This is a genomic window from Streptomyces similanensis, assembly GCF_039543625.1.
In the GTDB taxonomy this organism is placed as follows: Bacteria; Actinomycetota; Actinomycetes; order Streptomycetales; family Streptomycetaceae; genus Streptomyces; species Streptomyces similanensis.
Genome location: NZ_BAABKC010000039.1, coordinates 32588 through 74627, shown reverse-complemented (window position 1 = coordinate 74627; position 42040 = coordinate 32588). Strand labels below are relative to the sequence as shown.

The window sequence follows — 42040 nt, the reverse complement described above, 5'->3', positions numbered from 1 at the left end:
GGCGGCGCCGGTGCGGGCTCCGCCGGGACGGCGGTCGTGGCATCGGCGCGGTCCGTCTGCGCGGCGGTCGTGGTGTCGGCGCGGTCCGTCTGCGCGGCGGTCGTGGTGTCGGCGCGGTCCGCCGGCGCGGCGCGCCCGGCGCGCGCCGCCTCGTCCGTGCGGCGCGGTGCTCGTCCGGTCTTGCGCATGGGTGTCTCCGTGAGTGGTCAGGCGGCTTCGTGCAGGCCGCGGGCGGCCGCGGAGGCGACGTGGTCGCGGGTGACGCGGCCCACCTCGTGCCAGAACGGTTTCGCGGTCAGATAGGCGCCCAGCACGGACATCACACCGAGCGAGACGTCGACGCTGAGCCGCCCCTGCTTCGCCCAGTAGACGTCCTGGAGGTCCAGGAGCAGGGCGAACTCGTCGCAGATCAGCGCGGTTCCGCAGCCGTACGCGGCCGCCACGCGGGGGTGTCCGACGGCCTGCTCGTCACCGCGTACGGCGATCAGGCCCACCGCCGCGAGCGTGGCGATGCCGAGGTTGTAGTGGTGCAGGTGCCGCCCGCCCGCGGAGATGTCGCCCCAGGGCAGCCAGCCGCCCCGGATGCCGTGCGTGATGACCCGTACGGTGCCGAAGGTCGTGCCGAAGGAGATCCACGTCACGAGCAGCGAGCGCTGCACCGGGGTGAGGCGCTGAGCCGCCTCGTGCCACCGGTCCACGAGGCGGGGCCGGGCGCGGTCGCGGCGGCGCGGCTTGCTGGGTCTCATCGTCGGCCGGCCTCCTGCGCCGCGGCCGCGGACGCGCGGACGCCGTCCGGGCCGCCTGGCTCGGTCCCCCACTGGTGTGCGGTTTCGACCGTAGGCGCGCCGTCACCGCCCCGCATCCGCGGTTCACCCGAACGGCTGTAGCGCCCCCGCCGGGACCGGCGGCGACGACCCGGATGCGTCAATGGTGCGTGCGACCAATCCGCGCCCGCCGCGGCCTCGGATCACCCGGGGACGTCCCGCCGTATCGCACCTGGGAGAGAGAAGCACCGTGAAAGAAGCCGTGCACATCGGCAGAAAACCAGCCCCGGAGCCCGATCTGCAGCGGCTGCTGCACGAGGTGGCCCTCGGCGACCAGGATGCCTTCACCGTGGTCTACGACGCCGTGGTGCGCTCGGTGCTCGGGGTCGTCCGGGCGGTGCTGCGCGACCAGGCGCAGTCCGAGGAGGTGGCGCAGGACGTCCTGGTGGAGGTGTGGCGCACGGCGCCGCGCTACCGGCCCGAACGCGGCACGGCCATCAACTGGATCCTGACCCTGGCCCACCGGCGGGCGGTGGACCGGGTCCGGTCGGTGGAGGCCGCCGCGGCCCGCGACCACAAGGCCGCGCTGCTGGACCGGACACCCGAGTACGACCAGGTGACCGAGCAGGTCGAGACCCGGCTGGAGCAGGAGCAGGTACGACGCTGTCTGCGCACCCTGACCGAACTCCAGCGCCAGTCGGTCACCCTGGCGTACTACCGCGGCCTGACCTACCGGCAGGTCGCCGAGGCGCTCGCGCTGCCGCTGGGCACCGTCAAGACCCGGCTGCGCGACGGTCTCATCCGGCTCCGTGACTGCCTGGGGGTGACCGCATGACCACCATGGACCTGCACAGCATGACCGGCGCCTACGCGCTGCACGCGCTGCCCGACGACGAACGGGCCGCCTTCGAACGTCATCTGGCGGGCTGCGCCTCGTGCGCGCAGGAGGTCGCGGAGTTCGCGGCCACGGCGGCCCGGCTGGCGCTGGCCTCCTCGGCGCCGGCCCGGCCCGAGATGCGCGAGCGGGTGCTGCACCGCATCGGCACCGTGCGCCAGGTCCCGCCGAGCGCCGCACCGCTTGAGCGGGTACGGCGCGGGGCGGCGCGCGGGCGCGGCGCGGCCCGGTGGGCGCTGGCCGCGTGCGTGGCCGCGGCGACGGCCTTCGGCGGTACGGCGGTGTGGCAGTACGAGCGGGCGCAGGACGCCCGGCACGACGCGGCCCGGGCGGAGCGGCAGGCCGAGCAGGTGGCGGGAGTGCTGGCCGCGCCGGACGCGCGCACCCGCTCGGTGCGGGTGGCCGGTGGCGCGGGCACCCTGGTGGTCTCGGCGGGCCGCGACCGGGCGGTCTTCATGGCCTCCGGGATGCCGGAGCCGCCCAGCGGCAAGGTCTACCAGCTGTGGTTCGACGACGGCGGGACGATGCGCTCGGCGGGTCTGATGGACCCCGGCCGCAGCACGCAGACCGTGCTGATGCGGGGCGCCGTCGACGGCGCTTCCGGGGTCGGGATCACCGTGGAGCCGGCGGGCGGGTCCCGGCGGCCGACGACCGCGCCCATCGCCCTGCTGGGGATGCCCGCCTGACGGCGGGGACGACGAACGAGGGGGCCCGCCGTGACCGGCGGGCCCCCTCCTGCTCCTGGTTCCGTGGGCCGTGCGGCCTTCGGGCGAGGAGCCGTCCGTCATTCGACGGTGACGACGACCGAGTGCCATCCGCTCGCGCCGTCGGGGATGGTGCGGGCGCGCTGCTCGGTCTGGACCCGTCCGGTGCGGTCGGTGGCGCGGACGGTGAGGGTGTGACCGCCCTTGGCGGCCTGCCAGGGGAACGACCACTGGCGCCAGGTGTCGCGGGTGTCCTCGGCGGCCAGGTGCGCCTGCTGCCAGGGGCCGTCGTCGACCCGTACCTCGACCCTGTCGATGCCCCGGTGCTGGGCCCAGGCGACGCCGGCCACCATGACCGTGCCGGTCGCGGGCCGGGCGAACGGCTTGGGGGTGTCGATCCGCGACCCGGTCTTGATGGGCGCCCGCTTCGCCCAGCCGCGCTTGACCCAGTAGGAGTCGTAGGCGGCGAAGGTGGTCAGCTCGATGTCCTCGATCCACTTGCAGGCGGAGACGTAGCCGTACAGGCCGGGGACCACCATCCGGACCGGGAAGCCGTGTGCGAACGGCAGTGGCTCGCCGTTCATGCCGAGCGCGAGCATCGCGTCACGGCCGTCCAGCACCTCTTCCACCGGGGTGCCGAGCGTCATGCCGTCCACCGAGCGGGCCACGAGCTGGTCGGCGGGGCCGCCGGTGGAGGGCGGCCGCACCCCGCACTCGGTGAGCAGATCGGCCAGCCGTACGCCGGTCCAGCGGGCGTTGCCCACGTAGGGGCCGCCGACCTCGTTCGACACGCAGGTCAGGGTGATGTCGCGTTCGATCAGTTCCCGGCGCAGCAGGTCGTCGAAGGAGTAGGTGGCCGGCCGGCGCACTCCCGCGCCGTGGACGCGCAGCCGCCACCGGGTCGCGTCGACCTTGGGCACGACCAGTGCGGTGTCCACGCGGTAGAAGTCGCGGTTCGGGGTGGTGAACGGGCTGACGCCGTCGACGCGCAGCCCGGCCCGCGCGGGCACCGGGCGGGCCGGCGAGCCGGGGCGCGGGAGCGCGATCCGCTCGCGGGAGAGGGCCGCGTCGCGGCCGCGCACGCCGCTCAGCGAGCGACCCGCGAGCCCCACGGCCGCGGACGCCGCCGCGGCGGTGGTGGCCTTGAGGACGAACCCCCTGCGGTCCCATCCCTGAGAGGCCTCGGGGTGGGGATCGGGCTCGGGCTGCGGCCCGGATTCGGTTCCGGGGTCGGGCCGGGTGTCCGGTTCGGGGAGCGCCGGGGCGGGGCGGAGCGAGCCGGTCAGGGTGTACAGGAGCAGCGCGCCGGCCAGGGCGCCGGCCACGGACGGGAGTGCGTCGGTGGGGCCGACCGAGTCGGGCCGGCCGGTGGCGGCCAGTGCTCCGATCAGTCCGAAGCTCAGGACTCCCGCGGCCCCCAGCCGCCGGTGCCGCGTCGCCAGCATACCGAGCGCCACCGCCAGCAGGGCGAGCACGGCGAGGATGCCGAGCCGCAGGACGAGTTTGTCGTCCGTGCCGAAGTGGCGGATCGCCCAGTCCTTCACCGCGGCGGGGGTGCGGTCGATGGCCGCGCCCCCCACCGCGATGACCGGTCCGGCCTGCGGGCGCACTCCCGCGGCCGCCAGTTGGGCCACCGCCAGTGCCGCGCACCCGGCCAGTACCCCGCTCAGCGCACCCAGTGAAAGGCGCGGCGGCGTCCGCGGTGCGCTCCGGTCCTTCTCTTGATCCCTCACACGGGGAATCCGTCTCCGCCGCCCGGGCGGATTGGTGGCACGTGCGTACGGATCAGGCGTGGCCGGGACGCGGGCGGACGCCGACCATCCGCCAGATCCTGATCTCCCGCACGATGCCGGGCAGTTCCTTGACGAGCACGGCCAGCACCAGCCCGCCGATCACGGCGGCCTCCGCCGTCAGCACCTGTTTGGCTCTCATCCCCGTTCCTTCCTCTCCGCTGTCCGGTCCTGTGCCGAGTCCGCTGTCAGGCGGGCGAGATGTTCGGCATGGTCTTGGAGATCGCGTTGTGCTTCTTCCAGTGGATGCCGGTGGAGCGGCGCGCGTCGGACGTGCCGTCCTTGTGGTGGCCCTGCTGCCGGTGGCTGGGGCCCTTGTTGCCCTCGTGCAGTCCCATGACGTGACTGGGTGTGTCGGGCCGCACGTCGGGGCGGCCGACTCTGATCGTGCCCATGATCCGCTCCTCACGCTCCGTAGGTGGGGGTGTGGGTGGTGGTGAGAGTTTCGCCGTTGCCCCGGCGTCGCGGGGGTCGAGGTGGAGCGGTATGCGAGGTCAGCGCGCTCCGCTCTTGCTCCCGGCACGCCAGTGCGGGTCGTAGCCGCTGGTCAGCTCGTCCCGGTTGTGGCGCCACCTGGGTTCCTTGTTGACGGCCATGCTGGTGATGCCGCGCATCCGCCGGATGAAGGCGCCGTAGGGCCGGATGAGGACCGAGGACAGGCTGCCGCCGGTGGGCTCGTCCATGAACGGCATGAAGGCGTCGGGGAAGCCCGGCATGGTGCAGCCGATGCAGATGCCGCCGACGTTGGGACAGCCGCCGATGCCGGCCATCCAGCCGCGTTTGGGCACGTTGCAGTTGACGACCGGCCCCCAGCAGCCGATCTTCACCTGGCACTTGGGCGAGTTGTAGTCCCTGCCGAAGTCGCCCTGCTCGTAGTAGGCGGCCCGGTCGCAGCCCTCGTGCACCGTCCTGCCGAACAGCCACTGCGGGCGCAGCATGTGGTCCAGCGGCGGGGGCGGCGCCGAACCCGCGGCGTGGTAGAGCACCCAGGTCAGGGTCTCCATGAAGTTCTCGGGCTGGATCGGGCAGCCGGGCACGTTCACGATCGGCAGCGCGCCCTGCGACCTGAAGTCCCAGCCGAGGTAGTCCGCGAGGCCCATCGAGCCGGTGGGGTTGCCGGCCATCGCGTGGATGCCGCCGTACGTCGCGCAGGTGCCGACCGCGACGACCGCCCACGCCCTGGGCGCGAGCTGGTCGATCCACCAGTTGAGGGTGAGCGGCTCGCCGGTCTCCAGGTCGTTGCCGAAGGAGGTCCAGTAGCCGTCGCCCTCGATGATGTTCTGGTTGGGCACCGAGCCCTCGATGACCAGGATGAACGGGCCCAGCTCACCGCGGGCCGCGGCACGGAAGGGGACGAGGTAGTCCTCCCCGCCCAGGCTCGGGGAGAGCACCTTGTTGTAGAGGTTGACCTTCGGCAGCCCGGGGATCAGCCCGAGCACGACGTCCTCGATCGACGGCTGGTCCGAGGCCGTCATGGAGACGGTGTCGCCGTCGCAGCTCATGCCCTCGGAGATCCACAGGATCGAGATCTCGTCGAAGCCGCTCTTTTCGCCGGCCCCTTCGGACGGCTGGCTGACGCGGGTGGTACCGCTGTCGGTGGTCATGTGCTCGGCCTTCCCTGGAGACGGTCGCGGAATCGGTCGTAGGCGGCGGCCACCGGGCCGAGCACCGTCAGCGCCGGGGGGTGGTCGGGGGCGTTCGGGTGGGGGCGGGTCGGGGCGGCGTGCCTGCCCTGGTCGAGGAGCCGCCCCAGCTCGGCCAGGTTCTGCGGGGAGACGTGCTCGCGCAGCTCGGGCAGCAGTGCGCCCTCCTCCTCGCGCACGTGCGCGTCGAACTCGCGCCCGAGCTGGATCATCAGGTCGCCCTCGCGGTCGTCTCCGGGCGGCAGCCGGTCGAGGGCGAGGAGCAGCTTCTTGACGGCGAGGTGGTCGCTCAGGCATTCGTCGATCTTGCGCGAGCCGTCCGGGAGGACCTTCCTGGCCAGCGGGTAGACCATCATCTCCTCGAGCGCCGCGTGCTGGGACAGCTCGCGGACGGTCAGCTCGATCACCGCGCGCCGCTGGGTCGCGGAGGCCGCGGCGCGGTGGTCGCGGAACAGTTGCTCCGCCCTGCGGTGGTCGTGTTCCAGCAGCTCGATGGCGTCCATCGCACCTTTCCTCGTCCGGGGCGGCGGCCCGGGCCGCGGCTCGTCGGGCGGACGTGGCGAAAGCCGGTGGACCCGCGGGCCGCGCCGCGGCCGGAGGGGTCGTCGACGGGAACGGCGGCCGTGCGGGTCCGCGACGGGCGCCGCCCGGCGCGGGACGGTCCGTCCGTCCCGCACCAGGCTCGCACCGGTCGGCCCGGGCCGCGCGTCGTACGGGGTCAGCGGAGTGACGGCCCGATGGGTCGGCGGGGGGGCCGGCCGCGCGGGTCCCGCCGGGCGGCCGGGGCCCAGGGAGCGCGCCGTGGGGCGTTCGGTGCGGCGGCGGTGCGTCGTTCGCGCCGCGGCACCCGGGCTGCGGCGGTTCGTGTTCCCGGCCCGCCGGCAGCGAGACATGGCGACCGGGCGGGACGAACGGAGGGCCGGCCGACCGGGTGTGGCAAGCGGACAGGACTGCGGTGCGGGGTGGCGGTGCGAAGCGGGCGGGCGCGGGTGCGGCGTCGCGGGCGGTCCGGTTGAGGGGCGTCGTGGGCGGCCCGGTCGGTTCCCGCGCCGGAGGCGGCGGCGCACCCGGCTGCGGCCGGGCGGTACGTCTCGGCCCGCGTTCGCCCGGACTCCGTTCACGCTCGCGCTCTTCGCCCGCGCTCCCCCGCCACGGCGGCGGCCGGCCCCCAGTCGGGCCGGCGTCACCTCATACCTCGGTGTCCGGCCAGCCCAGCAGGCGGGCGCCGATCACCGCCGTCTGGAGCCGGTAGCGGTGCACGGGGTCGGCCGGATCGGCGCCGGTCAGCTGGTGGATGCGTTCCAGGCGGTAGGTGAAGGCGCGCACGCTGAGGCTGAGGCGGCGCGCGGCCTCAGCGGCCGTGCAGCCGGCGTCGAAGTAGGCGGTGAGCGTGTCCAGCAGCGGCCGGGGTCCGCCGCGGGCGCCCTTGAGCGGGCCGAGGGTGTCCTGGACGAGGTCGGCCATGGCCTGCCGGTCGCGGGTCAGCACCGGATACACCAGGAGGTCCGCCGCGCGCAGCATGGGCTCGCCGAGTTCGAGGCGGTCGGCGAGTTCGAGGGCGTTGAGCGCCTCCTCGTAGGAGTGGACCACTCCCCCGGCGCCCGGGTGGGAGCGTCCGATGGCGACCCGGCCGCCGTCGGTGGCGGCGTAGGCGTGCTTGGCGAAGAACGCGAGGACGTCGTCCTGGTCGCCCGGGGCCACGCAGACGAGCCGGCCGTCCTTGGTGGTGAGCAGGATGCGGCGGTCGCCGAACCGGCCGAGCAGCGACGTCTCGACGTCCCGGGTGGCCGGGTGGGTGTCGTCGACGGGCCGCGCGCCCTGGGCGACCGCGACCGCGTGGGCGCGGGAGAAGAGCAGGCCGTAGCGTTCGGCGCGCTCCGCCAGCCGGCCGAGGTCGCTGCGTCCGTAGAGGAGGTCGTCGATGAACTCCCGGCGGTCGGCCTCCTCCTGGCGCATGGCGAACTTCTGGGCCCGCTCGTGCCCCTCGGCGAACGCGTCGACGGCCTGTTCGACGGCGGCCAGGACCCGGTCGACGCCGGCGGCCGCCAGGTCGGGCGCGAACGCCCGTGTCTCGGCCAGGTGCCGGCGTATGAGCGTGCGCAGCCCGTGTCCGGCCTCCGCCGCGCGCTCCCCCTGGCCGCGCAGGGCCTCCAGCTCGTCCCGGGTGAGCCGGCGGCCGGTGGCGCACACGTCGGCCAGGATGCGGGTGTACCCCGCCAGAAACTCGTCGGACCCCTCCGGCCGTGTCACAGCCCTTCCCCCCAGCCTCGTTCGGTCGCTGGCGTCTTCTTAACCCACGGTGGTCGGCCGTGCCAAACCCTCGGCCCGAGAGGGCGGCCCGGGCCGCGGAAACCCGCGGGAGCGGACCGTTTCCGCCGCGCGCCCGCGACCCGTGCCCCGGGGCACGCGACCCGATCCAGGGGCCGGTGTGATGATCGACTCGACAGGGCGTTAGCATATGAGCGCCACCTAGCTCGAAAGAGAAACCTGTGACTGTCAACGACGACTCGTTCACCAACTGGAAGCACCGCGAGGAGATCGCGGAGTCGATGATCCCGATGATCGGCAAGCTGCACCGCGAGCGGGACGTCACCGTCCTGCTGCACAGCCGCTCGCTGGTGAACAAGTCGGTGGTGAGCATCCTCAAGACCCACCGTTTCGCCCGGCAGATCGCCGGCGCGGAGCTGTCGGTGACCGAGACGCTGCCGTTCCTGGAGACCCTCACCACGCTCGACCTGGGCCCCGCGCAGATCGACATCGGCATGCTGGCGGCCACCTACCGGGCCGACGACCGCGGTCTGTCGGTGGCCGAGTTCACCGCCGAGGCCGTCGCCGGCGCCACCGGCGGCAACAAGATCGACCGGCGCGAGGGCCGCGACGTCGTCCTCTACGGCTTCGGCCGCATCGGCCGTCTCGTCGCCCGGCTGCTGATCGAGAAGTCCGGCTCGGGCAACGGGCTGCGGCTGCGCGCGATCGTCGTCCGCGGCGGCGGCGACCGGGACATCGTCAAGCGGGCCTCGCTGCTGCGCCGCGACTCCATCCACGGCCAGTTCCAGGGCACGATCACCGTCGACGAGGACGCCAGCACGATCGTCGCCAACGGCAACGAGATCCGGGTGATCTACGCCGACGACCCGACGTCGGTGGACTACACGGCGTACGGCATCAAGGACGCCATCCTGATCGACAACACGGGCAAGTGGCGCGACCGCGAGGGCCTGTCCAAGCACCTGCGGCCCGGCATCGACAAGGTCGTCCTGACCGCGCCGGGCAAGGGCGACGTCCCCAACATCGTGCACGGCGTCAACCACGACACGATCAAGCCGGACGAGCGGATCATGTCCTGCGCCTCCTGCACCACCAACGCGATCGTGCCGCCGCTGAAGGCGATGGACGACGAGTTCGGCGTGCGGCGCGGCCACGTGGAGACCGTCCACTCGTTCACCAACGACCAGAACCTGCTGGACAATTACCACAAGTCCGAGCGCCGGGGCCGCTCCGCGCCGCTCAACATGGTGATCACCGAGACCGGTGCCGCCTCCGCCGTCGCCAAGGCGCTGCCCGACCTGAAGGCGCGCATCACGGGCAGCTCCATCCGCGTGCCCGTGCCGGACGTCTCGATCGCGATCCTCAACCTCCAGCTGGCCCGCGAGACCACCCGCGAGGAGGTCCTCGACCACCTGCGCGAGGTGTCGCTGACCTCGCCGCTCAAGCGCCAGATCGACTTCATCAGCGCGCCCGACGCGGTCTCCAGCGACTTCATCGGCTCGCGCCACGCCTCGATCGTGGACGCCGGCGCGACCAAGGTGGAGGGCGACAACGCGATCCTCTACCTCTGGTACGACAACGAGTTCGGCTACTCCTGCCAGGTCATCCGCGTCGTGCAGCACGTCTCCGGCGTCGAGTACCCGACCTTCCCGGCCCCGGCGGTCTGATCCCGCCGCCCTGAGCGCCGACGGCAGGGCTGCCCAGGGTTCCGCTGAGCACCTGTGGACTGAGCCTGACCGGCGCTCGCGTCTACAGCCGAGGCGCACACTGAGGGCCGCCACCCGCAAGCCGGGTGGCGGCCCTCAGTGATCGACTACAGGCCCAGGGGGTTCTCAGGGAGTTTCCGCGGGCGCCGGACGACTCCCCGCCCGAGGCTCCAAGCGAAGCCGCCCGAGAGCCTGGTAGGGCCGGACCGCCACCGGGAACTCACCGTTCAGGTTGAGCGCTTGGAACACCGCGAGCCCGGCCCCTTCACAGTGCGCCTCCACCCACCAGATCCACGACCGCCGGCGCCTTCGGCGTTGTGGCAGGGCGACCTGGTCAAGCATGCCGTCGACCCTCGACACGGCCGGAACGCGTGAAGCAACTCTTGAGGCGTCCCTTGATCAGTTGTGTGACCTTGGTTGCGGTATCTCCGATGAAAATGCCGAATGAGATCTCTCCGCCCACTTCCTGCCGTCCTGCTCGTCCGGTACCCGCGGGTCCGGTGGTTGACCGTCCTGGGGTTCCGGGACGGCTCGCCGACACGGGTAGGACTGAGCCCGCCCGCGCCGGCCGCTCTCGGGCCATGCACGTGCCTGTCTCATTCCTGAGCTGTCGTTCTCCGATGTCGAATCGTCCGACAGGTCCGCCAACAGGTGTGGGTGTCAGCGCAGAAGATCCCGCGGTGCTCGATCGACAGATGTGACCTCAGCAGACCGTGAGCAGTCCACTACATTCCTTCGCATTTCTGGATTTGGTGCATTTCTCCGCGTCGCCGTCGGCGATGGCACTGGACCGGCAACGCCGGCAGTACCCATGACGCGCTCGGCCCCCACTGCCTTCGGGCGGTGGAGGCCGATTCGTCATGTCCGGTCAGGGCCGGTGGAAGACCTCGGTCGGCCGCCATGGCTCGGGCATCGGCGGCAGCTTGCCGAATACGGGAAGCGTGACCCGCTCGGCCCGGGCCGGGGCGTCCTGGCCGGTCTCACCGGCGGCGGCCGCTAGGTCCTCGGCGACCCCGGACGGCGTCCATTCGTGTCCGTCCCATTCCTGGATGGCGCGTGCGGCGTCCGGGTCGACGTGGGCGCCCTGCTCTGGGCGGTCCCCCAGCGGAGTAGCTCGTCGCTCTCCTCGTGCGGGGCGGCGTTCGTCTCGGCGTGCCGCCCACTCCTCGAGGGGTTCGTCGTCCATGAGGTGTCTCGCTTCTTCCGTCTGTTCGCTCGCTTGGGCGTGGGGGTGGTCGTATCGTGGTGGTGCCTCCGGGGTTGCCGACAGCTCCCCCGGAGGCGCTTCCCGTTCAGGCCGCCTTGGCCACCGCAATCTCCTGGATCCGGCTGGCGAGTTCCTGCACTGTCCGGGTCTTGGCGTACGGGGCGAGATCGGTGCGCATCGTGGCGAAGTGATCGTCACCGCGCACGGATGAGACGTGTTCGTACTCGTCCAGGAACCGGCGCCAGGAGTCGCACGAGGCGTCCAGGTGCCCGTACCGCAGTTGGCGTTGGGCGAGAACTGCGTAGGCGTGGGTTCGGCCCTGCCGCTCCTGGGGAAGCTGGGCGCGGATGGACTGCTGCATGGCCTTGATGCTGCCCGCCAGGTCACCCTCCTCCATGAGGACGTGGGAGACGTGGAAGAGGTATGCGGTCTGGTCGTAGCCGCCGATCGCGTCGCGCCGGCTGTCGGCTTTCGACAGGGCGGTCTCGGCTTCGCGGAGCCGGGTGTGGGCGGTGTGCCGGTCGCCGACCATGGACGCGGCGTGAGCCTGCTGGCCGCGTAGGAACGCGACCAGGCGCGGGCCGGCCGAAGGCGCGGCTTCGGCGGCGGAGTCGGCCAGCTCCAGGGCGAGCTGGCCGTGGCCGAGGTTGGATGCCTGCAGCGACATGCCGCGCAGGGTGCGGCAGTAGGTGACGTGGTCGCCTGCCTCGTCGGCGAGCTTGAGTGCCTTGGTGTAGTACGTCTGGCCCAGGCCGTGCGCCTTCTCGTACATGGCCATCCAGCCCGTGAGGTAGGTGAGGTCGGAGGCGGCGGCGAACATGTCCCGCTTGACCGGCTCGGAGGCTTGGGCGCGTAACCAGGGACCGACGGTGTTGACGAGGAACGCGGCCGCCATGGGCCGGGCGTGGCCGGCGCCGAACGCGTCGAGGATGTCCGCGATGCGTTCGGTCATGGACCGGACCGAGGCCACCTGCGAAAATCCGATGCGGGTGGTGGCCTTGCCGGACGTTCCCGCAGTGGGTGCGGCCTGCGCGAATCCCGGCAGGGGCAGGGCTGCCGAGAACAGCGTCGCGGCCAGCACGCCGCGGCGGGATGGGTCCATGTCCGCCCTTCCTAAGTCGATCAGCTCCTCCACAGTGTCGACGCCGGCGGAGCCGTCGGCGCCCGGCGCAGGCTCAAGGCCTGCCTCAGCATGGGTGACGGGCCGGCCGAGACGCGCGGACAGCGCTTCGAGAATCAGCGGCCTGACCTCGGGCTTCGGCGGTGTGCCGGCGATCCAGTGGGCAACTGCTGTGCGGTCGTACGTGAGTTGCAACCCTGCTTGGGGGCCGAGCCGGTTGACGTGCTGCGCCAGTTGCGTACGCGTCCATCGCGCCTGCTCAAGCAGCTTGTCCAGGGCAGGGTTGGGCGTGCGGTTCCTCGTGGCCATGTGATCAACTCCCGACAGCTCCATGGCGTTCACGGTGTTCACGGTCCCACCTGTCACCCACGGTACCCGCACACGGTGATCAGGCGGTTACCTCTTGCACGGGAAAGCGGACGATCTCAGGAGCGAACGGTGGCCAGTGCATCAGGCGTGTTCGAGACGAGCGCCCGTCGTGGGCGCCGGACGGCTGCGGAGGATTGGCTGCTGCAGTCGGCCGAGGACCGGGACACGGCCGTGAGGGAGTGGACGGCCGAGCTGGGAGTCGCGGTGCTGACCGCCGGGATCACGTGGGACGCCGTGCGGTTGCCGTACGCCGTGCTCGACGGCTCCTTCGGCCGGGACGTCGCGCCGGGCGCGCTGCGGCACCGGCTGGAGCAACTGGAACTGGCGGGGGCCGTGTTCTGCGACCCGTTCCGCCCCTGCCTGTACGTGATGGTGCCGGCGGGCACGGACGCCCAGTGGCCGCGGCTCCCGGCGCTGCCGGGCGTGGAGTGCCTGGTCCGGACGGGACCGTGCGTGCAGCACGTGGGAGTGCCGCGCCTGGACCGCACGGATCCGACCGGCCCGTACTGGCTGCGGCCGCCGGACCGTACTTCGGGCCGGTACGCCGACCCGAACCGGCTGCTCGCCTTCTTGCGCGCCCGGGCGACCGAGCCCGGCCCGGAACCGCCCGCGCCGCCGAGCGCCGCGTAGACCGCGTCGGCCGGGCGTGCCTACCCCGTCGCGCCCGGCCGGCGCCCCCAACCCCTCTGCCTCGCCACCGTGAAGAGAGCCATGCCGCCGACACTCCTCAAGCACAAGGGGCGTCCCGTCCCCTACATCGCCCCCTGGTCCAACGGCCCGGAGGAAAAGTTCGCCGCCGCCCAGGCCCGCGCCGGTCTCGGCGGTGTCCTGTCCGCGCTGGACTGCCGGTGGGTGAACCACCCCACCGCCATGGCCCGCGCCGAGTACAAGCCCGTGCAGCTCGCCGCCGCGCGGGCATGCGGCCTGCCCATCCCGGCCACCCTCGTCACCAACCAGCCCAACGACGTGCGGACGTTCGCCCTGCGGATGGGCCGGCCGATCGTGTGCAAGCCGGTGGCCTCACCGGTCCTGATCGAGGACGGGCGGCTCAAGTCCGTCTACACCCGCAAGCTCAGGTCCACCGACCTCACCGACCTGCGCGGCATCGACACCACCGCCCATCTCTTCCAGGCCTGGGTGGACAAGGTGTTCGAGGTGCGGCTGACGGTGGTCGGCGAGCGGATGTTCGCCATCGCGATCCACGCCGGCAGCAACGCCGCGCACGAGGACTGGCGCAGCGACTACGGGTCACTCAGCTACGAGGTGATCACCGTGCCCGACGGTGTCGCCACCGCGATGCGGCAGCTGATGCTGCGGCTTCGGCTGCGCTACGGCGCGGCGGACTTCATCGTCGGCCCCCATGGAAACTGGACGTTCCTTGAGGTCAACCCGTGCGGCCAGTGGGACTGGATCCAGGGTGCGACCGGCCTGCCGATCGCCGCGGCGATCGCCGACGAACTGCAGGGAGTCAGCTGATGGACTGGAAACCGCGCGCGGCCGCCCTCGCGGCCCAGGCCACCCACCCGGTGTCGCCCTGGTGGACACCGGTCGCGGAGACACCGCGGCACCTGCTCGTCCCGCGCTGGTTCACGCCCGGCCCGGACGGGTGGACGGTGCGGGACGGGGCCGCCGACGAGGAGGCGTGGGCGGCGGCCGCCTACGCGGACACCACGCTCGTCACCCGTGTCGGGTCCGTGCACGCCGACCAGGCGGAGCCCGGCCGGGTGACGGTCGGCCGGCCGACCTCGTCATCCACGCTGCCGAGCCTGGTCGTGTCGATGCTGGAACACGGTCGCCTCGCGCCGGGCATGCGGCTGCTGGACGTGGCCACCGGCTCCGGGTACAGCGCTGCTCTGGCCTGCCACCTGCTCGGCGACGAGATGGTCACGACGCTGGACGTGGACGCGTACCTGACGCGGGCGGCGGCCGGCCGACTGGAGCGCGTCGGCTGCAGCCCCTACGTCGTCACCGCGGACGCCAGCGAGCTGCCTGGCGTGTTCGACCGGATCGTGTCCATGGTGTCCATGCCGCGGATCCCGGCCTCGTGGCTGCGTGGCCTGGCCCCGAAGGGCCGCCTCGTGACGACGATCGCCGGTACCGGTTTGATCATCACCGCCGACAAGACCCCCGACGGCGGCGCCGTCGGGCGCGTCGAGTGGGACCGGGCATCGTTCATGGCCACCCGGGCCGGCGGCGACTATCCACCCCTGCTCGATGAGCTGTTCACCGTCGCCTCTCAGGAGGACGGCGAGGTACACCAGTCGCCGTTTCCCGTCCTCGACGTCATGCAGGCGTGGGAGGTGTGGTCGATGCTGTCCCTGACGGCACCGGGGATCGAGCACCGCACCGGCACCGGCGACGACGGCGCGCGCCTGACATGGATGCTGCACCCTGACGGATCGTGGGCCCGGGCCCGCACCGCGCCGGGCGAGCACACAACGACCGTCCACCAGGGCGGTCCGCGCCGCCTGTACGACATCCTCGACGCCATCCGCCGGCACTGGCTGAAGCACGGCGAACTGCCGGTGTACGGCGCCCGGGTCGCCATCACGCCGGACGGTGAAACGACGCTGTCGCGCAGTGGCTGGACGGCAAGGCTATGAGATGACCATGTCACCGAGTGGGATCTCGAACGCGTTGTGCACTGAGGCACTGATCGGGACTCCCCGTCCGGGGTCAGCCAGTCCCGGACGGGGTCGGCGAGCGGGACGTCGAGGACGAAGGCGATGCACAGGAGCGTGCCGACCTTGGACTCCTCGCCGACTTGGACACGGTGGAGTGTGTATCGGCTCGGAATCGAACTCATGTTCGCTCGAACGAGCGACTGATCTTGAGTCGGTGCGTCCGCAGGTCAGCAACCGTCCAGAGGGCTCCACGCGGGCGGCCGGCGCCCCGGTGCGGGGGGCCGGGCCGCCCGGCGGTCTGCTTCCGTCAGCCCTGGCGGGCCTTGAGGCGGGGGTTCTTCTTGTTGACGACGAAGACCACGCCGCGGCGGCGCACCACCTGTGCGCCCGGCTTGGACTTCAGCGAGCGCAGGGACTTGCGTACCTTCATGGTCAGCGCTCCTCACGGAACAGGACGTGCCGGCCGGCCGCCGGGTCGTACTTGCGCAGGACCAGCCGGTCGGGGTCGTTGAGACGGTTCTTGCGGGTCACGTAGGTGACGCCGGTGCCGGCGGTGGACTTCAGCCGGACTACGGGACGCACGGTGCTGCGTGCCATGGGGGGTCCTCCTTTCGGCCGGTCCCGGGATTGACCCAGGCATGCCAGCCATGGTCGTCAACAGCGGGACGGGCCGGTGCATTCCCGCAGGAAACGGCGGCCCGGAAAGCGGATCTTCCGGGCACAGCGGTCGCCCGCCGGACTGGCGCGGTGTTAGAACTGGGAGCATGGTCGGACGTTCCCGCCGGTCCGCTCCCGCAGCGGCGCCGCCGTCCAGCGACCGGCGGGCAGGTGACGCGTCCCGCCGTCCGAAGTCCCGGCGTTCCCCGGGACGCCGCTTCTCGCCGTCCTCCTGGAACCTGGGCACGGTGGCCGCGCAGGTGTTCCTGCTCCAGGTGATCGTCGTCCTGGTGCTCGTCGCCGCGGCGGCCGGCGCCCTGGTGCTCCAGGGCCGCTACGACGGCGAGAACAGCGCCCGGGTGCGCTCGCTGGCCACGGCGGAGGCGTTCGCGCACGCGCCCGGCACGCTGCGCGCGCTCCAGTCGCCGAACCCGACGGCGATGCTCCAGCCGGCCACCGTGCAGGCGCAGGCGGGCTCGGGCGTCGACTTCATCTCGGTGCTGAACAAGGCGGGCGTACGGATCAGCGACACCGACCCGAGACTGATCGGCGCCCACGCGCAGGGCGTGGAGCGGGCGGCGGCGGGCGAGACGTTCACCGAGCGGTTCCACGGCGAGCCGTCGGACGCCGTGCGCGCGGTGGTGCCGGTGCTGGACGGCAGCCGGCGCGTGGTCGGCATGGTCGCCGCCGGGATCCAGGTGGAGAACCTGGGGCATCTGCTCGATCAGCAGGTGCCCATGGTGCTCGGCTCGGCCGCGCTGGCCCTGGCGCTGGCGACGGCGGGCACCGCCCTGGTCACCCGGCGGCTGCGCCGCCAGACCCACGGCCTCGGCCCGGCCGAGATGACCCGGATGTACGAACACCACGACGCGGTGCTGCACGCGGTGCGCGAGGGTGTGCTGATCCTCGACGGCGAGGGCCGGCTGCTGCTCGCCAACGACGAGGCGCGCCGGCTGCTGAACCTTCCGGCCGACGCCGACCAGCGGCACGTCACGGAGCTGGGGGTGGGCCCCGAGCTGACCGGGCTGCTGGCGTCGGGCGAGGCCGTCTCGGACGCGGTGTGCCCGGTCGGGGAACGGCTGCTGGCGGTCAACGCCCGGCGCACCGCGCCCTACGGCGGCGCGCCGGGCCTGGTGGCCAGCTTCCGGGACACCACCGAGCTGCGGGCGCTGACCGGCCGGGCCGAGATGGCGCGGGGCCGGCTGACGCTGCTGTACGAGGCGGGCGTGCGGATCGGTACCACGCTGGACGTACGGCGCACCGCGCAGGAGCTGGCCGAGGTGGCGGTGCCCGGTCTGGCGGACGTGGTGACGGTGGAGCTGCTGGAGGCGGTGCTGCACGGGGAGGAGCCGACGGGCGCCCTGAACCGGATGCGGCGCACCGCGCTGCGCGGCACGGGGGCCGGGCAGCCGCTCCAGCCGGTGGGCGATCTGATCCAGTTCGTGGTGGCCGACACTCCCATGGTGGCGGCGCTCAGCCAGGGCAAGGCGGTGCTGGTGCCGGATCTGGAGCGGGCCCAGGACTGGCGGGCGCAGGACCCCGAGGGCGCCCAGCGGGTGCTGGACTCGGGGGTCCACTCGCTGATCACCGTGCCGCTGCGGGCGCGCGGCGTGGTCCTCGGGATGGTCAACTTCTGGCGGGCCGACGGCTCGCCGCGCTTCGAGGACGAGGACGTGTCGGTCGCCGAGGAGCTGGGGGCGCGGGCGGCCGTGGCGATCGACAACGCGCGCCGGTACACCCGCGAGCACGCGATGGCCGTGACGTTGCAGCGCAGCCTGCTGCCCCGGGACCTGCCGGAGCAGGACGCGCTGGAGGTGGCCTGGCGCTATCTGCCGGCGCAGTCGGGGGTGGGCGGCGACTGGTTCGACGTGATCCCGCTGCCGGGGTTCCGGGTGGCGCTCGTGGTCGGGGACGTGGTGGGCCACGGGCTGCACGCGGCGGTGACGATGGGCCGGCTGCGCACGGCGGTGCTGAACTTCTCGTCGCTGGATCTGCCGCCGGACGAATTGCTGGGCCATCTCGACGAGATGGTGATGCGGCTGGACACCCAGGCCGAGGACGCGGACGGCGAGGGCTCCCTGGTCACCGGGGCCACCTGCCTGTACGCCATCTACGACCCGGTCGGCGGGCGCTGCACCCTCTCGCGGGCCGGGCACGGCGTGCCGGCGGTGGTGGACCCGGGGGGCCGGGTGTCCTTCCCGGAGCTGCCGCTGTCGCCGCCGCTGGGCGTGGGCGGGCATCCGTTCGAGTCGGGGGAGCTGGATCTGCCGGAGGGCAGCCGGCTGGTGCTGTTCACGGACGGTCTGGTCGAGGACCGCAGACGGGACATCGACGAGGGGCTGCGGCTGCTGGCGTCGGCCGTCGCGCACCCCGGCCAGAGTCCGGAGGACACCTGCCGGGCCCTGATGCGGACGATGCTGCCGGAGCACCCGAGCGACGACGTCGCCCTGCTGGTCGCCCGCACCCGGCTGCTGGACCCGTCGCGGGTGGCGGTGTGGGAGGTGCCGTTCGACGCGATGGCGGTCTCCCGGGTGCGCACGGAGGTGAGCGAGCGGCTGACGCAGTGGGGCCTTGAGGAGTCGTCGTTCGCCATGGAGCTGATCCTCAGCGAGCTGCTGACCAACGCCATCCGGTACGGGGCGCCGCCGGTGCGGGTCCGGCTGCTGCTGGGCCGCACCCTGGTCTGCGAGGTCTCCGACGGCAGCAACACCTCGCCCCGGCTGCGCCGCGCCACCAGCACCGACGAGGGCGGGCGCGGGCTGTTCCTGGTCTCGCAGTTCGCCGAGCGCTGGGGCACGCGCTACGAGAACCGGGGCAAGGTGATCTGGGCGGAGCAGTCCTTGGGCCGCGCCCCGGAGCCGGACCCGATGCTGCTGCTGGACGAGATGGCGTGGTAACGACGCCTTATTAGACGTCGAGTCAAATTACTGAACCGTAACCCACCAGGCGCTACCGCCGGTAACCGACTGCTGGGTAACTTCTGGTCAGCCCACTCCCCGGCGATGCGAGGGGCCGGAGGGACGACCGCGCCGCCTCGCATCGACGACATTGACATGTCCTTGTCCAGTGCGTCCGGTCCGTCGGCCACGCCCCGGGCGAGGGCGCCTCTCCTGCTCGCCGCATCCCAGGAGGTCCCCCATGCCCGCACGCAGACACCTGATCGCCGCGGCGGTCGCCGCCGCCACGTGCCTCGGCGTCCAGGCGCTGCCGGCCGCCGCCACAGACTCCGCCCCGGTGGTCTCCCGGGGCGTCACGATCCCCGCCTTCTACACCCCGCCCGCCGAGCTGCCGGCCGCCGACGGCGCCCTGATCCGCAGCGAGCCGCTCCCGCTCGCCCTCAGCGTCTCCGGCCTCGACGGCCCGCTGCCCGGCCGCGCCACCCGGCTGATGTACAAGTCGACCGACGCGAACGGCGGGCCCGTGGCGGTCACCGGCGCCTACATCGAGCCGACCGCGCGCTGGCAGGGCGGCGGGGCCCGTCCGCTGGTCGTCGTCGCGCCGGGCACCATGGGCCAGGGCGACCAGTGCGCGGCCTCGCTGGGCCTGGAACACCCGATCACCCTCAACGGGCAGACGATGTCGGTCGGCTACGAGGACCTGTCGATCTACCGGCTGCTGGCCGCGGGCGCCGCGGTCGTGGTCACCGACTACGCGGGCCTGGGCGCCACGGACCGGCTGCACACCTACGTCAACCGGATCGACGAGGCGCACGCCGTCCTCGACGCGGCCCGCGCCGCCCGCTCCGTGCAGGGCGCCTCCGTCACCGCCGCCTCCCGCGTCGGCCTGTACGGCTACAGCCAGGGCGGCGGCGCCACCGCGGCCGCCGCCGAACTCCAGCCGTCGTACGCCCCCGACGTCACCCTCTCCGGCACCTACGCCGGCGCGCCGCCCGCGAACCTGACCGAGGTCACCAAGGGCATCGACGGCACCGAGCTGGCCGGCGCGCTGGGCTGGTCGCTCAACGGGTTCCTCCAGACCGACCCGGAGCTCAAGCCCATCGCCGAGGCCCACCTCAACGCCGCCGGAAAGGCGGCGCTGGCCGACCTGTCCACCATGTGCGTGGGCGACGCGCTGCTGACCTACGGCTACGCGCGCAGCACCAAGTGGACGACCGACGGCAGGTCGCTGAGCGACATCATCGCCGCCACGCCCGCCCTCCAGGACTTCCTGGACACCCAGCGCATCGGCACGCTCAAGCCGTCCGGCCCGGTGCGGGTGGCCACCGGCACCAGCGACAACCTCGTCCCGCACGGCCAGGCCAGGCAGCTCGCCGTCGACTGGTGCCGCAAGGGCGCCGACGTCACCTACCAGCCGATCATCCTGCCGAACGTCATCAGCCCGCTGCTCAACCACTTCGGGCCGCTCCTCACCGACCAGGGCTCGGCCGTCTCCTGGCTGACCGACCGGCTGGCCGGCAAGTCCGCCTCGTCCAACTGCTGGACGCTGCCCTTGCAGCCCTGACCCGCTCCCCCGCCGCGACCGCCCGCGGCGCGGCCGCCCCGTCCGGTGACGGGGCGGCCGTCGCGCGCGCGGCCTTCGCTCAGGGGGCGGCCCGGCCGCGGCGGCGCAGGGCCAGGAAGGCGCCGGCGCCGCCTGCGGCCACTAGAGCCACGGCCACGACCGCCCCCAGCGGGAAGCGGGCGGCGTCGGCGGCCGCCGCGGTGTTCCGCACGGCGGGACCCGGCACGATCGCGGCGGCGACCGGCGTCACGCGCCGGATCGGGCCCACGGATCTGACCGAGCCGTCGCCGTTCAGCAGCACCTGCCGGTTGTGGGGGTGCCGGAAGTCGAACAGGCCGACGAGCGAGCCCGCGCGGGCGTCGAAGGAGTGGCCGCCGATGCGGCCGAGACGCCAGTTGTCCTCGATGAACCGGATGATCGAGGTCTGCTCGGTCGGCGTGTGGTCGACCGCGTTGACCTTGCTGTAGGGGGAGACGACCAGCAGCGGCTGGCGGGGGCCCGGCCCGCAGCGGTCTTCCTGGCCGCCGGCCGCCCGGGGGCCGGCCTGGCAGGCAGGGCTGTCGGTGGGCTTGCCGTTGGACCCCGGCGCGGTGTCGGTGGAGCCGTTGCGCAGCGGGGCGTAGACGTGGTCGTACCAGCCGTCGGAGTCGTCGTAGGCGATGACGATCGCGGTCGAGGACCACTGCGGCGCACTCTGGATCGCGTTGACCTGCTCGATCAGGAAGCGCTGCTCGTCCAGCGGGTCGGAGTAGCCGGCGTGGCCGTCCTGGTGGGCGGCGGCCTTGACGAAGCTGACGGACGGGAGGCGGCCCGCCTTCAGCGCGGCGGAGAAGTCGCTCAGGTCGTAGTTGTGGTTGGCCGGGCCGGCGTGGCCGATCTCGGCGACGCTCGCGGGCGCCAGGTGGTGCGGGTTGGCCGTGGAGCGGTAGTAGGCGAACGGGTTGTGGTGCGGGCTGTAGTCGACCACCTCGGCGCCGCCGACGTTGGGGTGCGTCGCGTCGCACCGGGCGTACGCGCCGCGCTCGCCGCTCCACGCGGTGGTCGGCCGGAAGCCGCCCTGGAACCAGCCCCAGCTGACGTCCCGGGCGTTCAGCAGGTCGCCGATGGTGCGGCCGCGCAGCACGGCGAGGGCGTCGGAGCCGGTGTGGTTCCGGTTCGAGCAGTCGTCGAAGGCCGGGTCCGGGTCGGTGACCAGCGTGCCGACGCCGTGCGCGTCGGGCGACTTGACGGTGGCGGGATCGGGCGTCGCGGTCTGCTTCGGGTGCTCGGTGCCGGAGGCCGGGTCCACGGAGACGACGCCGTGCGTCTGACCGGAGACCAGATTGACGGCGCCGGGTGTGGAGGGGCCGTAGGTCGAGCTGAAGGAGCGGTCGTTCAGGGCGTAGTGCTGCGCGTAGTTCCACAGCGCGGTGACGGTGTTGCCGTCGTAGTAGTCCATGACCAGGCCCGGCCGGCCGAACAGGCCGCCGCTGCACGTGCCGACCTCGGTGTTCTCGACGTACTTGTCGGCCCGGCCGCCGTCGGCCGCGTACTGCTCGGGTCCGTAGGAGTGGTTCTGGTCGCAGGTCAGGGCCTGGGCCGGGGTCAGCCGCCGGGGCGTGTACAGGTTGGGGTTGTGCGTCAGCAGCCCGGCGCGGGCGAGGGTGTCGATGTCCTTCGGCGTGCCCTCGGCCGCGGTGAACCGCGTGCCGTCGGTGTTGGCGGCGTGCGGGTAGGTGGCGAAGTAGTGGTCGAAGGAGACGTTCTCGTCGAAGAGGACGACCACGTGTTCGATGGGCGTGGCCGGGGACGGGTGTCCGGGCCGGTCCGCCGCCCGGGCGGGGGCGATCCCGCCCAGGACGGTGAGCGCGACGGCGCCGGCCAGCGCGCCGAGCCGCCGCGGGGTCGCGCGTCCTGCGCTGTCGGCCATGCTGCTGCCTCGCTCTCCGGGCGGGCCGCGCGCGGGATCGTTTCCGCGGCGCACGGCGCGGGACGCGCCGCCCGGGTGGGCGGCGCGGTGGCGCAGTCATGATGACGCCGTCGCGCGCGCGGGGCACGAAGGCCGGGCCCGAACTCGACGGTGCGCCGGCCGTTCGGGTGAGCCGGCCCCGCGGCGCGGCGGACGCGGTGGACCGTCAGGTCAGCAGGGCCCGGCCGTACCAGTCCGTCTCGTCCCGTACGCCGGGCAGGGCGAAGAAATAGCCTCCGCCGAACGTCCTGATGTAGTCGGTCAGCGGCTCGCCCGCCAGGCGGCCCTGGATTTTTTCGAACTGGCGGGCGATGTCCTGCTGGTAGCAGCAGAAGAGGAGGCCCATGTCGAGGTTGCCGTTGGCGTCCACGCCCCGGTCGTAGTTGCAGGCCCGGCGCAGCACCCGCTGGTCGGCGGTGGCGGGGGTGCGCGGGTCGGCGCGGCGGATGTGGGCGTCCAGCGGGATGACGTCGCCCGTGGGATCGTCGGCGTAGTGCGGGCGGTCGGTCTCGGCGTCGCCGTCCAGCGGGGCGCCGGACTCGCGGGCCCTGCCGATCATGCGCTCCTGCTCGGCGAGCGAGACGCGGTCCCAGAACTCCACCAGCAGGCGGATCAGCCGCACCACCTGGTAGCTGCCGCCGACCGCCCACGCGGGCTCGCCGCTCCCCCGCCCCACCCACACCAGGCGGTCCATCTCGCGGGCGTCGGCGGCGTCCGGGTTGGCGGTGCCGTCCTTGAAGCCCAGCAGGTTGCGCGGGGCGCCGGACGGGCGGGGCGGACTGGTGAAGCCGTCCATCCGCCAGCGGACCTGGAGGCCGCCGCGGGTGTGCCGGGCGATGTCGCGCAGCGCGTGCAGGACCGTGTCCGGTTCGTCGGCGTGCAGCTGGAGGCCGAGGTCGCCGTGGCACCAGTCGGGCCGCAGGTCGTCGTCCGGGAAGACCGGCATGGCGCTCAGCCGGCGCGGGCGCAGGCCGCCCAGCCCGAACCGGCCGTCGAAGAGCGCCGCCCCGACGGCGACGGTCACCGCCAGCGCGCCGGGCGGCGGTGCGCCGCCGAGGACGCCGGAGTCGGCGGGCGGGCCGGTGATGCCGACCGGCTCCGGGGTTCCGCCGCAGGTGAGGAACCGGGCGCGGGCGGTGAGCGTGCGCAGCAGCTCGGTGAGTTCGGTCCGGTCGCCCGCGGTGACGTCGAAGGCGACGTACGCGGTGGAGCGGCGCGGGGCCGCGAGCAGGGACTGCTGGTGGGGGCCGTGGAAGGGCGGCACCACCGTGACCGCCGTACCGGCCCCGGCGGTGCGGTCGCCGATCCGGGCGCCGTCGCCCGCGACCGCACCGGCGGTCGCGCCGACGGCGGCGGCGCCGGTGAGACCGGCGCCGGCCGCGGCCGCGCCGCGCAGGAAGCACCGCCGCCCCACCGGCGCCCGGACGCCGGCCGTACCGGTTTCGGCGGTGACCGTCTCGGGCGTACCGTCTCCGGCTGCGCCCGTCCTGTCCGTGCCGGTTTCGGCGGGCGTCGTCGCGTCTGTGCGGGCGGGGTCGGTCACGCGGTTCTCCGGGGGGCGCAGAGGGTGGCCACGGAGGAGAGGCGTTCGACCAGGTCGCCGAAGACCGCGTCGGTGCGCTCGCGCCGGGCGCGGCTCAGGCGGGTCAGGGGCGTCCAGCGGGCGCCGTGGCGGAAGCCGTCGAGGAGGGCCGCGGCGCGCTCCAGCCGCCGGTCCAGCGCCGGCAGGCCGGGGTAGCGGGTGGTGAGCAGCGGGCGCAGGCGTGCCAGCACGGCCCGGGTGCCGTCGAGGTTGGCGCGGGCGGTGGCGAGGTTGCTGCCGCTGCCGTGGTCGGTGCGCCCGGTCAGCTCGGACTGCACGGTGTTCTCCAGGATCTCGTGGGCCCGCAGGCCGAGCTGGGCCGGATCCATCCGAGCCTGGTCCCAGCTCGTGCGCAGCGCGGCGACGTCGGCGGCCAGCGCGGCGGCCGGCGCGCGCAGGGAGGCGGCCGGGACTCCGTGCCACAGTCCGTGCTCGATCCGGTGGAACCCGGTGAACGACGGGTCGCCGACCCCGCCGGGCAGCCCGGCGGCGGTGCCGTTGATCCGGGCGTCCGCGTCGCCGAAGGCGTCGTAGGCCGCGCCGAGCCGCTCGTACGCCAGGTGCGCCGGCAGCCAGGCCGTACGGGCGGCGGCCAGGTCGCCCCGGTCGATCGCGTCGCGCAGCCGCCCGGTCAGCCGGACCACCGTGTCCAGGCCCGCCGCGACCCACTTCTGGTAGGCGATCGCCGGCGGGATCAGGTCGTGCTCGGTGACGGGCGCGGCGGCCGGACCCGCCCGGCCCCCCTCGAGGCGGACCGTGGGTCCGGTGACCGCGTCGGCGTCCTCGGGCACGCAGCGGAAGGCGTACGCGCCCTTGCCCAGGCGGACCGTCAGCGTGCGGGTGGTGCCGGGACCGATGCCCTCGGTCTCGCCGAGGACGGCCCCGCTGCCGCGTTCGGTCAGCCGGACCTCTGCGGCCGCGCCCGAGGTGTTGTGCAGGCGGAAGACCTGGAGGCCGGGCGCCGGGCGGTCCCAGCCGCGCCCGCAGCGGCCGGGCGACACCTCGACGGTGGTGTGCGGCAGCCCGCCCGGCGCGGCGGCGGTGGGCGGCGGGGCGTACGGGAGGAGCAGCAGGCCGGCCGCGCCGAGCACCGGCGCCAGTGCCACGGCGGCCCGTCCGCGCGGTGACCGCGCGCCTTCGCCGGGCGTCCGCCGCATGCCGCTCCTCGCCGGGGTCGGGCCGTTCGTGACGGCCTCATGCTAGGCACCGGGGGCGCGGTGCGGGGGTGTCCGGCGGGCGTGGTGTCCGGGAATCGACCCGGTTCCGCGATCGCCGCCCCGGCGGTCGTCGCGGCGCGCGCGCCACGCGAGGGGCCCTCGCCGTGATGCGCGGTGCGGTCGTCGCGGTGCACTGTGGAGAGCGTGGGTTCCTGGCAGGAACGCTTCGTGACGCGGGCGCGGCCATGGCAGTCGGGCCATGCGCTGCCGCTGGTGGCGATCGCGCTCGTCGTCCTCATCACCGTCGTCGACATCGTCTCCCCCTCCGACATCGTCCTGGGGCCGCTGCTGGTGATCGCGCCCGCGATCACCGCGTGGTCCGAGGGGCCCTGGACGACGGGCGGCGTCGGGATCGCGGCCGTGGCCGCGCAGGCGCTGATCGGCTGGCGCTCAGGGGTGCTGTCCTCGCGCAGTCTGCTGGTCCAGGTGATCGCCCTGGCGCTGCTGTCGGCGCTGGTGGTGGCGCTGGCCCTGGTCCGGGACCGGCGGCGGCGGGAGCTGGCGCAGGTGCGGTCGGTCGCCGAGGCGGCCCAGCGGGTGCTGCTGTGGCCGCTGCCGGAACGCATGGGCTCGCTGCAACTGGCCAGCCGCTACGTGGCCGCCGAGGACGAGGCGTCGATCGGGGGCGATCTGTACGCCGCGGCGCGCACCGAGCACGGGGCGCGGGTGCTGATCGGGGACGTGCGGGGCAAGGGGCTGCCGGCCATCGGCGAGGCGGCGCTGCTGCTGGGCGCGTTCCGCGAGGCGGCCCACCACCACACCGGCCTGCCGGCGCTCGCCGCCTCCCTGGAGCGCAGCGTCACCCGCTATCTGGCCGACTTCGAGCCGGAGGAGGAGTCGGGGGAACGGTTCGTGACCGCGCTGCTGCTGGAGATCCCGGACGACGCCCCCATCGTCCGCATGACCAGTTGCGGGCACGTGGCGCCGTTGCTGCTCGGGCCGGAGCGGCGGGTGAGCGTGCCGGAGCTGTCTCCGGCGCCGCCGCTCGGGGTGGGTCTGACGGACCCGGACGGCGGGGTGGTGGACGAGGTGCCCTTCGGCGCCGAGGACACCCTGGTGCTGTACACGGACGGGGTCGTCGAGGCCCGCGACTCCCGCGGCGTGTTCTATCCGTTCGCGCAGCGCACCGCGCGGTGGGCCGGCTGCCCGCCGGGCGCCCTGCTCGACCACGTGCGGCGTGATCTGGTCGCGCACACCGGCGGGCGCCTCGGCGACGACGTCGCCCTGATCGCGATCCGCCGGGCGCCGGCCGGGCGCGAGGCCCGTACCGGCGCCCGTACTCGGGCCGGGCGGCACGGCGGCGCCGCGCCGGGGTGAGTCCGGGCGCGGCTCAGGAGGAGCGGCGCACGGCGACCACTCCGGTGGCGGTGCCCTGCCAGAAGGTGCCGTCGGCGGTCGTCGTGCCGGTCATCTGGAGCGGGTTGTAGAGCAGTCCGATGCCCAGGTATCGGGTGCTGAGCGTGCGGCCGGTGGCGGAGTCGAGGACGGCGTAGTGGTAGGCGGCGAAGGTGTTGGTGCCCACCGCGCTGTCGGTCGGTCCGGTGACCGTGAGCGTGTAGATCCGGCCGTCGGCCACCGACAGGCGGGGCAGGGCGGCGCTCTTGGTGCTGTTGCTCCACACCTGGTGGCAGCCCTGGCCGTCGGCGTCGACGTCCACCCGGGTCAGGCCGCCGGTGAAGGAGGCGGAGGAGGGCCGGGAGGTGCCGGCGTCGTCCGGCAGCGCCGGGTAGGGGTAGCCGTAGGTGGAGGTGACGAAGACGCTGCGGCCGGTGGCGATCACGGCGTCCTCGGTGCCGTCCACGGCGGGCACCGTGCACACCTCGGAGCCGTCGCGCCGGCGCACGACGAGGTTCTCCCGGCCGTCGGCGTTGTCGGTGATCGCGACGTAGTCGGTGCCGTCGCCGGGTCCGAAGTAGACCGGGGTGGCGCCGGTGCCCCAGGACAGCTGGCCCGGCTTGCGGGCGGTGCCGCGGTCGTAGGCGCGCCGCCACTGGATCGTGGGGACGCCGTCCGCGTCGGCGTCGAGGGCGTACAGGGCGTGGCTGGTGGTGACGGCGGTCTGGCCGGGGACGGTGGACAGGGAGTTCGCGATGGTCTCGCCGGCCGGCAGGGCGAGGGTGTGGACGTCGCCGGCCGGGGTGACGACGCCGACCGTGCCGCCGGGGGTGGCGAACCAGACGTTGCCCCGCCAGTCCGGGGACAGACCCACCACGCCGCCCCGGGCGGCGGCGCCGAGCGCGACGGTGGCGTCGGCGCGCAGCTCCCAGCCGCCGTCGGCGGTGCGGTGGTGGCCGATGCGCAGCAGGTTGCCGTCGGGGTCGACGGTGACGAGCCGGTCGTCGTGGTCCAGGTAGGCGTAGACGCCGCCGAAGAGGCTGCCCTTGGGAAGGTCGTAGCTCGCCGTCCGGTCGCCGTCGGCGGGGTCGATGAGCTGGACGACGGGGTTGCGGCCGAAGATGCGGGTGCACAGGGCGACCACGAGTCCGTCGCGGCCCGCCGTGACGGTGGGGCACGCGGACTGGAGGGCGGTGCGCCGGTAGGTGACCTGCGCGGTGCCGGTGCCCGGGTACGGCGTGGTGTCGGAGTTGGCGGTGTCGCCGTGCATGGTGGCGGTGCCGGTGGCGGCGGTGTACGGGTTCGCCGGCGGCAGCGGCCCGAACTCGCCGGCGACGGCACGGGGCACGGCGACGGCGAGCGCCGTCAGCGCGAGGGCGGCGAGGGTGGTCCGGCTGCGCATGACGAAGCCTTCCGGGGGTCGGGGTCGGGAACACTGCGACGGTAGTGATCGACCGTTGCGGCGGTGTTGCGGCAACGTGGCGGGGTGCGAGGGCGGTGCGCGGGGCGCTCCGCCGGAGCGTCGGGCGAGCGCGTCCGGTCCGTCCGGCGGGGGGCGGCCGGAGGTTCGTACGGTTCCGGCGGGCGCCGTCTTGTGAGGAAGTGACGGGCTCGGGGCGGGTGATACGACCGAGACCTTTTCCATATGATCACCAAGGCTCGTATAGTGACCGTCAGTTGAGCACCACGTGTCACCTGTCACCAGCCAGGCCCTGTCCGAGGAACAGACCGAGGGCCGCCCTTCGACCGAACGGCGGCCGCCCGAGGATCCGATTGATGACCGCGCCCACGCCTCGCGGCGAGCGACCCACCGTCCGCACTCTCGTTCCCCTTCCCGCGCTCACCGCCGTCGTGTCCGTCGCCGCGGTCGCGGGCGCGGTCGCGGCGGCGCCCGCCTCGGTACGCGCCCCGCTCGCCTGGGGCGGCGCCCTGGCGGCCGTCGTCCTGGTGGCCGCCGTCTTCTGGGCCGTCCGCGCGGCGCAGTCGGCGCGGCTGGCCCGGCAGGCGCTGGACACGGCGGCCCAGGACGCCGGACGCCACCTCCAGGAACGCGACCGGCTGCTGCGCGAGGCGCAGCGCGAGCGGCAGCACCTGATCGACGAACTCGCCCGCCAGCGCGCGGAGTTCACCGCCGTCCTGGCCGACGAGCAGGCCCGTCTCGAAGGCGCCGGAGCCACCGAGCGCGACCGCCTCGCCGGGGAGAACGCCCGCCTCGCCCGGGAGCTGGAGCGGGCCACCCGGGCCCGGGACGCGGCGGTCTCCGCGACGGCGAACGCGGCCGGCCGGATGCAGGCGCTGACCACCGCCATGCTCGCCGACCTGCGCGCCATGGAGGAGCGGCACACGGACGAGGAGGTCCTCGCCGATCTGCTCCACCTGGACCACCGCACCGCGCAGGCCGGCCGGCTCGCCGACTCGGTGGCCGTGCTCACCGGCTCGCGCTCGGGCCGCCGTTGGGCGCGCCCCATCGCGATGGAGTCCATCCTGCGCGGCGCGATGGGCCGCATCAGCGCCTACCGCCGGGTGCGGGTGCACGCGACGAGCGAGACCGCCGTCGCCGGGCACGCCGCCGAGGGCGTGATGCACGCGCTGGCCGAACTCCTCGACAACGCCGCCAACTTCTCGCCGCCCACCTCCGAAGTGCACGTCTACGTCGAGGAGGTGCCGGCCGGCGTCATCGTGTCCGTGGAGGACAGCGGGCTCGTCATGGGCGAGGTCCAGCTGCGCCGGGCCGAGCAGGCCGTCTCCGGCGACATCTCCGAGCTGGGCGGCCTCACCGGCACCCGGCTCGGTCTGGCCGTCGTCGGCCGGCTGTCGGGCAAGTACGGTCTGAAGGTGTCCTTCCGGCCGTCCGCGCGGGGCGGCACGGGCGTCCTGATGCTGATCCCGCAGGAGGTCCTCACCGCGGCGGCCGCCGCCTCGGCGCAGCCCGCCGGACCGCCGCCGAAGGACGACGACCGCGCCGGACGCCGGACGGCTCCCGCCGAGCCCGCGCCGACCGCCGCCGCGCCCGAGGAGGCCGCGCGGCCCGCGCACCCGGGCACGCCCGACGGCTCGGACGGCGACACGGCCGAGCACCCCGTGGCCGGACTGCCCAAGCGGCGCCGGGGCCGCACCCTCGCCGCGGCCGAGCGGGCCCGGGGCACGGCCCGCACGCCCGAGACCCGGGAACCGGCCGGCGCCGAGGAGGTCAAGGTCCGCGCCGCCCGATTCGGCAGCTTCCGCCAGGCCGTACGGGCCGCCGGCGCCGACCACGCGGCGGCCCCGGACGAGCGGGGCGGCCCCGACCACGCGGCCCCGACCGAGCACGCGGTCCCCGCCGGCCGGGCCGCCCACCGGCCCGCGGCCGAGGGCGCGGGCGACACCCCGGCCGCCCCGGCCGACCCCCAGCCCCACCCGTACGCGCACCCGGAAGGCGACACCACCTCATGACCGGCCAGACCACCGCCGACGACAAGCTCACCTGGCTCCTGGAGAGCCTGCTGGAGCGCACCCCGGGCGCGCGGCACGCGCTCGTGCTGTCCCGTGACGGGCTGAAGCTGTGCCGCACCCCGGAGCTGACCGTCGACCAGGCCGACCAGCTCGCCGCGATCGCCGCCGGCATCCAGTCGCTCTCGCACGGCGCGTCCGCCGAGTTCGGCGACGGCAGCGGCGGGGTGCGCTCGGCGATGACCGAGTTCTACGGCGGCGTGCTGTTCATCGTGGAGGCCGGCCAGGGCGCGCATCTGGCCGTCGTCACCACCGAGGACGCGGACGCCGGGCTCGTCGGGCACAACATGAGCGAGCTGGTGGAACAGCTCGGCGAGTACCTGTCCGCCCAGCCCCGCACCTCATGAGCCGGCCCGGCAGGGACGACTCCCCGGACCGCCTCTACACGCTCACCGGCGGACGCACCGGCACCGGCCCCGACAACCCCTTCGACCTGGTCACCCTGGTCGTGGCGGAGTCGGAGCCGGCGCCGGGCATGCAGTCGGAGCACGCCGCGATCCTGCGGCTGGCCGTGCTGCCCACGGCCGTGGTGGAGCTCGCCGCCGAGCTGCGCCTGCCCGTGAGCATCGTCAAGGTGCTGCTGTGCGACCTGCTCGCGGCCGGCCGGGTCAGCGCCCGGCATCCGCAGAAGGCCGCCGTTTACGACCCCGACATCCTGGAGCAGGTGCTCGTTGGACTCCGCAACCTCTGACGCCCGCACCCCCTTGGGTGCCTCCGCCGACAACGGCCTGAAGATCGTGGTCGTGGGCGGCTTCGGCGTCGGCAAGACCACGCTGGTCCGCTCGGTCAGCGAGATCCGTCCCCTCAACACCGAGGAGACGATGACCCAGGCCGGCGAGAGCGTCGACGACGTCAGCGGCGTGCGCGGCAAGTCCGCGACGACCGTCGCCTTCGACTTCGGCCGCATCACGCTGGACGCGCACAACGTGCTGTACCTGTTCGGCGCGCCGGGGCAGGAGCGGTTCTGGTTCCTGTGGGACCGGCTGTTCTCCGGCACGCTCGGAGCGGTCGTCCTCGTGGACACCCGCCGCATCGGGGACTCCTGGTACGCCATCGACCGGCTGGAGCACCACGGCACGCCGTTCATCGTGGCCTGCAACGACTTCGGCGGCCCGGCGCACACCCACGCCGAGATCCGCGACGCCCTGGACCTGGACCCGAGGGTGCCGCTGGTGGACTGCGACGCCCGCTCGCGCGAGTCCAGCAAGCAGGTCCTGATCACGCTGGTGCGCCACCTCCAGGACCAGTACACCGGCCAGGCCGCCGAGACGGCCGTGCCCCGACAGGAGTTCGTGTGACCACCGACGCGGTCCCGCTCAGCGGCCCCCGGTTCCAGACCGAACCCGCCGTGCTGTACCGGGAGATGCGGCGCGAGCACGGCGCCGTCACCCCGGTGCTGCTGGACGGCGGCATACCGGCCTGGCTGGTGCTGGGCTACCGGGAGCTGCACCAGGTCACGGGCGATCCGGTGCTGTTCAGCCGGGACTCGGAGCTGTGGAACCAGTGGGAGAACATCCCCGACGACTGGCCGCTGCTGCCCATGATCGGCCGCAAGCAGCCGTCCATCCTCTACACGGTCGGCGAACGCCACCGCGAGCGCGCCGCGATGCTCTCGGGCGCCCTGGAGGCGGTCGAGCCGTCCGAACTGCGCCGCCATTCCGAGCGGTTCGCCGACGAGCTGATCGACGCGGTGTGCGGGGAGGGCGCGGCCGACCTGGTCGGCGACTACGCGATGCTGCTTCCGGTGCGGGTCCTGGCCCGGCTGTACGGGTTCCCCGACGAGGAGGGCCCGGCGCTGGTGACCGCCCTCAACGACATGATCGACGGCCGGGAGCGGGCGATCGCCGGCCAGCAGCACCTGGCTTCCTCCATGGCCCGGTTGCTCGCCGAGCGCGGTGCGCGGCCCGCCGACGACGTGGCCTCGCGGATGCTCGCCGACCCGGCCGGGTTCAGCGAGGAGGAGATCGCCCAGGACCTGATGGTGATGCTGGCGGCCGGGCACCAGCCGACCGCCGACTGGATCGGCAACTCGCTGCGTCTGATGCTGACCGACGAGCGGTTCGCGGCCTCCCTGTTCGGCGGCCGCAACAGCGTCGCGGAAGCCATGAACGAGGTGCTGTGGGAGGACACGCCCACGCAGAACGTCGCCGGACGGTGGGCGGCCCGCGACACCCGGCTCGGCGGCCGCCGCATCCGCGCGGGCGACCTGGTGCTGCTGGGCCTGCAGGGCGCCAACTCCGATCCGCAGGTGCGCGTCCACGGCTCGGCCCTCACCGGCGGCAACAACGCCCACTTCTCCTTCGGTCACGGCGAGCACCGCTGCCCCTTCCCCGCGCAGGAGGTCGCCGAGGTGATCGCGCGGACGGGCATCGAGGTGGTGCTCGACCGGCTGCCGGACATCGACCTGGCGGTGCCGGCCGAGTCCCTCGCCCGTCGCCCCTCGCCCTGGCTGCGGGGCCTGACCGGACTGCCCGTCCGCTTCACCCCCGTGCCCGCGCTCTAGAGACTCCGCGCGCCCCCGCGGTCCGGCCCCCGCGGGCGCCGGGCCGCGGGGGCGCGCCGGCTCGGCCCCGTATCCCGACCCCTGCCCTGGGAGGCACGTCACGATGACGACCGGCATCGAAGAAACGACCGGCACCGAGAGCACCCGTATCGCCCTCGATCCCTTCGTCACCGATCTGGACGGCGAGAGCGCCCGGCTGCGCGCGGCCGGGCCGCTGGCTGCCGTGGAGCTGCCCGGCGGCGTCCCGGTGTGGGCGGTCACCCACCACGCCGAGGCGCGCGCCCTGCTCACCGACCCGCGGCTGGTGAAGGACATCAACGTGTGGGGGGCCTGGCGGCGCGGCGAGATCCCCGCCGACTGGCCGCTGATCGGACTCGCCAACCCGGGCCGCTCGATGCTCACCGTGGACGGCGCCGAGCACCGCCGGCTGCGCACGCTGGTGGCGCAGGCGCTCACCCCGCGCCGGGTGGAGCGGATGCGCGAGCGGATCGAGCGGCTCACCCAGGACCTGCTGGACGGCCTGCCGGCCGACGGCGGCGTGGTCGACCTGAAGGCGGCCTTCGCCTACCCGCTGCCCATGTACGTCGTCGCCGACCTGATGGGCATCGAGACCGGTCTGCTGCCCCGGCTGAAGGTGCTGTTCGAGAAGTTCTTCTCCACCCAGACGCCGCCCGAGGAGGTCCTCGCCACGCTGATGGAGCTGGCGCGGATCATGGGCGAGACGGTGGCCGCCAAGCGGCAGGCTCCCGGCGACGACCTGACCAGCGCGCTGATCCTGGCCTCGCAGGACGGCGACCACCTCACCGACGAGGAGATCGTCTCCACGCTCCAGCTGATGGTGGCCGCCGGCCACGAGACGACGATCTCACTGATCGTCAACGCCGTGGTCAACCTGTCCCGGCACCCCGAGCAGCGGGACCTGGTGCTCTCCGGCGCCGCCGACTGGTCGGCGGTGATCGAGGAGACGCTGCGCTTCTCCACGCCGACCTCGCACGTGCTGATCCGGTTCGCCACCGAGGACGTCCCGGTCGGCGACAAGGTGATCCCGGCGGGCGACGCGCTGATCGTCTCCTACAGCGCGATCGGGCGCGACGAGAGCGCGCACGGCCCGACCGCGGGCGACTTCGACATCACGCGCGAGTCGAAGAACCGGCACATCTCCTTCGGGCACGGCCCGCACGTCTGCCCCGGCGCGGCCCTGTCCCGTCTGGAGGCCGGGGTGGCGCTGCCCGCGCTGTACGCCCGCTTCCCGGGGCTGGACCTGGCGGTGCCGGCCGAGGAGCTGCGCAACAAGCCGGTGGTGACGCAGAACGACCTGTTCGAACTGCCGGTCCGCCTGGGGTCGTAGGGCCCGGACCCGATTCAGAAGCGGCGCCGCTGAGTCCGATGGAGGGCGGCGGTTGGACTTCGGGATCACTCCGGAGCAAGGTGGGGGCGTTCCGCCGGACCTGGCGGGACGCCCCCACCGCACCACCCGGAGAACACCCGATGACCTACGTCGCGGACCCCGCGCGCTACGACGGCGCCATGCGCTACCGGCGCACCGGCCGCTCGGGACTCGACCTGCCCGTCCTGTCCCTGGGCTACTGGCACAACTTCGGCGACGACCGCCCCTTCGAGACCCAGCGCGAGATCGCGCTGCGCGCCTTCGACCTCGGCATCACCCATCACGACCTGGCCAACAACTACGGCCCGCCCTACGGCTCGGCGGAGACCAACTTCGGCCGGCTGATGCGCCAGGACCTCGCGCCGTACCGGGACGAGCTGGTGGTCTCCACCAAGGCCGGCTGGGACATGTGGCCGGGCCCCTACGGGCAGGGCGGCGGCTCGCGCAAGTACCTGCTCGCCTCGCTCGATCAGTCGCTGAAGCGGATGGGCCTGGAGTACGTCGACATCTTCTACTCCCACCGGCTGGACGCGAGCACGCCGCTGGAGGAGACGATGGGCGCGCTGGACACGGCCGTCCGCCAGGGCAAGGCCCTGTACGTCGGCATCTCCTCCTACGACGCCGAGCGCACCCGGCAGGCCGCCGCGATCCTGCGCGACCTGGGCACCCCGCTGCTGATCCACCAGCCCTCGTACAGCATGGTCAACCGCTGGATCGAGACCGAGGGCCTGCTGGACGCGGCGCGGGACGAGGGGTTCGGCGTCATCGGGTTCACCGCCCTGGCCCAGGGCCTGCTGACCGGCCGCTACCTCGACGGCGTGCCCGAGGACTCGCGGGCCGCGCGGGGCACCTCGTTCGACGCCTCGTGGCTGACGCCGGACATGCGGGAGCGGCTGCGCGCCCTCAACGGCGTCGCGGAGCGCCGCGGGCAGAGCCTCGCCCAGCTGGCGCTGGCCTGGGCGCTGCGCGACGAGCGCGTCACCTCGCTGGTGATCGGCGCCTCGCGGGTGTCGCAGCTGGAGCAGAACGTGGCCGCGCTGGAGAACCTGGAGTTCACGGCCGAGGAACTGGCCGAGATCGACGCGTACGCCACCGACGGCGGCGTGGACCTGTGGCGCGAGGCGCGCACCGGGAACCTCGGCTGACCTCCGCGGGCCGGGCACGCCTCGGCCCCCGCCCGATGCCGGGTGGGGGCCGAGGTGTCGCGAGCGTTGGGCAGGCCTTGCACCTGCATCTCCCCGCGGGAAGCGGGGTGTCTTTCCTTGGACCACCAACGCGCGTTCGCCGTCCGGGAGTTGAGGTCCGGTGCGGCTGCCGTGCCTCCACCGTAGCCCGCGCGCGGCGCGCGCGCCCGGCGAGGCGCGCGCTGTCACCCGAACGCCTCGGCGGCGCGGCTCAGGGCTCCCGGCGGGGCCGGGCGCCGTTCAGCGCCAGGTCGACCAGCCGCTCCACGTAGGCCGGGCCGACGGGGGCGCCGCTGAGCAGGACGCGGGTGAACAGCGGTCCGCTGACCGCCTCCACCAGCAGTCCGGGGTCGGCGCCGGCGGCCAGTTCGCCGCGCTCGACACCGCGCTGGACCATGGCGGCGGCGCGGTCCAGGCGCTCGCTCCAGTAGGGGCCGCGGCGGTCGTCGAGCGTGTCGTCGCGCTCGACGCTCAGCCGCAGCAGGGCCTGGCCCTGGGCGGTGTCCAGCAGGTGCGCCAGCGCGGTGAAGAAGCGCACCAGGTCGTCGCGGACGCCGCCGGTGTCGGGGATCGGCAGGGCGGTGTCGAGGCCGCTGGTCAGCGCGTCCAGGATCAGGTTCTCGCGGCTTCCCCAGCGCCGGTAGACCGACGTCTCGTGCACGCCGGCCGCGCGGGCGACGGCCGCGACGGTCGCACCGGCCAGCCCCTGGGTGGTCAGCAGGTCCACCGCGGCGGCGAGCACCGCCTGCCGCATCCGCTCGCCCCGACGGCGCAGGGGCGGCACGGGAGTCCGCGCCGGGTCGGGGTCCGGGGTGGTGTCCGTCATGCTCAGATGCTAATGCAAGTCTGCTTGCGTTGTTCGGTGCGCCGCCGTACGGTGCAAAGCAAGGTGACCTGCGACAGGGCCGAGGTCGCCGCCCCATCGAGGAGGTCGCCCCCATGGACCGGATGCTCGCCGCCCGGCTGCACGTCCCGAGCCGCACCCTGCGCCTGGAGGAGGTGCCGAAGCCGCAGCCGGGGCCCGGGGAGGTGCTGGTCAAGGTGGCGGCCGCCGGCGTGTGCCTGTCCGACGTGCACCTGATCGACGGCACCCTGACGCCGCTGCTGCTGGAGGGCGACACGGTCACCCTCGGCCACGAGGTGTCGGGCACCGTCGCCGAGGTCGGCGCGGGCGTCACCGCCTGGACCGAGGGGCAGCGGGTGGTGCTGTACGCGGGTGAGACGCGCGGCGGCGTGACCTACACCCGCGGCGTGGACTACGACGGCGGCTGGGCCGAGTACGCGCTGTCCTCGGCCGCCGCCCTGACGGCGCTGCCGGACGCCATCCCGTTCGAGCAGGGCGCGATCATCCCGGACGCCGTGTCGACGCCGTGGGGCGCCGTCACCGGCACCGGCGCGGTGCGGCCCGCCGAGGCGGTCGGCGTGTGGGGCGCGGGCGGACTGGGCGTGCACGCCGTGCAGTTGCTGCGCACGGTGGGCGCCTGCCCGATCGTGGCCGTCGACCCCAACCCGGTGGCCCGTGAACGCGCCCTGGCCGCCGGCGCCGACCTCGCGCTGGACTCGGCCGACCCCGGGCTGCGGGCCCGGATCGGCGCGGTCACCGCGGGGGCCGGGCTCGCGGCGGCGTTCGACTTCGCCGGGGTGCCGGCCGTACGGTCGCAGGCCCTGTCGGTGCTGGCGCCCAAGGGGCGCCTCGTCCTGGTCGGACTGACCGACCAGCCGCTCAGCGTCGCGGACGGCACCCGCTTCAGCTACCTCCAGCAGCAGATCCTCGGCCACTACGGCTCCGACATGCCGGTGGCGCTGCCGCAGTTGCTGCGGCTGATCGAGGGCGGCCGGGTGGACTTCTCCGCCTCCATCAGCGGCGTGCTGCCGCTGGCCGAGGCGGCGCGGGCGGTGGAGCGCCTGGAGAAGAAGGAGGGCGACCCCGTCCGCCTGATCCTGCGCCCCTGACCACCCGCCGGGCCCGGTCCGTCGGCCCTGGTCACCCGCCGCGCGCGGCGCCAGCGCCTGCCGTGCCCGTGGGCGCTATCGCCTGCCGTACCCGTGGCCCACGGTCCGGCCGCCGGGGCGGGTGACGGGCCGGCCGGTCGCGGGCACCAGGACGGGGGCGGCGGGGTCGTGGACGGCGAGGTCGTGGACCGTGTCCAGGGTCGGGGCGGGGCGGGTGTCGGTTCCTCCCGACGTGCCCGCCTCGGCCGCCTGGGCGGGCAGGACCGGACCCAGCAGGAGACCGCCCCCCAGGGCCAGGACCGCCACTACCTGCCGGCCGCCGACGCGGCCGATCTGCCCGGACAAACGCCCACCTCCCTGATGCCGGCGCACCGTGCGCCGGCATCAGGGAGGCTGGCAGATCCAAGGACCGCCGCGTCGGCGAGTCGGGTACGGCTCCCACGGACGAGCGAGGTCCGGACGGACGGATGACGAACACCCGTTCCAACCCGGCACCGCTCCCGTGCCGACGCCCGCTCAGCCGACCTGGCAGAGCGCGCCGTTGAGGCTGAAGGACGCGGGCGCTCCGGTGTTCCCGGTGTGGGTGGCCTGGTAGCCGAGGGTGGTGGAGGCCCCGGGGGCCAGGGTCGCGTTGTAGGCCGCGTCGCGGGCGGTGACCGTGCCGCCGGACGACGCGAAGACGGCGTTCCAGCCGGAGGTGAGGGTCTGTCCGGCCGGCAGGGTGAAGGTCAGCGCCCAGCCGTCGACCGGTGCGGCGCCGGTGTTGGTGAGGGTCACGGAGGCCGTCAGGCCGGTGTTCCAGGTGCTGGCCGTGTACGTCACCCGGCAGGCGGCCGCGGGCGTGGTGGGCGGGTCGGTCGGCGGCGTGGTGGCGGAGTCCAGTCCGAAGAAGGCGATGGCGCGGGCGGCCATGCCCGCGGCGGGCAGGGTGTGTCCGGCGCCCTGGACGCTGACGGCCTCGACGGGCGCCCGGTCACCGGTGCCGCCGTAGCGGGTGCGGGTCCAGGCGGACTGCGGGTGGTCGGTGGCGGCCGGCGTCCCGCTCACCCCGAGCACGTCGGTCCACTGCTTGATCTCCTCGCCGAGATTCGGGTAGCGCAGCGTGGTGTCCTCGGTGCCGTGCCACAGCTGCATCCGGGGCCGGGGCCCGCTGTAGCCGGGGTAGGCGGCGCGCACCAGGTCGCCCCACTGCTGGGGGGACTTGGTCAGGACGCCGTCGGCGCAGGCGCTGTTCCAGCTCGATCCGTCGGTCGTGGCGAAGCAGCCGAAGGGCACGCCCATGAAGGCGGCGCCGGCCTTGAAGACGTCGGGGTAGTCGCCGAGCAGGACGTTGGTCATCATCGCGCCGGAGGAGGCGCCGGTGACGTAGACGCGGTCCGGGTCGGCGCCATAGCGCTGCTCCGCGTAGGTCACCATCGACATGATGCCGACCGGGTCGCTGCCGCCGCCGCGCCGCAGCGCCTGGGGCGAGGACACGTCGAAGCAGCCGCCCTCGCGGGTGGCCGAGGGGTAGACGACGAGGAAGCCGTACCGGTCGGCGAGGGCGGCGAACTCGGTGCCGGAGTAGAAGGCGGGGCCGGAGCCCGTGCAGTAGTGCACCGCCACGACGACCGCCGGGTGGGCCGGGGCGCCGTCGGGGCGGTAGACGTACATGCGCAGGTTGCTGGGGTTGGCGCCGAACCCGGTCACCTCGGTGAGGGCGGCCGCCCGGGCGGCGGGCGCGGCGAGCGTCAGGGCGGCGAGCAGCGGTACGACGCCGGCGAGCAGAGCGGTCAGCAGGGGCCGGAGGACCGGCCTTCTTCGGATCATGACACCGTCCTGAGTTCGAAAGTTTCGGACTGGTTTCGGGAAGGTGCCGGGCCACGCTAGGGGGGTCGCGGAGGCGCGTCAATCGTTCCGCCCCCTCCCGGCGGGCTTGCCCTGTCACGGGGCCGGGCTTTCGGCCAACCGCCGGGAGAGTGTGCGCGAACCGTTGACCGGCCTCGCCTCCCTTCGTAATCTGCGCGTCACATTCGACCTCGTGACCGAAACTTTCGAGACAAGGAGATGTCATGCCCACGCTTAAACGAGCCCGACCGGCAGCCCGGGCGCTGACGTCCGTGCTGCTCGCCGCGGCCACCGTCACGGCCCTGTCGCACAGCGCCTCGGCCGCCGACTCGCTGGCCTCGGCGGCGGCCGGGAAGGGCCGCTACTTCGGTACGGCGGTGGCGGCGAACCACCTGGGCGAAGCGGCGTACGCGAACACGCTCGACCAGGAGTTCGGGGCGGTGACGCCGGAGAACGAGATGAAGTGGGACGCCACCGAGTCCACCCGCGGCGCGTTCACCTTCACCGCCGCCGACCAGATCGTCAGCCACGCGCAGAGCAAGGGGATGAAGGTCCGCGGGCACACACTGGTGTGGCACTCGCAGCTGCCCTCCTGGGTCTCCGGACTGGCCGCGAGCGACCTGCGCACGGCGATGAACAACCACATCACCCAGCTCATGCAGCACTACAAGGGCAAGATCTACGCCTGGGACGTGGTCAACGAGGCGTTCCAGGACGGCTCCAGCGGCGCCCGGCGCAGCTCGCCCTTCCAGGACAAGCTGGGCAACGGCTTCATCGAGGAGGCCTTCCGCACCGCCCGGTCCGTCGATCCGGACGCCAAGCTCTGCTACAACGACTACAACACCGACGGCGTCAACGCGAAGAGCAACGCGGTCTACGCCATGGTCAAGGACTTCAAGTCCCGCGGCGTGCCGATCGACTGCGTGGGCTTCCAGTCCCACTTCAACAGCGCCTCCCCGGTCCCCTCCGACTACCAGGCCAACCTCCAGCGCTTCGCCGACCTCGGCGTCGACGTGCAGATCACCGAGCTGGACATCGAGGGCTCCGGCGCCGCGCAGGCCACCAGCTACGGCAACGTCGTCAAGGCCTGCCTCGCCGTCACCCGCTGCACCGGCATGACCGTGTGGGGCGTCACCGACAAGTACTCCTGGCGCTCCAGCGGCACTCCGCTGCTGTTCGACTCCAACTACGCGAAGAAGCCCGCCTACGACGCCGTCCTCGCCGCGCTCGGCGGCACCGGCGGCGGGGGCGGCGGCGGGGGCGACAACGGCGGGGGCGGCGGGGGCACCGGCGCCACGTGCACCGTCACCTTCGCCAGGACCGCCGACTGGAGTGACGGCTACAACGGCGAGGTCACCGTGAAGGCGGGCTCCTCCCCCATCACCGGCTGGAGCGTGCCGGTCACCTTCGCCTCCCCGCAGAAGGTGACCGCGCTGTGGAACGGCAGCCCTAGCTGGGACGCCGGCGGCACCGTCGCGACGGTGCGGCCGACCTACAACGGCAGCCTGGCAGCCGGCGCCTCGACCAGTTTCGGCTTCACCGTCGCCAAGAACGGCAGCTCCGCCCTGCCGGCCGTCGGCGCCTGCACGGCCTCCTGACGGCGAGGGGGCGAGGACCGGAGCCGGGCGGCGCGACACATGTCCCTGGGGCATGGGAATGAGGTGCGGCAGGCATTGGACGCATGCGTCGCGGGAGCCGACCATGGGAAGACGTCCTTCTCTTCCCTTCGCAGCCTCCGAGGAGTCGATCCGTCCATGCAGGCATCGCGCGGCGTCCGGCTCACCCCGGTGCCCCTCGCGGCGGCGGCCAGGGGCGCCGTCGCGCTGGCCGTGCCGCTCCTCGTCGGCGTCCTGACCGGCGCCCTGACCCCCGCCGTGCTCGCGGGGATCGGCGCGCTGTGGGCGGTGGGCCAGGACGGCTCCGATCCGTACCGGCTGCGGCTGCGGCGGCTCGGCTGTGTTGGTCTGGCCGCCGCCCTCGGGCTGCTCGCCGGCGCTCTCGCGCTGCGCGGCGGGCAGCCGCTGGCGGTGCCGGGCTGCCTGGTGGCCGCCGCCCTGCTGGCCGGCGCGGTCAGCCTGCGCGGCCCGCTGTCCTCCGTGGCCGGCCTGCATCTGCTGCTCGGTGTCACCGTCGGCGCCGGGATCCCCGTACCGGGGCCCTGGTGGCAGCCGCCGCTCGCGCTGCTGAGCGGGGTGGCGCTGGTGATCGCGCTGTCCGCGACGCCGTGGCTGTGGCGGCGGCACGCCATCGAGCGCGACGCCGTCCTCGGTGTGTACCGGGCCGCCGCCGAGGCCCTGTCGGCGGCGGGCTCGGCCGAGGCCGCGGCGGCCCGCCGCCGGCTGACCGCCGCGCTCGACCACGCCCACCAGGCGATGGGCCGCCACCTGCCCCGGCGCGTCCGGTCCGGCACGGAGCTAGGCGCGCTGCGCGACGCCTTCGACACGGCCGTACGGCTGGGCGAGGTGACCTCCGCGCTGGTGTGGGAGGGCCGCGCGCTGCCCGGGCACGTACGGGACGTACCCCTGGTGATGGCGGCGCGTCTGCTGCCGCGGGCGGCGGCGCCCGCCGCGCCCCCCGCGCCCGCCGCCGGGGCGGCACCCGTCGGGACGACGCACGGGACCGCCGTCCGCCCGGCGTCCCGGTCCGCCGACCGCCCGGCCGCCGGTACCGGTGTCCGGCCGGTGCCCGCGGACGGAGGCGCCCCCGCGCCGGCCGCCGCCGCGGCGGACTCCCCCGCCCTGCGCGCCCTCGCCGCGCTGGCCGAGCGGTCCGGGCCGGCCGCTCCCGACGAGACGGCGGCGCGGCTGCCCGCGCTCCCCTGGCACGGGCGGGCGGCGCAGCTGCGCTACGCCGTGCTGCTGGCGGGCTGTGTGCTGGTCGCGCAGCTCGCCGCCCAGCTGCTGCACGGCCCGCGCGGCTACTGGCTGCCCATGACGGTGGCCTTCGTCTACAAGCCCGACTTCGCTCCCGTGCTGCGCCGGGCCCTGCACCGCTGCGCGGGCACCGTGGCGGGCGTGGCCGCCATCGGCGCGGTCACCCTGCTCACCACCGACGTCTACGTCCTGATCGGCGCGGTCGCCGCCTTCGGCGCGGTGATGGCCGTGGGCGTGCGCCACCACTACGCGCTGGCCACGACGGGCCTCACGGCGGTCGTGTTCGTCCTGGTGGACCTGCTCGGCGACCACCGGGCGCTGTACTCGGCGCGGCTGCTCGACACCGCGCTGGCCGCCGCGATCGTGCTCGTGGCGCACTTCGCGCTGTGGCCCGACTCGGCCGCCGGGCGGGCCGCCGCGCAGACCGAGGCCGCGCTCGCCGCCGCCCGCCGCTACCGGGACCTGTCCCGCGACGCCGCCCCGGCCCAGCGGCACGCGCTGCGCCGGGCCGCCTACCACCGGCTCGCCCGGGCC

At 74.1% G+C, this 42040-nt stretch carries 38 protein-coding genes; 19 read left to right on the top strand and 19 right to left on the bottom strand.

Annotated elements, in window-relative coordinates; genetic code table 11:
- Positions 1-188 (bottom strand): hypothetical protein (locus ABEB07_RS13225; RefSeq protein WP_345668500.1); only part of this gene is annotated, 188 nt, incomplete at its 3' end.
- A gap of 18 nt (positions 189-206) precedes the next feature.
- Entirely contained in the window at positions 207-746 is a 540-nt protein-coding gene (locus ABEB07_RS13220) for a hypothetical protein (protein WP_164586112.1), read from the bottom strand.
- 268 nt (positions 747-1014) lie between these two features.
- On the opposite strand from ABEB07_RS13220, the gene ABEB07_RS13215 reads away from it, so the two are divergent.
- Positions 1015-1599: an ECF RNA polymerase sigma factor SigK gene (locus ABEB07_RS13215; protein ID WP_164586110.1), complete on the top strand. Its 585-nt coding sequence runs from the start codon at positions 1015-1017 to the stop codon at positions 1597-1599.
- The gene (locus ABEB07_RS13210; RefSeq protein ID WP_345668499.1) at positions 1596-2345 is read left to right on the top strand and encodes an anti-sigma factor; all 750 of its coding nucleotides are present in this window, start codon (positions 1596-1598) and stop codon (positions 2343-2345) included. The genes ABEB07_RS13215 and ABEB07_RS13210 overlap by 4 nt, the downstream gene beginning before the upstream one ends.
- A gap of 98 nt (positions 2346-2443) precedes the next feature.
- Here the strand turns inward: ABEB07_RS13210 and ABEB07_RS13205 are convergent, their stop codons facing one another.
- From ABEB07_RS13205 to ABEB07_RS13180, 6 genes are all read right to left on the bottom strand, one after another.
- Positions 2444-4096: a molybdopterin-dependent oxidoreductase gene (locus ABEB07_RS13205; RefSeq protein WP_345668498.1), complete on the bottom strand. Its 1653-nt coding sequence runs from the start codon at positions 4094-4096 to the stop codon at positions 2444-2446.
- Positions 4097-4148: 52 nt separating this feature from the next.
- On the bottom strand, positions 4149-4295 hold the full coding sequence (locus tag ABEB07_RS13200; protein WP_176151606.1) for a hypothetical protein: 147 nt from the start codon (positions 4293-4295) through the stop codon (positions 4149-4151).
- A gap of 46 nt (positions 4296-4341) precedes the next feature.
- Positions 4342-4548: a hypothetical protein gene (locus tag ABEB07_RS13195; protein ID WP_176151605.1), complete on the bottom strand. Its 207-nt coding sequence runs from the start codon at positions 4546-4548 to the stop codon at positions 4342-4344.
- Positions 4549-4647: 99 nt separating this feature from the next.
- Positions 4648-5757, bottom strand: coding sequence for an NADH-quinone oxidoreductase subunit B family protein (locus tag ABEB07_RS13190; protein WP_176151604.1), 1110 nt, complete (start codon positions 5755-5757; stop codon positions 4648-4650).
- A complete protein-coding gene (locus ABEB07_RS13185) occupies positions 5754-6299 on the bottom strand; it encodes a hemerythrin domain-containing protein (protein WP_176151603.1) in 546 nt (181 codons plus the stop codon). The genes ABEB07_RS13190 and ABEB07_RS13185 overlap by 4 nt, the downstream gene beginning before the upstream one ends.
- Before the next feature lie 685 nt (positions 6300-6984).
- Positions 6985-8046, bottom strand: a complete 1062-nt coding sequence (locus ABEB07_RS13180) for a PucR family transcriptional regulator (RefSeq protein WP_345668497.1) — start codon at positions 8044-8046, stop codon at positions 6985-6987.
- Between the two features lie 239 nt (positions 8047-8285).
- Between ABEB07_RS13180 and ABEB07_RS13175 the strand changes: the two genes are divergently transcribed.
- A complete protein-coding gene (locus tag ABEB07_RS13175; protein WP_345668496.1) occupies positions 8286-9731 on the top strand; it encodes a glyceraldehyde-3-phosphate dehydrogenase in 1446 nt (481 codons plus the stop codon).
- A 907-nt stretch (positions 9732-10638) separates the two neighbouring features.
- Here the strand turns inward: ABEB07_RS13175 and ABEB07_RS13170 are convergent.
- Both ABEB07_RS13170 and ABEB07_RS13165 read right to left on the bottom strand, forming a co-directional pair.
- Complete coding sequence (locus tag ABEB07_RS13170; protein WP_345668495.1) at positions 10639-10956, bottom strand: DUF6087 family protein; 318 nt, start codon at positions 10954-10956, stop codon at positions 10639-10641.
- Positions 10957-11062: 106 nt separating this feature from the next.
- Entirely contained in the window at positions 11063-12406 is a 1344-nt protein-coding gene (locus ABEB07_RS13165; protein WP_176151599.1) for a hypothetical protein, read from the bottom strand.
- Between the two features lie 129 nt (positions 12407-12535).
- Here ABEB07_RS13165 and ABEB07_RS13160 point away from each other — a divergent pair, with 129 nt between their 5' ends.
- The 3 genes from ABEB07_RS13160 to ABEB07_RS13150 all read left to right on the top strand — a co-directional run bounded on the left by ABEB07_RS13160 (position 12536) and on the right by ABEB07_RS13150 (position 15069).
- Entirely contained in the window at positions 12536-13096 is a 561-nt protein-coding gene (locus ABEB07_RS13160; RefSeq protein WP_345668494.1) for a hypothetical protein, read from the top strand.
- A gap of 81 nt (positions 13097-13177) precedes the next feature.
- Positions 13178-13942, top strand: a complete 765-nt coding sequence (locus tag ABEB07_RS13155; RefSeq protein ID WP_345668493.1) for a RimK domain-containing protein — start codon at positions 13178-13180, stop codon at positions 13940-13942.
- Entirely contained in the window at positions 13942-15069 is a 1128-nt protein-coding gene (locus tag ABEB07_RS13150) for a methyltransferase domain-containing protein (RefSeq protein ID WP_345668492.1), read from the top strand. Before ABEB07_RS13155 ends, ABEB07_RS13150 begins: the two co-directional genes overlap by 1 nt.
- Before the next feature lie 328 nt (positions 15070-15397).
- On the opposite strand, the gene ykgO is transcribed toward ABEB07_RS13150, so the two are convergent.
- Both ykgO and rpmG read right to left on the bottom strand, forming a co-directional pair.
- Positions 15398-15520: a type B 50S ribosomal protein L36 gene (gene ykgO, locus ABEB07_RS13145; protein ID WP_037617513.1), complete on the bottom strand. Its 123-nt coding sequence runs from the start codon at positions 15518-15520 to the stop codon at positions 15398-15400.
- A 2-nt stretch (positions 15521-15522) separates the two neighbouring features.
- A complete protein-coding gene (gene rpmG / locus ABEB07_RS13140; protein WP_009193041.1) occupies positions 15523-15687 on the bottom strand; it encodes a 50S ribosomal protein L33 in 165 nt (54 codons plus the stop codon).
- 167 nt (positions 15688-15854) lie between these two features.
- Between rpmG and ABEB07_RS13135 the strand changes: the two genes are divergently transcribed.
- Together ABEB07_RS13135 and ABEB07_RS13130 are read left to right on the top strand one after the other, a co-directional pair.
- The gene (locus ABEB07_RS13135; protein WP_425588996.1) at positions 15855-18644 is read left to right on the top strand and encodes a SpoIIE family protein phosphatase; all 2790 of its coding nucleotides are present in this window, start codon (positions 15855-15857) and stop codon (positions 18642-18644) included.
- A 241-nt stretch (positions 18645-18885) separates the two neighbouring features.
- A complete protein-coding gene (locus tag ABEB07_RS13130; protein WP_345668490.1) occupies positions 18886-20208 on the top strand; it encodes an alpha/beta fold hydrolase in 1323 nt (440 codons plus the stop codon).
- 79 nt (positions 20209-20287) lie between these two features.
- On the opposite strand, the gene ABEB07_RS13125 is transcribed toward ABEB07_RS13130, so the two are convergent.
- The 3 genes from ABEB07_RS13125 to ABEB07_RS13115 form a co-directional block, all read right to left on the bottom strand.
- Positions 20288-22117 carry a phospholipase C gene (locus tag ABEB07_RS13125; protein WP_345668489.1) on the bottom strand — a complete coding sequence of 610 codons (1830 nt, stop codon included), beginning with the start codon at positions 22115-22117 and terminating at the stop codon, positions 20288-20290.
- Positions 22118-22322: 205 nt separating this feature from the next.
- On the bottom strand, positions 22323-23570 hold the full coding sequence (locus ABEB07_RS13120) for a Dyp-type peroxidase (protein ID WP_345668553.1): 1248 nt from the start codon (positions 23568-23570) through the stop codon (positions 22323-22325).
- 125 nt (positions 23571-23695) lie between these two features.
- Entirely contained in the window at positions 23696-24895 is a 1200-nt protein-coding gene (locus ABEB07_RS13115; protein WP_425588995.1) for an EfeM/EfeO family lipoprotein, read from the bottom strand.
- A 204-nt stretch (positions 24896-25099) separates the two neighbouring features.
- Between ABEB07_RS13115 and ABEB07_RS13110 the strand changes: the two genes are divergently transcribed.
- The gene (locus ABEB07_RS13110) at positions 25100-26272 is read left to right on the top strand and encodes a PP2C family protein-serine/threonine phosphatase (RefSeq protein WP_345668487.1); all 1173 of its coding nucleotides are present in this window, start codon (positions 25100-25102) and stop codon (positions 26270-26272) included.
- Positions 26273-26285: 13 nt separating this feature from the next.
- Here ABEB07_RS13110 and ABEB07_RS13105 read toward each other — a convergent pair whose 3' ends face one another.
- Positions 26286-27692 (bottom strand): SMP-30/gluconolactonase/LRE family protein, encoded by a 1407-nt coding sequence (locus ABEB07_RS13105; RefSeq protein WP_345668486.1) that lies wholly within the window; start codon positions 27690-27692, stop codon positions 26286-26288.
- Positions 27693-28066: 374 nt separating this feature from the next.
- Between ABEB07_RS13105 and ABEB07_RS13100 the strand changes: the two genes are divergently transcribed.
- The 7 genes from ABEB07_RS13100 (at position 28067) to mgrA (ending at position 34814) form a co-directional block, all read left to right on the top strand.
- Complete coding sequence (locus tag ABEB07_RS13100; protein ID WP_345668485.1) at positions 28067-29722, top strand: sensor histidine kinase; 1656 nt, start codon at positions 28067-28069, stop codon at positions 29720-29722.
- Positions 29719-30126 carry a roadblock/LC7 domain-containing protein gene (locus ABEB07_RS13095; protein ID WP_164588416.1) on the top strand — a complete coding sequence of 136 codons (408 nt, stop codon included), beginning with the start codon at positions 29719-29721 and terminating at the stop codon, positions 30124-30126. The genes ABEB07_RS13100 and ABEB07_RS13095 overlap by 4 nt, the downstream gene beginning before the upstream one ends.
- Positions 30123-30470 (top strand): DUF742 domain-containing protein, encoded by a 348-nt coding sequence (locus ABEB07_RS13090; protein WP_164588417.1) that lies wholly within the window; start codon positions 30123-30125, stop codon positions 30468-30470. Before ABEB07_RS13095 ends, ABEB07_RS13090 begins: the two co-directional genes overlap by 4 nt.
- Positions 30451-31077: a GTP-binding protein gene (locus tag ABEB07_RS13085; protein WP_239146794.1), complete on the top strand. Its 627-nt coding sequence runs from the start codon at positions 30451-30453 to the stop codon at positions 31075-31077. Before ABEB07_RS13090 ends, ABEB07_RS13085 begins: the two co-directional genes overlap by 20 nt.
- Entirely contained in the window at positions 31074-32282 is a 1209-nt protein-coding gene (locus tag ABEB07_RS13080) for a cytochrome P450 (protein WP_345668484.1), read from the top strand. The genes ABEB07_RS13085 and ABEB07_RS13080 overlap by 4 nt, the downstream gene beginning before the upstream one ends.
- Positions 32283-32385: 103 nt before the next feature.
- Positions 32386-33630, top strand: a complete 1245-nt coding sequence (locus ABEB07_RS13075; protein WP_176151588.1) for a cytochrome P450 family protein — start codon at positions 32386-32388, stop codon at positions 33628-33630.
- Between the two features lie 140 nt (positions 33631-33770).
- The gene (gene mgrA, locus ABEB07_RS13070) at positions 33771-34814 is read left to right on the top strand and encodes an L-glyceraldehyde 3-phosphate reductase (protein WP_176151587.1); all 1044 of its coding nucleotides are present in this window, start codon (positions 33771-33773) and stop codon (positions 34812-34814) included.
- A gap of 250 nt (positions 34815-35064) precedes the next feature.
- Here mgrA and ABEB07_RS13065 read toward each other — a convergent pair whose 3' ends face one another.
- Positions 35065-35607, bottom strand: a complete 543-nt coding sequence (locus ABEB07_RS13065) for a TetR-like C-terminal domain-containing protein (RefSeq protein ID WP_176152241.1) — start codon at positions 35605-35607, stop codon at positions 35065-35067.
- A 185-nt stretch (positions 35608-35792) separates the two neighbouring features.
- Here ABEB07_RS13065 and ABEB07_RS13060 point away from each other — a divergent pair, with 185 nt between their 5' ends.
- Positions 35793-36806: a zinc-binding dehydrogenase gene (locus ABEB07_RS13060; RefSeq protein ID WP_345668483.1), complete on the top strand. Its 1014-nt coding sequence runs from the start codon at positions 35793-35795 to the stop codon at positions 36804-36806.
- A gap of 75 nt (positions 36807-36881) precedes the next feature.
- Here ABEB07_RS13060 and ABEB07_RS13055 read toward each other — a convergent pair whose 3' ends face one another.
- Together ABEB07_RS13055 and ABEB07_RS13050 are read right to left on the bottom strand one after the other, a co-directional pair.
- Entirely contained in the window at positions 36882-37151 is a 270-nt protein-coding gene (locus tag ABEB07_RS13055; protein ID WP_345668482.1) for a hypothetical protein, read from the bottom strand.
- A gap of 171 nt (positions 37152-37322) precedes the next feature.
- Positions 37323-38615, bottom strand: a complete 1293-nt coding sequence (locus tag ABEB07_RS13050; RefSeq protein WP_345668481.1) for an extracellular catalytic domain type 1 short-chain-length polyhydroxyalkanoate depolymerase — start codon at positions 38613-38615, stop codon at positions 37323-37325.
- Positions 38616-38857: 242 nt separating this feature from the next.
- Between ABEB07_RS13050 and ABEB07_RS13045 the strand changes: the two genes are divergently transcribed.
- Both ABEB07_RS13045 and ABEB07_RS13040 read left to right on the top strand, forming a co-directional pair.
- Positions 38858-40231 carry an endo-1,4-beta-xylanase gene (locus ABEB07_RS13045; protein WP_345668480.1) on the top strand — a complete coding sequence of 458 codons (1374 nt, stop codon included), beginning with the start codon at positions 38858-38860 and terminating at the stop codon, positions 40229-40231.
- A gap of 156 nt (positions 40232-40387) precedes the next feature.
- Positions 40388-42040: FUSC family protein (locus tag ABEB07_RS13040; RefSeq protein WP_345668479.1), on the top strand; the 1653-nt coding region annotated here is incomplete at its 3' end.

Coding starts and splice junctions, on each gene's coding strand:
- ABEB07_RS13065 (WP_176152241.1), bottom strand. CDS start 35,607: ATGCGGCAGGCGGTGCTCGCCGCCGCGGTGGACCTGCTGACCACCCAG.
- ykgO (WP_037617513.1), bottom strand. CDS start 15,520: ATGAAGGTACGCAAGTCCCTGCGCTCGCTGAAGTCCAAGCCGGGCGCA.
- ABEB07_RS13195 (WP_176151605.1), bottom strand. CDS start 4,548: ATGGGCACGATCAGAGTCGGCCGCCCCGACGTGCGGCCCGACACACCC.
- ABEB07_RS13185 (WP_176151603.1), bottom strand. CDS start 6,299: ATGGACGCCATCGAGCTGCTGGAACACGACCACCGCAGGGCGGAGCAA.
- ABEB07_RS13060 (WP_345668483.1), top strand. CDS start 35,793: ATGGACCGGATGCTCGCCGCCCGGCTGCACGTCCCGAGCCGCACCCTG.
- ABEB07_RS13050 (WP_345668481.1), bottom strand. CDS start 38,615: ATGATCCGAAGAAGGCCGGTCCTCCGGCCCCTGCTGACCGCTCTGCTC.
- ABEB07_RS13135 (WP_425588996.1), top strand. CDS start 15,855: ATGGTCGGACGTTCCCGCCGGTCCGCTCCCGCAGCGGCGCCGCCGTCC.
- ABEB07_RS13220 (WP_164586112.1), bottom strand. CDS start 746: ATGAGACCCAGCAAGCCGCGCCGCCGCGACCGCGCCCGGCCCCGCCTC.
- ABEB07_RS13155 (WP_345668493.1), top strand. CDS start 13,178: ATGCCGCCGACACTCCTCAAGCACAAGGGGCGTCCCGTCCCCTACATC.
- ABEB07_RS13200 (WP_176151606.1), bottom strand. CDS start 4,295: ATGAGAGCCAAACAGGTGCTGACGGCGGAGGCCGCCGTGATCGGCGGG.
- ABEB07_RS13125 (WP_345668489.1), bottom strand. CDS start 22,117: ATGGCCGACAGCGCAGGACGCGCGACCCCGCGGCGGCTCGGCGCGCTG.
- ABEB07_RS13170 (WP_345668495.1), bottom strand. CDS start 10,956: ATGGACGACGAACCCCTCGAGGAGTGGGCGGCACGCCGAGACGAACGC.
- ABEB07_RS13075 (WP_176151588.1), top strand. CDS start 32,386: ATGACGACCGGCATCGAAGAAACGACCGGCACCGAGAGCACCCGTATC.
- ABEB07_RS13150 (WP_345668492.1), top strand. CDS start 13,942: ATGGACTGGAAACCGCGCGCGGCCGCCCTCGCGGCCCAGGCCACCCAC.
- ABEB07_RS13045 (WP_345668480.1), top strand. CDS start 38,858: ATGCCCACGCTTAAACGAGCCCGACCGGCAGCCCGGGCGCTGACGTCC.
- ABEB07_RS13105 (WP_345668486.1), bottom strand. CDS start 27,692: ATGCGCAGCCGGACCACCCTCGCCGCCCTCGCGCTGACGGCGCTCGCC.
- ABEB07_RS13165 (WP_176151599.1), bottom strand. CDS start 12,406: ATGGCCACGAGGAACCGCACGCCCAACCCTGCCCTGGACAAGCTGCTT.
- ABEB07_RS13115 (WP_425588995.1), bottom strand. CDS start 24,895: ATGCGGCGGACGCCCGGCGAAGGCGCGCGGTCACCGCGCGGACGGGCC.
- ABEB07_RS13190 (WP_176151604.1), bottom strand. CDS start 5,757: ATGACCACCGACAGCGGTACCACCCGCGTCAGCCAGCCGTCCGAAGGG.
- ABEB07_RS13210 (WP_345668499.1), top strand. CDS start 1,596: ATGACCACCATGGACCTGCACAGCATGACCGGCGCCTACGCGCTGCAC.
- ABEB07_RS13100 (WP_345668485.1), top strand. CDS start 28,067: ATGACCGCGCCCACGCCTCGCGGCGAGCGACCCACCGTCCGCACTCTC.
- ABEB07_RS13130 (WP_345668490.1), top strand. CDS start 18,886: ATGCCCGCACGCAGACACCTGATCGCCGCGGCGGTCGCCGCCGCCACG.
- ABEB07_RS13095 (WP_164588416.1), top strand. CDS start 29,719: ATGACCGGCCAGACCACCGCCGACGACAAGCTCACCTGGCTCCTGGAG.
- mgrA (WP_176151587.1), top strand. CDS start 33,771: ATGACCTACGTCGCGGACCCCGCGCGCTACGACGGCGCCATGCGCTAC.
- ABEB07_RS13090 (WP_164588417.1), top strand. CDS start 30,123: ATGAGCCGGCCCGGCAGGGACGACTCCCCGGACCGCCTCTACACGCTC.
- rpmG (WP_009193041.1), bottom strand. CDS start 15,687: ATGGCACGCAGCACCGTGCGTCCCGTAGTCCGGCTGAAGTCCACCGCC.